General features: G+C 68.0%; 58 protein-coding genes and 1 pseudogene (1 of these 59 cut by a window edge). 29 read left to right on the plus strand and 30 right to left on the minus strand.

From position 1 onward, the window contains the following. From IRT45_RS25665 to IRT45_RS25675, 3 genes are all read right to left on the minus strand, one after another. Nucleotides 1–1,268 (minus strand): phosphoenolpyruvate carboxykinase (GTP) (locus IRT45_RS25665; protein ID WP_194808440.1); only part of this gene is annotated, 1,268 nt, incomplete at its 3' end. Between the two features lie 284 nt (nucleotides 1,269–1,552). Further along, nucleotides 1,553–3,163 (minus strand): hypothetical protein, encoded by a 1,611-nt coding sequence (locus tag IRT45_RS25670; protein WP_309241155.1) that lies wholly within the window; start codon nucleotides 3,161–3,163, stop codon nucleotides 1,553–1,555. Next, entirely contained in the window at nucleotides 3,150–4,292 is a 1,143-nt protein-coding gene (locus tag IRT45_RS25675) for a hypothetical protein (RefSeq protein ID WP_309241156.1), read from the minus strand. The genes IRT45_RS25670 and IRT45_RS25675 overlap by 14 nt, the downstream gene beginning before the upstream one ends. Nucleotides 4,293–4,692: 400 nt before the next feature. On the opposite strand from IRT45_RS25675, the gene IRT45_RS25680 reads away from it, so the two are divergent. The 5 genes from IRT45_RS25680 (at nucleotide 4,693) to IRT45_RS25700 (ending at nucleotide 12,355) form a co-directional block, all read left to right on the plus strand. After that, nucleotides 4,693–6,048, plus strand: coding sequence for a lipase family protein (locus IRT45_RS25680; RefSeq protein WP_194808441.1), 1,356 nt, complete (start codon nucleotides 4,693–4,695; stop codon nucleotides 6,046–6,048). A 94-nt stretch (nucleotides 6,049–6,142) separates the two neighbouring features. Continuing rightward, on the plus strand, nucleotides 6,143–6,946 hold the full coding sequence (trmB, locus tag IRT45_RS25685; protein WP_194808442.1) for a tRNA (guanosine(46)-N7)-methyltransferase TrmB: 804 nt from the start codon (nucleotides 6,143–6,145) through the stop codon (nucleotides 6,944–6,946). A 2-nt stretch (nucleotides 6,947–6,948) separates the two neighbouring features. Next, nucleotides 6,949–7,704, plus strand: coding sequence for an NYN domain-containing protein (locus IRT45_RS25690; RefSeq protein ID WP_039781553.1), 756 nt, complete (start codon nucleotides 6,949–6,951; stop codon nucleotides 7,702–7,704). Continuing rightward, nucleotides 7,704–11,897: an MMPL family transporter gene (locus tag IRT45_RS25695; protein ID WP_309241157.1), complete on the plus strand. Its 4,194-nt coding sequence runs from the start codon at nucleotides 7,704–7,706 to the stop codon at nucleotides 11,895–11,897. Before IRT45_RS25690 ends, IRT45_RS25695 begins: the two co-directional genes overlap by 1 nt. A gap of 68 nt (nucleotides 11,898–11,965) precedes the next feature. Beyond that, nucleotides 11,966–12,355, plus strand: a complete 390-nt coding sequence (locus tag IRT45_RS25700) for a VOC family protein (protein ID WP_194808443.1) — start codon at nucleotides 11,966–11,968, stop codon at nucleotides 12,353–12,355. A gap of 16 nt (nucleotides 12,356–12,371) precedes the next feature. On the opposite strand, the gene IRT45_RS25705 is transcribed toward IRT45_RS25700, so the two are convergent. From IRT45_RS25705 to IRT45_RS25720, 4 genes are all read right to left on the minus strand, one after another. Next, entirely contained in the window at nucleotides 12,372–13,016 is a 645-nt protein-coding gene (locus tag IRT45_RS25705) for a DUF1707 domain-containing protein (RefSeq protein WP_194808494.1), read from the minus strand. Between the two features lie 110 nt (nucleotides 13,017–13,126). Next, a complete protein-coding gene (locus IRT45_RS25710; protein ID WP_194808444.1) occupies nucleotides 13,127–13,798 on the minus strand; it encodes a response regulator transcription factor in 672 nt (223 codons plus the stop codon). Beyond that, nucleotides 13,795–14,991, minus strand: a complete 1,197-nt coding sequence (gene macS / locus IRT45_RS25715; RefSeq protein ID WP_194808445.1) for a MacS family sensor histidine kinase — start codon at nucleotides 14,989–14,991, stop codon at nucleotides 13,795–13,797. Before macS ends, IRT45_RS25710 begins: the two co-directional genes overlap by 4 nt. After that, nucleotides 14,975–16,144: an AI-2E family transporter gene (locus tag IRT45_RS25720; RefSeq protein WP_194808495.1), complete on the minus strand. Its 1,170-nt coding sequence runs from the start codon at nucleotides 16,142–16,144 to the stop codon at nucleotides 14,975–14,977. The genes macS and IRT45_RS25720 overlap by 17 nt, the downstream gene beginning before the upstream one ends. Before the next feature lie 244 nt (nucleotides 16,145–16,388). Here IRT45_RS25720 and IRT45_RS25725 point away from each other — a divergent pair, with 244 nt between their 5' ends. Then, nucleotides 16,389–17,864, plus strand: coding sequence for an adenylate/guanylate cyclase domain-containing protein (locus IRT45_RS25725; protein WP_194808496.1), 1,476 nt, complete (start codon nucleotides 16,389–16,391; stop codon nucleotides 17,862–17,864). 61 nt (nucleotides 17,865–17,925) lie between these two features. On the opposite strand, the pseudogene IRT45_RS38090 reads toward IRT45_RS25725, so the two are convergent. Then, a pseudogene (locus IRT45_RS38090) lies at nucleotides 17,926–18,108 on the minus strand (NAD(P)-dependent oxidoreductase); the annotation flags it as partial. Here IRT45_RS38090 and IRT45_RS25730 point away from each other — a divergent pair. From IRT45_RS25730 to IRT45_RS25740, 3 genes are read left to right on the plus strand one after another with little or no spacing between them, the layout of a single operon-like run. Beyond that, nucleotides 18,079–18,441, plus strand: coding sequence for a hypothetical protein (locus tag IRT45_RS25730; RefSeq protein ID WP_194808446.1), 363 nt, complete (start codon nucleotides 18,079–18,081; stop codon nucleotides 18,439–18,441). The pseudogene IRT45_RS38090 and the gene IRT45_RS25730 overlap by 30 nt on opposite strands. 56 nt (nucleotides 18,442–18,497) lie before the next feature. After that, nucleotides 18,498–19,634 (plus strand): YbhN family protein, encoded by a 1,137-nt coding sequence (locus IRT45_RS25735; protein WP_194808447.1) that lies wholly within the window; start codon nucleotides 18,498–18,500, stop codon nucleotides 19,632–19,634. 48 nt (nucleotides 19,635–19,682) lie between these two features. Then, nucleotides 19,683–20,093, plus strand: coding sequence for a DUF3054 domain-containing protein (locus IRT45_RS25740; RefSeq protein WP_194808448.1), 411 nt, complete (start codon nucleotides 19,683–19,685; stop codon nucleotides 20,091–20,093). A gap of 24 nt (nucleotides 20,094–20,117) precedes the next feature. On the opposite strand, the gene IRT45_RS25745 is transcribed toward IRT45_RS25740, so the two are convergent. After that, a complete protein-coding gene (locus IRT45_RS25745; RefSeq protein ID WP_194808449.1) occupies nucleotides 20,118–21,800 on the minus strand; it encodes an NTF2-like N-terminal transpeptidase domain-containing protein in 1,683 nt (560 codons plus the stop codon). A gap of 268 nt (nucleotides 21,801–22,068) precedes the next feature. Here IRT45_RS25745 and IRT45_RS25750 point away from each other — a divergent pair, with 268 nt between their 5' ends. Continuing rightward, a complete protein-coding gene (locus IRT45_RS25750) occupies nucleotides 22,069–22,653 on the plus strand; it encodes a hypothetical protein (RefSeq protein ID WP_194808450.1) in 585 nt (194 codons plus the stop codon). Nucleotides 22,654–22,672: 19 nt separating this feature from the next. After that, nucleotides 22,673–23,101 carry a type II 3-dehydroquinate dehydratase gene (gene aroQ, locus IRT45_RS25755; RefSeq protein ID WP_194808451.1) on the plus strand — a complete coding sequence of 143 codons (429 nt, stop codon included), beginning with the start codon at nucleotides 22,673–22,675 and terminating at the stop codon, nucleotides 23,099–23,101. Nucleotides 23,102–23,109: 8 nt separating this feature from the next. Here aroQ and IRT45_RS25760 read toward each other — a convergent pair whose 3' ends face one another. After that, complete coding sequence (locus IRT45_RS25760; protein ID WP_194808497.1) at nucleotides 23,110–24,045, minus strand: NAD(P)-binding domain-containing protein; 936 nt, start codon at nucleotides 24,043–24,045, stop codon at nucleotides 23,110–23,112. Nucleotides 24,046–24,104: 59 nt separating this feature from the next. Here IRT45_RS25760 and IRT45_RS25765 point away from each other — a divergent pair, with 59 nt between their 5' ends. Then, entirely contained in the window at nucleotides 24,105–24,452 is a 348-nt protein-coding gene (locus IRT45_RS25765; protein WP_194808452.1) for a helix-turn-helix domain-containing protein, read from the plus strand. Nucleotides 24,453–24,499: 47 nt separating this feature from the next. On the opposite strand, the gene IRT45_RS25770 is transcribed toward IRT45_RS25765, so the two are convergent. The 5 genes from IRT45_RS25770 to IRT45_RS25790 all read right to left on the minus strand — a co-directional run bounded on the left by IRT45_RS25770 (nucleotide 24,500) and on the right by IRT45_RS25790 (nucleotide 28,131). Further along, a complete protein-coding gene (locus IRT45_RS25770) occupies nucleotides 24,500–25,264 on the minus strand; it encodes an ESX secretion-associated protein EspG (RefSeq protein WP_194808453.1) in 765 nt (254 codons plus the stop codon). Further along, entirely contained in the window at nucleotides 25,261–26,757 is a 1,497-nt protein-coding gene (locus IRT45_RS25775) for a hypothetical protein (protein WP_194808454.1), read from the minus strand. The genes IRT45_RS25770 and IRT45_RS25775 overlap by 4 nt, the downstream gene beginning before the upstream one ends. Before the next feature lie 200 nt (nucleotides 26,758–26,957). Continuing rightward, nucleotides 26,958–27,137, minus strand: coding sequence for a hypothetical protein (locus tag IRT45_RS37150; protein WP_228535084.1), 180 nt, complete (start codon nucleotides 27,135–27,137; stop codon nucleotides 26,958–26,960). A gap of 146 nt (nucleotides 27,138–27,283) precedes the next feature. Then, the gene (locus tag IRT45_RS25785; protein ID WP_194808456.1) at nucleotides 27,284–27,511 is read right to left on the minus strand and encodes a hypothetical protein; all 228 of its coding nucleotides are present in this window, start codon (nucleotides 27,509–27,511) and stop codon (nucleotides 27,284–27,286) included. Nucleotides 27,512–27,522: 11 nt separating this feature from the next. After that, a complete protein-coding gene (locus IRT45_RS25790; RefSeq protein WP_194808457.1) occupies nucleotides 27,523–28,131 on the minus strand; it encodes a hypothetical protein in 609 nt (202 codons plus the stop codon). Nucleotides 28,132–28,999: 868 nt separating this feature from the next. Between IRT45_RS25790 and IRT45_RS25795 the strand changes: the two genes are divergently transcribed. The 5 genes from IRT45_RS25795 to IRT45_RS25815 all read left to right on the plus strand — a co-directional run bounded on the left by IRT45_RS25795 (nucleotide 29,000) and on the right by IRT45_RS25815 (nucleotide 31,635). Next, the gene (locus IRT45_RS25795; RefSeq protein WP_194808458.1) at nucleotides 29,000–29,887 is read left to right on the plus strand and encodes a helix-turn-helix transcriptional regulator; all 888 of its coding nucleotides are present in this window, start codon (nucleotides 29,000–29,002) and stop codon (nucleotides 29,885–29,887) included. After that, nucleotides 29,877–30,074 (plus strand): DUF397 domain-containing protein, encoded by a 198-nt coding sequence (locus IRT45_RS25800; RefSeq protein ID WP_194808459.1) that lies wholly within the window; start codon nucleotides 29,877–29,879, stop codon nucleotides 30,072–30,074. The genes IRT45_RS25795 and IRT45_RS25800 overlap by 11 nt, the downstream gene beginning before the upstream one ends. 162 nt (nucleotides 30,075–30,236) lie before the next feature. Further along, nucleotides 30,237–30,443 carry a DUF397 domain-containing protein gene (locus IRT45_RS25805; protein ID WP_194808460.1) on the plus strand — a complete coding sequence of 69 codons (207 nt, stop codon included), beginning with the start codon at nucleotides 30,237–30,239 and terminating at the stop codon, nucleotides 30,441–30,443. Nucleotides 30,444–30,709: 266 nt separating this feature from the next. Further along, a complete protein-coding gene (locus IRT45_RS25810) occupies nucleotides 30,710–31,252 on the plus strand; it encodes a DUF3558 domain-containing protein (RefSeq protein WP_194808461.1) in 543 nt (180 codons plus the stop codon). A gap of 14 nt (nucleotides 31,253–31,266) precedes the next feature. Continuing rightward, entirely contained in the window at nucleotides 31,267–31,635 is a 369-nt protein-coding gene (locus IRT45_RS25815) for a hypothetical protein (RefSeq protein ID WP_194808462.1), read from the plus strand. Here the strand turns inward: IRT45_RS25815 and IRT45_RS25820 are convergent. Next, a complete protein-coding gene (locus IRT45_RS25820; protein WP_194808498.1) occupies nucleotides 31,632–32,792 on the minus strand; it encodes a glycerate kinase in 1,161 nt (386 codons plus the stop codon). The genes IRT45_RS25815 and IRT45_RS25820 overlap by 4 nt on opposite strands. A 128-nt stretch (nucleotides 32,793–32,920) precedes the next feature. Then, nucleotides 32,921–34,531: an alpha/beta hydrolase gene (locus IRT45_RS25825; protein ID WP_228535086.1), complete on the minus strand. Its 1,611-nt coding sequence runs from the start codon at nucleotides 34,529–34,531 to the stop codon at nucleotides 32,921–32,923. A 128-nt stretch (nucleotides 34,532–34,659) separates the two neighbouring features. Between IRT45_RS25825 and IRT45_RS25830 the strand changes: the two genes are divergently transcribed. The 4 genes from IRT45_RS25830 to IRT45_RS25845 all read left to right on the plus strand — a co-directional run bounded on the left by IRT45_RS25830 (nucleotide 34,660) and on the right by IRT45_RS25845 (nucleotide 37,224). Further along, complete coding sequence (locus IRT45_RS25830) at nucleotides 34,660–34,989, plus strand: GNAT family N-acetyltransferase (RefSeq protein ID WP_063063723.1); 330 nt, start codon at nucleotides 34,660–34,662, stop codon at nucleotides 34,987–34,989. 88 nt (nucleotides 34,990–35,077) lie between these two features. Further along, on the plus strand, nucleotides 35,078–35,701 hold the full coding sequence (locus IRT45_RS25835; RefSeq protein WP_084512512.1) for a YqgE/AlgH family protein: 624 nt from the start codon (nucleotides 35,078–35,080) through the stop codon (nucleotides 35,699–35,701). A 72-nt stretch (nucleotides 35,702–35,773) separates the two neighbouring features. Further along, entirely contained in the window at nucleotides 35,774–36,310 is a 537-nt protein-coding gene (locus IRT45_RS25840; RefSeq protein ID WP_051025276.1) for a sigma-70 family RNA polymerase sigma factor, read from the plus strand. Then, nucleotides 36,307–37,224, plus strand: a complete 918-nt coding sequence (locus IRT45_RS25845; protein ID WP_194808463.1) for an anti-sigma factor — start codon at nucleotides 36,307–36,309, stop codon at nucleotides 37,222–37,224. The genes IRT45_RS25840 and IRT45_RS25845 overlap by 4 nt, the downstream gene beginning before the upstream one ends. Before the next feature lie 10 nt (nucleotides 37,225–37,234). Here IRT45_RS25845 and IRT45_RS25850 read toward each other — a convergent pair whose 3' ends face one another. From IRT45_RS25850 to IRT45_RS25875, 6 genes are all read right to left on the minus strand, one after another. Next, entirely contained in the window at nucleotides 37,235–37,534 is a 300-nt protein-coding gene (locus IRT45_RS25850) for a hypothetical protein (protein WP_194808464.1), read from the minus strand. Nucleotides 37,535–37,564: 30 nt separating this feature from the next. Next, entirely contained in the window at nucleotides 37,565–38,041 is a 477-nt protein-coding gene (locus IRT45_RS25855) for a DUF1772 domain-containing protein (protein WP_194808465.1), read from the minus strand. An 89-nt stretch (nucleotides 38,042–38,130) separates the two neighbouring features. Beyond that, nucleotides 38,131–39,183 (minus strand): aminotransferase class I/II-fold pyridoxal phosphate-dependent enzyme, encoded by a 1,053-nt coding sequence (locus IRT45_RS25860; protein ID WP_194808466.1) that lies wholly within the window; start codon nucleotides 39,181–39,183, stop codon nucleotides 38,131–38,133. Further along, a complete protein-coding gene (locus IRT45_RS25865; protein WP_194808467.1) occupies nucleotides 39,183–40,220 on the minus strand; it encodes a 3-oxoacyl-ACP synthase III family protein in 1,038 nt (345 codons plus the stop codon). The genes IRT45_RS25860 and IRT45_RS25865 overlap by 1 nt, the downstream gene beginning before the upstream one ends. A 12-nt stretch (nucleotides 40,221–40,232) precedes the next feature. Continuing rightward, complete coding sequence (locus IRT45_RS25870; RefSeq protein ID WP_194808468.1) at nucleotides 40,233–40,901, minus strand: SRPBCC family protein; 669 nt, start codon at nucleotides 40,899–40,901, stop codon at nucleotides 40,233–40,235. Continuing rightward, the gene (locus tag IRT45_RS25875; protein ID WP_194808469.1) at nucleotides 40,898–42,583 is read right to left on the minus strand and encodes a thiamine pyrophosphate-binding protein; all 1,686 of its coding nucleotides are present in this window, start codon (nucleotides 42,581–42,583) and stop codon (nucleotides 40,898–40,900) included. Before IRT45_RS25875 ends, IRT45_RS25870 begins: the two co-directional genes overlap by 4 nt. Nucleotides 42,584–42,744: 161 nt before the next feature. Here IRT45_RS25875 and IRT45_RS25880 point away from each other — a divergent pair, with 161 nt between their 5' ends. The 3 genes from IRT45_RS25880 to IRT45_RS25890 all read left to right on the plus strand — a co-directional run bounded on the left by IRT45_RS25880 (nucleotide 42,745) and on the right by IRT45_RS25890 (nucleotide 45,093). After that, nucleotides 42,745–43,260: an EXLDI protein gene (locus IRT45_RS25880; RefSeq protein WP_194808470.1), complete on the plus strand. Its 516-nt coding sequence runs from the start codon at nucleotides 42,745–42,747 to the stop codon at nucleotides 43,258–43,260. 133 nt (nucleotides 43,261–43,393) lie between these two features. After that, nucleotides 43,394–44,332: an ATP-binding cassette domain-containing protein gene (locus IRT45_RS25885; RefSeq protein ID WP_194808471.1), complete on the plus strand. Its 939-nt coding sequence runs from the start codon at nucleotides 43,394–43,396 to the stop codon at nucleotides 44,330–44,332. Continuing rightward, nucleotides 44,329–45,093 carry an ABC transporter permease gene (locus IRT45_RS25890; RefSeq protein WP_194808472.1) on the plus strand — a complete coding sequence of 255 codons (765 nt, stop codon included), beginning with the start codon at nucleotides 44,329–44,331 and terminating at the stop codon, nucleotides 45,091–45,093. The genes IRT45_RS25885 and IRT45_RS25890 overlap by 4 nt, the downstream gene beginning before the upstream one ends. Before the next feature lie 84 nt (nucleotides 45,094–45,177). On the opposite strand, the gene IRT45_RS25895 is transcribed toward IRT45_RS25890, so the two are convergent. Both IRT45_RS25895 and IRT45_RS25900 read right to left on the minus strand, forming a co-directional pair. Further along, the gene (locus tag IRT45_RS25895; RefSeq protein ID WP_194808473.1) at nucleotides 45,178–45,573 is read right to left on the minus strand and encodes a hypothetical protein; all 396 of its coding nucleotides are present in this window, start codon (nucleotides 45,571–45,573) and stop codon (nucleotides 45,178–45,180) included. Beyond that, a complete protein-coding gene (locus IRT45_RS25900; protein ID WP_194808474.1) occupies nucleotides 45,566–46,036 on the minus strand; it encodes a hypothetical protein in 471 nt (156 codons plus the stop codon). The genes IRT45_RS25895 and IRT45_RS25900 overlap by 8 nt, the downstream gene beginning before the upstream one ends. A 150-nt stretch (nucleotides 46,037–46,186) precedes the next feature. On the opposite strand from IRT45_RS25900, the gene IRT45_RS25905 reads away from it, so the two are divergent. Both IRT45_RS25905 and IRT45_RS25910 read left to right on the plus strand, forming a co-directional pair. Continuing rightward, nucleotides 46,187–46,519, plus strand: a complete 333-nt coding sequence (locus IRT45_RS25905; protein ID WP_194808475.1) for a YnfA family protein — start codon at nucleotides 46,187–46,189, stop codon at nucleotides 46,517–46,519. A 27-nt stretch (nucleotides 46,520–46,546) separates the two neighbouring features. Next, nucleotides 46,547–46,936 (plus strand): cupin domain-containing protein, encoded by a 390-nt coding sequence (locus IRT45_RS25910; RefSeq protein WP_194808476.1) that lies wholly within the window; start codon nucleotides 46,547–46,549, stop codon nucleotides 46,934–46,936. A gap of 14 nt (nucleotides 46,937–46,950) precedes the next feature. Here the strand turns inward: IRT45_RS25910 and IRT45_RS25915 are convergent, their stop codons facing one another. Both IRT45_RS25915 and IRT45_RS25920 read right to left on the minus strand, forming a co-directional pair. Then, nucleotides 46,951–47,562, minus strand: a complete 612-nt coding sequence (locus IRT45_RS25915; protein ID WP_194808477.1) for an HAD family hydrolase — start codon at nucleotides 47,560–47,562, stop codon at nucleotides 46,951–46,953. 25 nt (nucleotides 47,563–47,587) lie between these two features. After that, a complete protein-coding gene (locus IRT45_RS25920) occupies nucleotides 47,588–47,992 on the minus strand; it encodes an SdpI family protein (protein WP_194808478.1) in 405 nt (134 codons plus the stop codon). A gap of 238 nt (nucleotides 47,993–48,230) precedes the next feature. Between IRT45_RS25920 and leuS the strand changes: the two genes are divergently transcribed. Further along, nucleotides 48,231–51,068, plus strand: a complete 2,838-nt coding sequence (gene leuS, locus IRT45_RS25925) for a leucine--tRNA ligase (RefSeq protein WP_194808500.1) — start codon at nucleotides 48,231–48,233, stop codon at nucleotides 51,066–51,068. A gap of 86 nt (nucleotides 51,069–51,154) precedes the next feature. On the opposite strand, the gene IRT45_RS25930 is transcribed toward leuS, so the two are convergent. Next, nucleotides 51,155–51,865: an SDR family oxidoreductase gene (locus IRT45_RS25930; RefSeq protein ID WP_194808479.1), complete on the minus strand. Its 711-nt coding sequence runs from the start codon at nucleotides 51,863–51,865 to the stop codon at nucleotides 51,155–51,157. Between the two features lie 391 nt (nucleotides 51,866–52,256). Here IRT45_RS25930 and IRT45_RS25935 point away from each other — a divergent pair, with 391 nt between their 5' ends. Next, complete coding sequence (locus tag IRT45_RS25935) at nucleotides 52,257–53,591, plus strand: glycogen debranching protein (RefSeq protein WP_194808480.1); 1,335 nt, start codon at nucleotides 52,257–52,259, stop codon at nucleotides 53,589–53,591. Nucleotides 53,592–53,642: 51 nt separating this feature from the next. After that, nucleotides 53,643–54,401, plus strand: coding sequence for a glycoside hydrolase family 25 protein (locus tag IRT45_RS25940; RefSeq protein WP_104392011.1), 759 nt, complete (start codon nucleotides 53,643–53,645; stop codon nucleotides 54,399–54,401). Here the strand turns inward: IRT45_RS25940 and IRT45_RS25945 are convergent. Both IRT45_RS25945 and IRT45_RS25950 read right to left on the minus strand, forming a co-directional pair. Continuing rightward, complete coding sequence (locus IRT45_RS25945) at nucleotides 54,398–55,129, minus strand: amino acid ABC transporter ATP-binding protein (protein ID WP_194808501.1); 732 nt, start codon at nucleotides 55,127–55,129, stop codon at nucleotides 54,398–54,400. The two genes, IRT45_RS25940 and IRT45_RS25945, sit on opposite strands and share 4 nt — an antisense overlap. 44 nt (nucleotides 55,130–55,173) lie before the next feature. Then, a protein-coding gene (locus IRT45_RS25950; protein WP_194808481.1) for an ABC transporter substrate-binding protein/permease crosses the window boundary here: on the minus strand, nucleotides 55,174–56,062 show its end. The gene runs 908 nt beyond the window's last position; 889 of the gene's 1,797 nt are visible here — the last part of the coding sequence; its start codon lies beyond the right edge, outside the window; it ends in the stop codon at nucleotides 55,174–55,176.

The raw sequence follows: 56,062 nt of genomic DNA on the forward strand, positions 1-56,062 counted from the left end.
CCGCCGAACAGGATCGCCGAGATCGGCACGCCCTGCGGGTCGTCCCATTCCGGGGCGAGCGTCGGGCACTGCGACATCGGCGTGCAGTAGCGCGAGTTCGGATGCGCGGCAAGAGTTTCGGTCTCGCGCAGGTACCAGTCGTTACCCTTCCAGTCGATCAGGTGGTCGGGCTCGCCCTCGAGTCCCTCCCACCAGACGTCGCGGTCGTCGGTCAGGGCGACGTTGGTGTAGACGGTGTTACCGGCCTCGAGCGTGGACATCGCATTCGGATTCGACTTGCGGTTGGTGCCGGGGGCGACGCCGAAGAAGCCGAACTCCGGGTTCACCGCGTACAGGCGGCCGTCCTCACCGAAGCGCATCCACGCGATGTCGTCACCCAGCGTCTCCGCGCGCCAGCCCGGAACGGTCGGCTGCAGCATCGCCAGGTTCGTCTTACCGCAGGCGCTCGGGAACGCGGCGGCGACGTAGTAGTTCTTGTTCTCCGGGGAGATGAGTTTGAGGATCAGCATGTGCTCGGCCAGCCAGCCCTCGTCGTGCGCCATCGCCGAGGCGATGCGCAGCGAGTAGCACTTCTTGCCCAGCAGCGCGTTACCGCCGTAGCCCGAACCGTAGGACCAGATCTCGCGATCCTCGGGGAAGTGGGTGATGTACTTGGTGTCGTTGCACGGCCAGGGGACATCGGCCTGACCCTCGGCCAGCGGCGCGCCCACCGAATGCAGCGCCTTCACGAACGGGCGATCGGTGCCCAGCTTCTCCAGCGCGGCCTTGCCCATGCGGGTCATCACGCGCATCGACACCACGACGTATTCGGAATCGGTGAGCTCGACGCCGAGCTTCGGATCCGCGGCGCCCAGCGGGCCCATGCAGAACGGCACCACGTACATGGTGCGGCCCTTCATGCTGCCGCGGTACAGCTCGGTCATGGTGGCACGCATCTCGTTCGGGTCGACCCAGTTGTTGGTCGGGCCGGCGTCGGCCTCGGTGCGCGAACAGATGAAGGTGCGCGACTCGACGCGGGCGACGTCGGAGGGGTCCGACAGCGCGAGGAAGGAATTCGGCTTCTTGAGCTCGTTGAGCTTCTGGAAGGTGCCGGCCTCGACCAGTTGGTCGGTCAGCCGGTTCCATTCCTCATCGGAACCGTCGGCCCACACGACCCGCTCCGGCTGGGTGAGCTCTGCGACCTCCTGCACCCAGGCGAGCAGTCCGGCATGCGTGGTCGGCGCGGTGCCATCGGATCCGTGAAGACCAGGAATGGTCGCTGAGGTCATGAAAACTCTCCTGAGATGTGCGGCGGGCCGGAAAACTGCCGAAACAGCTTTCAACACCAGGAAGGCCGCCGTTGGCTGTGGACATCCGCCCGGCTCGCCGAACAGCGCGCCCCGGCTGGGCGGCGTACGAGAACGAGACGGACACCCGGATTCCTTAAGTAAAGAGGTTAACGCGATGTGACGGTCGGTACGGAATGGGGTTGCTCACTCGGGACCCGGCCGAAACCTTCCCACCTCGGCGGCACGCCGGCTGTGAGGGGTGAGCAAACCGCGATCGGGCGGAATCACCCGGCGACCGCGGCCTCCAGAATCGCCAGATCGCGTTCGCAGGCGGCCACTCGAGCGGGCTGTTCGGCGGCGGTGCGGCGCAGTTGCGCCTCCAGCTCCGCGACCCGGCGATCGGCCTCCACCATGCGCGCGGTGCTCGTGCGCACCACCTGTTCGGTCAGCTCGGACTCCGCCTCCACCAGCGCTGTCGCCACCCGCTGCTCGAGCTGGGCCTTCACGTTGACCAGCACATCGGTCACCCATTGCCGCAGATGTGCCCGATCGGCCAGATGTCCCCGCGCCTGCACCACCCACCACGCGACGCCCGCGCCGAGCGCCAGGGTGACCGGCACGGTCGCATAGTCCAACGCCGGCACCAGCGACAACGGCGCAACGATCAACCGGCCGAGGCCGAAACCCGCCGATGCGCCCAGCGCGATCATCAGCCGATCCTCGACACCGCGATGGCGGCGCTCCGGATCGGGGCCGACCCGGGGTGCGGGATCGGTCGGCGGAGCCGCCGGCGAGGCGAGCGCGGGCTGCGGTTCCGAGCCGGCCACGGCCTCGATCTGGCGGGCCAATTCGATCAGACGGTGGCGGACCACGGCGTCGAGTTCGGCGGTGGCCTGATTCACCGCCGCCTGCAGCAGCTCGGGATAGCCGCGCACCGAGCGGCGGTCGAGGCGATCCAGATCGGCACGGGCGGTGGCATTGACGGTGCGGACGCGGGCGCCCACCTCGTGCGTCAGATCGACCCGGGCCAGCTGCAGCCGATTACGCAGGGCGGCCAGCGCCTGGGCGCGGCCACCGTCGCGACCGGCCAGCGCGGCGGTGCGTTCGGCGCGCAGGGCGGCGACCGTGCTGCCCGAGCGCAGCGCTTCCATCTGGCCCAGCACCCGGGCGCGGGTGTCGGCGAGCACCCGGGCGGTGACGCCGGCCAGTTGGCCGGGCCCGCCCGAGACCCCGACCGCGGCGCTGAGCTGCGCGTGCAGCGCGGCCAGGCCGGAGCGGTCCAGCAGCGCGGCGTCGCCGTTGGCCCGGCCCGCGACGGCCAGCCGCGCCGAGACCGGAAGGATCTCGGGCTCGGCGCCGAGTGCCCGGGCCAGCATGGCGGTATCGCGATCCAGGACCGAACGCCAGTCGGGATGAGCGTGAACTCCGTTCATGGCGAACAGGATTCGAGTTCCCACCGCCTGCAGGCGCGTCACCGGGTCGAGCAGTGCGGCGCCGACGGCGGCGCCCGGATCCACCAGCACCAGCGCCACCGCCGGACCGCTGCCGGGACCGAAATCGGTGGCGGCGAGCAGGGTTGCCGGGTCGGTGACCGGATCGGTGAGTGCCACGCGCGGTTCGAAGCGGGACAGCTCCGTGCGCAACAGCGTGGTGTTGGCATCGTCCGGCCCGATGATGGTCACCGGAACCGGCTGTGCCACAACATGTTCGGCCGTAGATCCGTGCGGTGCGGCGGAATTCGGGCCCGGTTCGGCCGCAACCGTGCGCAGCAGCGCGCTGCCCTGCGGATTCCACCGCTCGACGACGGCCAGCACCTCGGGGTCCACGCCGGCGGTACCGCCCGCCCGCCGCCCGTTCAGCTCGGCCGACGCACCGGGTACCTCACAGTCCGGCACTGCTCATCCGCTCCCAGATCCGCATATATCCGTTGTGCAACCGGATCGCGGCGCGGCGGGCGGCGGCCGGCATATCGCTGGCGGCCACCGCGCGCCAGCGCTGGGCACGAATCAGCGCGTCGTCGGCGTCCGCCGGCGTCGCGGACGGATATCCGGCCGCGAGATGGCGGACCTCCGGGCGGGCCAGACCGGCCTGCAGCGCGGTCCACAGCGCCTCGTCACCGGCCAGATAATCCTCGATCAGGTCGCGGGCGCGCCCGCCGTCACCCTGCGGAATCGCGCGGGCGGCGATGCGAGCCAGATCGTCGAGCAGATCGCCGCCGCGCAGAGCCGCGATCTGCTCGTAGCGCTGATGCAGGCGCGCGTGCACCGGATCGATCCCGCTCACGGCATGCAACAACTGCAGCAACTGCTGCGGTCCCAACTCCGGTTCGTAGCGCAGTGCCACCAGCGCGCAGCTGACCCCGTGCAGGCCCCAGCGCTCCAGCAGCGCCCGGCGATCGGCCACATCGGGCCCGGCCGATCGGTCGACGAACAGGTCCGGGGACAGCGTGAGCTCGGCGCCACCACCGGCCGCGTGGCGGCGCAGCGTGCGCAGATCGTCGTCGCTCGGTGTGCCCGCACGCGTTCGGACCGCGAGTTCGGCCACCATCGGGGCGACCGGCACACCCAGCCCGTGCGCCGCCTGATCGGCGGCCACCACCGCATCGCCCCAGCGCGAGCCCACGGCATCGGCCTTGTTGAGCACGACCATCGTGGTGTCGGGCCGCAAGGATTCGAGAACGCGGCGATCGGCGGGCTGCAGCGAGCCCGCGAGCACATAGACGACGAGATCGGCGTCGAGCACCGGATCGGGCACGCCCGGCTGATCCACCGGCGCGGTCTCCTCGGCCGACATCAGGGCCAGCGCCCGCAACAGCGTCGATTTCCCGGCGCCGGCCCGGCCGGTGACCTGAATCCGCAGCGGCCGCCGGAAGGCCACGGCCGCACTCGCCAGCTGATCGGCGATTCCCGGTGCGGACCCGGCGCCGATCCGCACCGTGGCGATGAGTTGCTCGAGTTCCGGTGTGGGCCCGCCGTGGTCGTTCACGAAGCCCGGCGAAGCGCTGGTTGCAGTGGCTCTCGACACGGGTGATACCCCCCTTCCAGCGGCAAATTCTGTCAGAAGACGCGCCGGTTGTCGGCATCGACTGCGGATTCACCGGCACGTCCGATCGTCGTCGCGCCGCACGAGGATGTGTTATCGATCACACGAAACGGCTTGCCCGAGCCCGTGACCGGCGACGATGGCGTACGACTCGACCGACGCCACCGGTGAGCGGTACTGGCGGCGGAATTGGGAATGTTTCCGGCAAAACGGTGGTTGTGCTTGTGTCACAGCATAATTCGACAGTGGCGGACTAACGGGTCACGGATCGGATCACCTACGCTGAAGCCGCCGGCACACCGCCGGTGCGCGGCCTCGGCGGTGTGGACCCCGGTCGGCCGCGCGCCTGTGCGCCGGTCCCGTGGATCCGAAGGAGGTTGCGATGAGCGTCAGTGTAGACGTCATCGGTGACGACGGCACCGCCGTCGCGACGAAGAACGACCGGCCGCTGCCGCCGTCGCAGGACCCCTTCTATCGCGCACCCGCCGACACGGCAACGCACGCACCCGGAACCGTCCTGCGCAGCCGGCCCGTGCAGATCGCACTGCTGGGCCTGATTCCGCAGCGCGTGACGGCATGGCAACTGCTGTATCGCAGCAACGACCTGCACGGTCGTGCGGAGGTCGCGGTGACCACCGTGTTGTTGCCCGCCGATGCCGAACCGGGCGAACGCCGTCCCCTGCTGGCCTTCGAATCGGCGATCGACGCCGTCAGCGAGCGATGTGCCCCCTCCTATGCCCTGCGCCGCGGCGCCCTCGTCCCGGGCTCGATCACCCAGCTCGAACTGCTGCTCGTCGCCAACGCGCTGCGGCGCGGCTGGGCGGTGAGCATCGCCGATCACGAGGGACCGGACGGCCGTTTCGGCGCGCCCCGCGAACCCGGCTACCGCTCCCTCGACGGCATTCGCGCCGCGATGCACTTCCGCCCGCTGGGGCTGGGTACCGACACACCGGTTGTGGTGTGGGGCTACTCCGGGGGCGGGATGGCCGGATCGTGGCTGGTCGAGATGGCTCCCACGTACGCACCCGAACTGACCGTCGCGGGAGCGGTGCTCGGCGCGCCGGTCGGTGACCCGGGTGAGGTGTTCATCCGGCTGAACGGCGGCCGCTACGCCGGCTTCCCCGCGATCGTGATCTCGGCGCTGCGCCAGGTGTATCCGGCGCTGGGCGAGGTTCTCGACGGCCGCATCAGCACCGCCGGGGAACGGCTGCTCGAGCGCGCCGCCCAGCTGCCGCCGATCGTGGCGCTGGCCCGGCTGGCCGGCCAAGACGTGAGCAAATACCTCGATCGGCCGCTGGAGGAGGTGCTGAGCACCCCCGCGATGTGCGACATGTTCGACGATATGCGCCTCGGACAGCACACCCCGCACTGTCCGATCCTGGTGATCCAGCCGCTGCACGATCGCATCATCGACGTGTCGTGCATCGATGCGCAGGTCGAGCGCTATCGCGCGGGCGGCGCCGCCGTCGGCTACCTGCGCGACCGGTTGAGCGACCACTTCACGCTATTACCGCTGGCCACGCCGCTGACTCTGGACTGGCTGGCCGACCGCATCGCCGGCCTCCCGATCACCGACGCCGACACAGACACACGGACCGTCTGGTCGGTCGTGGGGTCCCCGTCGCGCTGGCGCGGACTGTTGGAGCTCGCCGGTACCGCGGGCCGGATGATCCTCGGCCTGCCGCTGGGCAAGCAGAGCGAACCGCGACTACCCGACGAGCAGCCGCTCGCCGCCTGACGCCGGGCTCCTCGCCCCTCGCCCGACACGGCCTGACCCGGGATTTCCCTCCTCGACGCGGTCGATTGCGGCCCTGATCATCGAATACTGGACAATGGACGCCGTGAACGACGCCGCAAACGACACCGCTGGTAGCGACGGGGCCGGAGGCGGCAGCTTGCGTAACCACGAAGGCCCTTCCCCCGAGCGTGAGCCTTCCCGCCTCTACCCGCGGGTAACGAGCTTCCGCTCGCGTCGTGGCGCGCTGACCGCGACCCAGCAGCAATCCTGGGAGCGGATGTGGCCGCGCATCGGCCGCGAGGTGAGCGACGAACCGCTCGACGCCGCCGCCTGGTTCGGCCGGACCGCCCCGCTGATCATCGAGATCGGCTGCGGCACGGGGACCGCGACCGCGGCGATGGCCCAGGCCGAGCCGCAGTTCGATCTGATCGGCATCGAGGTGTACAAACCCGGCCTCGCCCAGCTCGTGCAGCGGATCGAACGGGAGGGCATCGAGAACATCCGGCTGCTGCGCGGCGATGCCGTCGACGTCCTCGAACATATGATTGCCAAGGATTCGCTAGCAGGTGTGCGGGTTTTCTTCCCGGACCCCTGGCCGAAGGCGCGCCACCACAAGCGCCGACTGCTGCAGCCCGCGACCATGACCCTGATCGCCAGCCGCCTGCAGCGCGGCGGAATTCTGCACGTAGCCACCGACCACGCCGGCTACGCCGAACACATCGCCGAGGTGGGCGCGGGAGAACCGCAGCTCGTAGGCCTGAACGAGGCCACCGGCGGCGATGCGGAACACCCCGGGACCGATACGGTGATCGGCCTCGAACGCCCGGTGACGAAGTTCGAGAGCAAGGCGCATCGAGCGGGAAGCGCCATCACCGAGTTCATTTGGGGGAAGATCTAGATATGAGTCTCAGGGAGATGGCCCAGGCGGCCGACGAGGTTGCCGGAACAGTGCGCGGCGACGAATCGGACGTCGTCGCCGGTGCCGCGACCCCCGCGACGCCGGTCGCCGAACCCGCCGGGGTGCGACGGGTGCTGCTGGTGTGGGACGCGCCGAATCTGGATATGGGCCTGGGCGCCATCCTCGGCGGCCGTCCCACCGCGGCGTACCGGCCGCGCTTCGACGCACTCGGCCGCTGGCTGCTGGCCCGCACCGCCGAGCTGTCGGCCGGCAGCACCCAGCGCATCGAACCCGAGGCCACGGTCTTCACCAATATCGCCCCCGGGACCGCCGATGTGGTGCGTCCGTGGGTCGAGGCGCTGCGCAACGTCGGCTACGCGGTCTTCGCGAAACCGAAGATCGACGAGGATTCCGACGTCGACAGCGACATGCTGGCACATATCCAGTTACGCCGTGGCGGAGCCGGTCTCGCGGGGATCATGGTGGCTTCCGCGGACGGACAGGCCTTCCGCGAACCGCTCGAGGAGGTCGCGGCGACCGGGGTTCCGGTCCAGGTGCTCGGATTCCGCGAGCACGCGAGTTGGGCTGTCACGTCCGATATCCTCGATTTCGTCGACCTCGAGGACATCCCGGGCGTGTTCCGTGAACCGCTGCCCCGGGTCAGCCTCGACTCGCTGCCCGACGAGGGAGCCTGGCTGCAGCCCTTCCGGCCGCTGTCCGCACTGCTCACCTCCCGCCCCGCTCAAGGAGTCGCTTAGTGTTCACCCGCTGGGGCGAGCTGGTCCACAAGTTCCGCTACACCGTGCTGGGTGTAGCGGTGGCCGCACTTCTCGCCCTGGGGGCGTACGGATTCGGTCTGGAAAACCACCTGAGCTCCAGCGGCTGGTTCGACCCCGGAGCGGAGTCCTCCCAGGCCGCGGTGCTCAAGGACGAGGTCTACGGCCGCGATCACATGTCCGATGTGATCGTCCTCTACACCGCGCCCGACGGTAAGACCATCGACGATCCGGAGTTCGGGCGCAAGATCACCGACAATCTCAACAGCCTGCCGCGCGAACATCCGGACCAGATCAACAAGGTCAACGTCGCGTACTGGAAGACCGAGACCGGCGATTGGAGCGCCTCGGCCACCGGTAGCAAGGACAAGAAGTACGCGTTCGCGTCGGTCGCCATCAAGGGCGACGACGACACGACCACGATGAACAACTATCGCGCGGTCAAGGACGCCTTCTATATTCCGGGCGTCGACGTCCAGCTCGCGGGCATGCAACCGGTCGCCGGCACGCTGAACGACACCATCGCCTCGGACCAGAAGCGCATGGAGATGCTGGCCATCCCGGCCGTCGCGGTCCTGCTGTTCTTCATCTTCGGCGGTATCGTCGCCGCGGCCCTGCCGCTGATCATCGGCGGGCTCACCGTCCTCGGCGCCAACGGCATCGTCATGGCGATCACCCATGTCACCGAGGTGAACTCGTTCGTCGGGGCCGTGGTGTCGATGATCGGCCTGGGTCTGGCGATCGACTACGGACTCTTCATAGTCAGCCGGTTCCGCGAGGAACTGGCCGAGGGCTACACCACCCGCCAGGCCGTGCGCCGATCGGTGATGACCGCCGGACGCACGGTCACCTTCTCGGCGACCATGATCATCGCCGCCAGCGCCGGCATGCTGCTGTTCCCGCAGGGCTTCCTGAAATCGGTGGCCTACGGCACCATCGCGACCGTGCTGCTGGCCGCGCTGGCCTCGCTCACCATCCTGCCGGCGCTGCTGTCGATCCTCGGGCCGCGTGTGGACGCACTGGGGTTCAAGCGGTTCCGCAAGACCAAGACCGCCGAAGAGGTCGAGAACGGTTTCTGGGGCCGCACCACGCAGTGGGTGATGAAGCATCCGCTGAAGGTGGCGGTGCCGCTGTGCATCATCCTGCTGCTGCTGATCATTCCGGTGAAGAACCTGAAGTTCGGCGGCATCAGCGAAACCTATCTGCCGCCGGACAATCCGACCCGCATGGCCCAGGAGAAGTTCGACGAGATCTTCCCGCTGCGCCAGACCGACCCGATCCAGCTGGTCATCACCACCCAGAACACCAGTGAGATCAAGGCCATTCTCGACGAGGCCAGCGGCGCCCCCGGGCTCACCGATCCGTTCGGCACCCCGGGCATCCCGCCGAACGGCTCCGACGTCTGGGTGTCCGAGGCGACCATGGCGCCGGACGCCGATGTCGAGGACACGATCGCCTACCTGCGCTCGATCCATGTCCCCGACGATGTCGATCTGATGGTCGGCGGGCAGCCGGTTCTGATGCAGGACAGCATCGACTCGCTGCTGGATCGCATGCCGCTGATGATCGTGCTGGTCGTCTTCGTGACGACGCTGCTGATGTTTTTGACCTTCGGATCGCTGGTGCTGCCGATCAAGGCGGCGTTGATGAGCGCCTTGGGCCTCGGGTCCACACTCGGCATCCTGACCTGGATCTTCGTCGACGGCCACGGCGCCGGACTGCTCAATTTCACGCCGCAGCCGATCATGTCGCCGGTGCTGGTGCTGATCATGGCGGTGATCTACGGCCTGTCTACCGACTACGAGGTCTTCCTGCTCTCCCGCATGGTGGAAACGCGCGCCCAGGGCGCGAGCACCACCGAGTCGGTGCGCAGCGGAACCGCGCAGACCGGTCGCATCATCACCGCGGCGGCACTGATCCTGCTCGTGGTCGTCGGTGCGTTCGCCTTCTCCGATCTGGTGATGATGCAGTACATCGCCTACGGCATGATGGCCGCGCTGTTCATCGACGCCACCGTGCTGCGCATGCTGCTCGTTCCCGCGACCATGAAACTGCTGGGCGACGACTGCTGGTGGGCCCCGGCCTGGATGAAGCGCATTCAGCAGCGCATCGGCCTGGGCGAACCCATTCTCGACGACGAGCGTCCCGGCACCGGCGAGGTCGTCGACCTGGTCAAGACCACACCGGTGACCGATCCCGTGACCATGCAGCTGCCGCAGCTGCCCGACGGGACGCCGAAGGGGCCGCGCAAGCCGCGGCGGTTGAAGTTCCTGCGGGTCGATCCGGAGGCGCCGACCGAGCAGTTGGATCGCATCGATCCGGCCGCGGCCGGCACCTCTGTGCGCGCGACCCGTGCCAAGAGCCCGACGCCGCCGCGCGCCGAGAGCCCCGCGCGGTCACGAGCCACGGGGACCGACCGGGCTCGCGCCGACAGTTCGGAACCGTCGCGGGCCGAAGGCTCCGAGCCGTCGGCGTCGCGGAGTGGGGCGCCCACGATGCGGACCGGCGAGCCGGCGCAACCGCGAGCAACGGAATCCGTTGCTTCCTCGGACGCCGGGGCCCAGAAGTCCGACTCGTCCGCATCGGAGCAGCCGGGCAAGACCGAGCAGCCAGGCAAGACCGAGCAGCCGGGGAAGGCCGAAAAGTCGGGCAAGGCCGAGAAGTCCCCGAAGCGCAAGCGTTTCGGCTTCCGCCGCTCGGACTCCGGCGCAGATGCGCCGTCGGCCGATTCGGGCAATGCCTCGCCCGCCGACCACGCTGACGACGCCGCGAATCAGGCACCGCCTGCCGCCTCGAGCTCCGCCGACGCCACCGCGGCACACACGCCGGCGGGTCCGGAGGGCGGTCGCTCGTCAACCCCGCCGCAAACGCCGGGCATCCGCTCCTCCCGCGTGCTGCCCCCGACCGCCCGCCCGCAGCCGCCACGCGCATCCGGTGGTTCCGGTGTCATCGGTGGTTCCGGAGTGATCGGCGAATCCGGCGTCATCGGCGCCGGTCCCTCCGCCGCGGACGAGGCGGGCCGTGCCGCGGGAACGTCCGAACCGGCCCGCTCGGCCGATGTCGGCGGCACGTCCGGCGTGCTCGGAGCGGCCCCGTTACCGGGTCGCGCCGCGCCGAACTCCGGACAGCCGCCGGCGCGCACCCCGGAACCCCCTGCGCCGCAAGCGCCTTCGGTGCCGCCGTCGGTATCGCTGCCCGGTTCGGATACCGCACCGAACCGTGGCGTGGTGCGGCCGCCGCAGGTCGTCCGCCCCGGTATGCCGCCCCGGACGGTGCCCGCCCCGGATACCGCCCCCGATGCCACCGATTCGGTGCCGCCGACCGCCCCGGTCGGCACCACGCCGCGGGTCCTGCCACCGAAACCGTCGAAGGTGCCACCGCATCCGTCGGTCCGCGCTCAGCTCTATCGTCCGGACGCCCCGCCGTACCACCCGGGACAGCCGCCCGCCCAGGGACCCGGGCAGACACCGGATGCCGGACGGCCCGGCCACAGCGGACCGCCCGACGGCCCCGGACACCCCGCGAACCCGCCGCAGGGCACCCCTGGTGCGTCCGCGCCGACCGGGCACGGCGCCGGATGGTCCGAACCGGCCGGACGCCCCCAGCAGGGTCCCGACCGGTCGCAGCGCGTCGCTCCCGAAGGACGCCCTCCCGCCGTGCAGCCGCCGCGGCGGATCCCGCCCGACGGCATGCGCCGTTCACCCACGCGGACAACGGAATCCGGGCCCGGCAATGTGCCTCCCGACATGCCTCGGGAGCCGAGGGACGCGGAGGCGACCCAGGAGCTGCACCAACCCGCGAATCCGGGTAACCGGCCACCGGCCGGCGGCCACAACGCTCCGGCTCCGGGACCCCGGGGAGACCTCGGCTCGGCGATGCCGCCCGGTCCGCAGCAGACCACGTCCGACGCCGGGGAAACCGGAGCGTCGACGGCGCCGGAGCGTGAGAATCCCACCCCCGCAGCCGAATCCGAGGCCACCGGAAACCCGGCCGACCAACCCGCAGGGCCCGGCGGGGACAACCGCAACAACATCGAACAGTGGATGGCGGACCTCCGCTCGTCCCGCCGTCGCCCCGAGCCGGAACCGGCCGATCCCGACGACGAGGGTAAGCACCGCACCAGCGGCCGCACGGTGAGCGTCAACGAACTGCTGCGCCGCCAGAACCGCGACTGATCGCCTCGCACGGGCCGGAGGTCCTCGTACCGGCCCGCGTCCGAGGCTCGCGGCCCTACCATGCCCTCATGCTGAATTCCGCGCGGATCGAGGCACGTGTCCCCACACAGGATCTGGAACGAGCACGGCGTTGGTACGCCGAGAAACTCGGGCTGAACCCCGTGGAGGAACGGCCGGGCGGGCTGCGCTACGAGGGGGCGTCAGGGGTCTTCTGCCTGTTCGCGTCGGCCGGAGCCGCCGACGGTTCCTTCACCCAACTGGCGTTCTACGTAGACGATATCGAGGCCACCGTGGCCGCCCTGCGGGAGCGCGGCGTGGTGTTCGAGGAGTATCCGGGCACGGTCGGCGGGATCATGGAGATCGACGGGAACTACCCCAGCAAGGGACGCGCGGAACGGGGTGCGTGGTTTCGCGACAGCGAGGGCAACATGATCGGACTCGGCGAGGTCGTCGAGTAGGGAGTTCGAGTAGGGATCAGAATCCCGACATCAGCTTCTTCCACTGCACGCCGAACGGATGTTTCGCGGTGATCGAGCTGAACCGGCTGCGTCCGTGCACGATGATGTGCAGCGGTCCGATCGGCGGGCCGGTCCGCACCTTGTTGTTGGCGCTGGAGCCGATCAGCTCCACGCCGTTGAGGTCGACGGTCGCCTCACCGGGCAGGATCATGGTGAGCGAGCTGCAGAAATCGTCGACCCGGATCTCGACCACCTGGGTCGACATCACGGCCTGGGTGAAATCCAGGGTGACGCCGGAGAGATAGCTGTTGACGTACAGCGACGGTGGCACCTGCCACGGTCCCTTGCGGGTGACGCCGGACAGCCGCGGCCGAATCGCGGTTTCGGCCTCCGTGCCTCCGCCGGGGGCACCCCACCGCCATGTCGGAGCGGGTCCGGCCGAGGCGGTCGGCTGGGCGGGATTCGGTTGTCCCGCAAGGCGAATGCCGGGTAGGTCGATCAGGACGGCGTTGAGTTCGCCGCGCGTCTTGGCCGCCAGCGCGGTATCCATGCGCTCGCTGAACTCGCCCAGCGACAGCATGCCCAGGCCGACCGCGCGCTGCAGCAGGGTTCCGACATGTTCGCGTTCGGTATCCGATACCCGCAGGTCACGGTCGCCCACGGCTCCCCCGGTTCCCGCGGACCCCGGGGCGGAAACGGTCTCACCACCCATGTCCACGAGGCTACCGACGCCGCGGCCGGAGCACATCAGGGCAATCCCTGATCCGGCCCCTATTCGAGGCCCTGTTCGATGGCGTATCGGGTGAGTTCGACCCGATTGCCGAGCTGCAGTTTGCGCAGCGTCGCCTGCACGTGGTTCTCGACCGTGCGGTGACTGACGCTCAGCCTGGTGGCGATCTGTTTCGCCGACAGGCCCTTGGCCACCAGCCGCAACACCTCGGTCTCCCGTTCGGTGAGCACCGGGCGCTCGGCGCTCGCGCCGGCTCCCGCCCCGGCGATGCGACGGAATTCGCCGAGCACCACACCGGCCAGGCCGGGCGTGAACACGGCCTGGCCCGCGGCCGTCGCACGCACCGCCTCGATCAGCTCGGCCGCCGACGCGCTCTTGACCAGATAGCCGGTGGCCCCGGCCTTGATGGCCTCCAGCACGTCCCCGCGTTCGTCCGAGGCCGAGAGCACCAGCACCCGGCTGCGCGGCGAGACGCGCAGCACCTCGGCGGTGGCCTGGGCGCCGCTGCCGTCGGGTAGTTGCATATCCATCAGCACGACGTCCGGACCGACCGCGGCGGCCCGCCGCCCCGCCGCGCCGACACCGTCCGCCGTCGCCGCCACCCGGAAACCGGCCTCGGTGAGATCGCGGGACACACCGTCGCGCCACATCGGGTGGTCGTCGACCACCATCACCGAAACATCCTGTGCTGCCGCGTCTTCCGCTGCGCTCATCGCTGCTCCCCGTCGCGTGGAATCCGGAATTCCCATTCGGTGCCGTCGGTGGTGTCGAGTAGTTCCGCGGTGCCGCCCAATGCTTCGATCCGCCCGACGATGGAATGCGAGACGCCCATCCGTCCTTCGGCGACCGCGGCCGGCAGCCGGCCGTCCGCGATCCCCGGCCCGTCGTCGCGCACGCTGACCACCACCGCGTCACCCATATCCTCCAGCAGCACATAGGCTTTCGCTTCGGCACCGGCGTGCAGCGCGGTATTGGACAGTGCGGCGCCGACGGCGGCGGCGATCTCGCGAGCGGTCCATCCGCCGATCGTCACCGGCTCTCCGGGCGCGGAGACGGAGATCGACGGCGCGGCGAACCCGGACAACAGGGAGCGCAGATCTTCGCGGGCGCCGAGAGTCGAACCGTTTCGGCCCTGTTCGGAGAGCAGCACGCGGAGCGCGACTTCCTGCTCGCGCGCCCGGTCGGCCAATTCGGCTGTGCTGCCGCCTATTTCGCCACCTCGGCGACTGATATAGGCGAGGACCTGCAGGACCCCGTCGTGTACTTCGCGGGCGAGCCGTTCGCGTTCGGCGGTGGCGGCGGTCAACCGCATCGCGTGTTCGAGTTGGCCCTGCGCGCGCCGCGCCGTCGCCGCCGCCAGCCCGATGGCCAGACCGACCGAAACCAGCACCGGCGCGGTCGCATCCGACCACAGGTCCAGTTCCCACTGTTCGCGCACCACGATGCTCACCACCGAGATCGCCAGCCCGGCGAGCACACCACCGAGCGCACCCCATTCGATCGCCGCCGACATCACCGCATTGGCCATCCACAGCGTGGTCGGCACGGTCTGATGCCCGTGGTACCAGGGGTAATCGGCGACCAGCCGGGTCGCCGCCATCAACCCGACGGCGACCGCCAGATCGCCGATCACCACCGCGCGGCGCTCCCATCCGGTGACCGACCAGCGCGAGAGCCACAGCGCCGAGACGACCGACCAGAGCACCAGAATGCCGATAAGCACCCAGCTCAGCGGCTGCCGCTGGTACGACGACACCGAGGCGAACTGCTGGCCCACCGCATAGAGCATCGTGACCAGGCGAAACACCTGCGCCGCCCGCCACAGCGGCGCGGTCGCGGCCGTCGGTCCGGGCGCGGTCGAGTCGGCGGGCGGCGCGGCGCCCGCGGACTCAGCCTTCGTCCGCATCACCGCCGCCCGCATCGGACCGCGATTCGGTCCGGCGGTACCGATCCGGCTCGGGCCGGTCGGGATCGGCGTGGAACATCGGCTCCCCCGGTTCGCCGGTATTGAGTTCCTGATACAGCTCTTCCGGGCTGCCGACCAGCAGCGAGCGGATCGCGGTATTCATCACCGCGACGAACGGCACCGCCAGCAGACCGCCCGCGATACCGGCCAGCACCACGCCGGCGGTGATCGCCAGCACCACCGCCAGCGGATGGATGCGCACCGCGCGACCCAGCAACAAGGGTTGCAGCACATGGCCTTCCAGCTGCATCACCGCCACCGTGATGCCGAGCACGATCAGCGCGGTGACGAAACCTTTCGTCATCAAGGCCAGGAAGACCGCGATGAAACCCGCGAGCAGGGAGCCGACGATCGGAATGAACGCGCCGATGAACACCAGCGATGCCAGCGGAAGAGCCAGCGGCACACTCAGAATCGCCAACCCGGCGCCGATGCCGATGGCGTCGACGGCCGCCACCACGACGGTGGCGCGCACGAATCCGATCAACGTGCCGAAGCCGAGTCGCCCGGCGGTGCGCACCCGCTCGCGTTGCGGGGTCGGCACGATCCGGGTCACGAAATTCCAGATCTGGTCGCCGCCGTAGAGGAAGAAGATCAGGATGAACAGCGTCAGGAAGGCGCCGGTGAGGAATTCGCCGACCGCGGCGGCGGTGGTCAGGGCGCCGCTGGTCAGCGAATCCTGATTGGCCTCCAGCGTTTTGATGATCGTATTGCCGCCGTTGCGGATCTGATCGTTGCTCAGATGCAGCGGCCCGTTGATCAGCCAGTCCTGCACGGTGTGAATGCTGGTCTTGAATTCGTCGGTCAGCTGCGGCACACCGGTGATGAACTGCTCGATGACGAAGGTGAAGATCCCCGCCAGCAGGCCCAGCGATCCGACCAGGGCCACGAATACACCGATGCCGCGCGGGATTCCGAGGCGTTGCAGCAGATCCACCAGCGGCGAGAGCAGCGCCGCCGCGAGCAGGGCGATCGCGACCGGAATGACGACCGTGGTCAGCTTGTGCGCCAGATAGGCGACCGCCAGCACCGCCACCAGGATGATCAACAGTCGCCAGCACCATTCGGCGCCCTGGCGCACCAGTGGATGCACCGAGTCGGCGGCGGTGCGTTCGCGCCCGCGACCGGATGCGCTACGGCCCGAGGCCGCCGTTGCGACGCCCGCCGGGGCAGGCTCGGCCGGATTCCCGGAGGTCTTGCTGTCCCCACTCACGCCGCGAGCCTATCGGCCGGGAACGCAACCGGCACGTGTCCGCTCCGCCCGAATCCGGTGACCTACGCCGCGCCCCGCTAGATTGGTCAACGTGTCAGCGCCTCTGGAAGCGGTCAAACAGACCATGCGAACGCGCTGGCCGCTGTACCTCGCATCCATGCTGGCGGCCAATGCCTTCGGTGCGGTCCTGGTCTACGCGTTCATCCAGTACGGGCTGCCCGCGCCCGAGGGCACGCCGAACGGATTGCGGCGCGCCGGTCTGCTGCTTCCGGCGCTGGTCTTCGCGATCGGCGGATTCCTGAGCGTCACCGCCTCGGCGCTGATGCTGCGTCCGGTGATGCGCTGGCAGATGCGCGGCGGGCCGCCCAGCCGCCAGGAACAGATGGCGGCCCTGCACGCGCCGCTGCGGCAGTCCATCCTGCATCTGCTGTTGTGGCTGGTGGGCGGTGCGGTGCTGGCCGCGCGGATCATCGTGGAAACGCCCGAGCTCGCGGGTGCGGTGATCGTCACCGAATGTATGGCCGCCACCATCGTGTTCGGTTTCACCTACATGCTGGGTGAGCGGATTCTGCGGCCGGTCGCCGCGCACGCGCTGACCACCGGCACCTTCGATCACACCCTCACCCCCGGTGTCGGCACGCGCATGGCGATGACGTGGGGTATGGGTACGTTCGCGCCGACCATCGCGATCGTGCTGCTGTGCGTCACCCAGATCACCTCGCAGGTGCATTTCTCGGCGCAGTCGCTGGCCATCTCGATCCTGCTGCTGTGCGGCGTGGTGATCATGCAGGCGCTGGCGCTGTCGATGCTCACCGGGTCGAGCATCTCCGACCCGGTGCGTCAGCTCTCCCGGGCGATCAACCGGGTCCAGGCCGGTGCACGCGATGTGCAGGTCGAGGTCTTCGACGGCAGTGAGATCGGCCTGCTGCAGGTCGGTTTCAACCGCATGATGGAAGAGGCCGCGCAGCGCCGCGAACTGCAGGAACTGTTCGGCCAGCACGTCGGCGAGGAAGTGGCCCGCCGAGCGCTGGAGTACGGCACGGAACTGGGTGGTGAAACCCGGTTCGTGGCCGTGCTGTTCGTCGATATGGTCGGCTCCACCGCCACCGCCGCCGAGCATCCGCCCACCGAGGTGGTCAGCCTGCTCAACGAATTCTTCCGGGTGGTGGTCGACGTGGTCGACCGGCACAACGGCCTGATCAACAAGTTCGTCGGCGACGCGGCGCTGGCGATCTTCGGTGCGCCCCTGGACCGTCCGGACGCGCCGACCGCCGCGCTGGCCGCGGCCCGTGATCTGCGCGAGGCGCTGCGTGAGGTGCAGGGCCTCGATATCGGCATCGGGGTCTCGGCCGGCCTCGCCGTCGCCGGCAATATCGGCGCCGCGAATCGCTTCGAGTACACGGTGATCGGCGATCCGGTGAACGAGGCCTCGCGGCTCACCGAATTGGCGAAGGAACATCCGGGTCGCGTCCTGGCCTCGGGCAGCGCCCTGTACTTCGCCGACGACGACGAACAGAAGCAGTGGATCTCCGGCGACGAGGTGCAGTTGCGCGGTCGCCGCCGCAAGACCAGGCTCGCGTGGCCGAAGGCCCTGGGCTGATATCGAGCGCCACCCCGGCATCGCGGCTGGCGCGCACGATCGCGTCGAAGGCGGGCTTGTGGAAACGCGCCCGCTGTGCCTCGTCGGTGTAGTCGCCGCTGTCGATCACCGCGGCGTAGGCCGGGACCAACGCCGCCATCGCGGTGACGTAGGCCACGGCGCGCGGCGCGAACTCGGTGGCGGTGACCCCCGCCGAGCGAACCATCGCCGTGCCGTGGAAGAAGCCGGTGAACATGGCGTACATCCCGGCCAGCAGCGCGAAATCGAACAGTGCGGCGGTACCGGCATCGGCCCCGAAATACTCTGCGGTGGCGAGCTTTTCGAGGTCGGACCGGGATCGCTCGAAGACGGCGGCGGAACCGCTGTAGAGGATCGACGCACCGGATCCGCCGATCATCGGCGGCACCGCCATGCCGCTCTCGGTCAGGACGGTGGCGACGGCCCGGCCCATCGGCCCGAGGCCCAGCACAGCCACGGCGGTCTGTTCGGCGCGTGGGGCCGTGCGCGGATCGACCGCATCGGCGCCGCGCGCGTGCAGCCGCCGGACACCCCGACCCGCGCCGTCACGGCCGGTTGACCCGGGACCACGCGTCCGCTGCCGCCTTGGGCCCCGACCCCACTAGGCTGGGCGTTGTGACGGCCCACGCTGAACCCGGCGGCGAACCGGCGCGGCCCGCGCGGCGCAGGTTCCGCTGGTTGAAATGGGTCCTCGGCGTTGCCCTGTCGGCGTTGCTGATCGCCGAGGGCGTATACCTGTGGCCGCGCCTGCACGACTCCTGGCGCAACCTCACCGAGATCCACTGGGGCTGGGTCGCGCTGTGCATCTGGATGCAGGCCTTGTCGATGAGCGGATTCGGCCGCATTCAGAAACGCCTGCTGCGCGCGGGCGGAGTCGACGTGTCGCAACGGGCCTCGGTCTCGGTCGTCTACGGGGCCACCGCGATGTCGGTGTCGCTGCCCGCCGGACAGGTGTTCTCCACCGCCTTCACCTATCGCCAGACCCGCCGCTGGGGTGCGAGTCCGATCGTCGCGTCCTGGCAGTTGCTGATGTCGGGTGTGGTCGCCACGAGCGGAATGCTGCTGCTCGGCGTCGGCGGCGCGCTGCTGGTCGGCAATCGCGTCGGCCCGGGGAAGCTGGCCCTCATGCTGGGCGCGGTGGCGCTGCTGGTGTGGGCGGGCAAATACGTTTCCGGTAATCCCGGTGCGCTGCAGGCGCTGGTGCGGCGCGGGGTGCGGCTGGTCAACCGGATCCGGCGCCATCCGGCCGATTCCGGTCTGGCGCACGTCGACGAGGTGCTGCGGCAGCTGGAATCGGTGGACCTGAACCGGCGCGACGTCGCGTGGGTCGCGTTCTGGGCGGTCGTGCATCGGCTCGGCGATGTGGCCTGCCTCGGCGCGGCCTGCTACGCGGTCGGCGCCGATCCCCGCTGGGCGGGCCTGCTGATCGCGTTCAGCGTGGGGAAAGCGGTCGGCACGATTCCGTTCGCCCCTGGTGGCATCGTCTACGTCGACGCCACCCTGATCTACAGCCTCACCGCCGCCGCGGGACTGCCGGCCGCGCAGGCGGTGGCCGCCGCCTTCGTCTACCGCATGGTGAGTTTCATCCTCGTCGCGATCGTCGGCTGGATCGTCTTCGCCTTCCGCTTCCGCAATCCGCAGCTCGGTGATGCGCAGTTCGAGGAGGAATTCGAACAGCGCTCGGCCCTGCTCGCCGAACCCCGCCGTCCCGACGGCGGCGACCAACGACCCGACGACGAGCCGCAGGCCTGAGCGGTCCCGGACTCCGGCTGCCACACCGCTGTCACTACCCTGGCGACCGTGAGGAAATGGCTGCCGCTGCTGATCGATGTCGTGCTGGTGATCGTGTTCTGCGCGATCGGCCGGCGCAGCCACGACGAGGCGGTGGCGGCGGGTCTGCTGCGCACGGTCTGGCCGTTCGGCGCCGGTCTGCTGATCGGCTGGCTGATTGCCCTGACGATTGCCGGCCGCGGGCGACTGTCCGCCGCGCTCGCGCAGTTCGACGGATCGGCGGTCTGGCCGACCGGTGTGGCGGTGTGGTTGTCGACGCTGATCGGCGGCATGGTGCTGCGCGTGATCAGCGGTCAGGGCACCGCGGTCAGCTTCGTCATCGTCGCGGCGACGGTCCTCGCGGTCTTCCTGCTGGGTTGGCGCGCGGTATGGGCCGTCGCCGCCCGGCGCATTCGGGTCACCGGCGCATCCGTGAACTGACCCGCGCCGACCGCTTCGCGACGACTACTTCTTGTCGTCCGGCGTGGCCAGCGACTGCAGCATGCGCGCGGCCATCCGGGAGGTGGCGTCACCGCTGTCGACATCATCGATGTGGATGGCGAAGGCCAGGTCACCGGCATTGGCGAGCAACCACCCGTCCGAACCGGCGTTCGCCGTGAAGGCCGTGACCCCGGCGTAGCGGGCGACCGTCACCTCCTGCGGACTCCCGGTCGCGTCGCGCAGCATGCCGCGCAGTTTGTCGACCACATCGCCGGGCAGCGGTTCCAGCTTGGCCTCGGTGGTGCCGGGCCGGCCGATCTCGATCATCGGCGGCGCGACCGATCCGCGCGCGATCGTGGCGGCGGCGATGGCCATTCCGAACGGGCTCGCCAGAATCGGATCGTTGGCGCCCTGTTTGACCTGCTCGACGCCGCGACCGCCGATCGGCAGCCGGCCCGTGGTCTCGTCCAGTCCGGGAACCTTGAATCCGATACCGACGCCCAGCATGGCCGCCGCCTCGGCCGCATCCTGCACCGAAACGTCCTGCGGCGCCTTCTTCTTCTGGATCGAGGCGACCGCCTTGAACAGGTCCATCGCACCGCCCACCGGATAGGTCGCGGTGAAGGCGGGCGCGCCCTGAGCGCTGGCGTAGTTGTTCTGGGCGGCCGCGACCACCGCTCCGGTGGAGGGCTGAATCGCCACGATCGATGCGGCGGTACCCACACTCACCACGGCGTCCTCAGCCGCGCGCTGCAGTTTCTGGTCCATCGTGGAGGCGATGTCCGGTCCGGGCGGCCCCTGATATCCGGCGAGCTGGGTGACCATCTTGCCGTCGGGCTCGAACAGCTGCACACCCCAGCCGGCGTGCTGATCCCGGTTCTCCTGCCACACCTTCTGCAGCGCCTCGGTCATCGGCGACCACACCCGCCGGTCGGCGACGATCAGCTTCGGCTGCTTCTCCATCACCACGCCGGGAATCGAGGCCATCCGCGGCTCGAGAATCGCGAAATCGTCCTCGCGCAGGCTCACCGCGGTGATCGGCTTACCCTGCGAGCCCGCCAGCTGCTGCATCAGCGAGGCGCCGGTGATCAGCGGCGCGACCGGCGAGATGGCATCGGCGAGGGCGTTGGTGGTGCCGACCGGATCGCCGGTCTTGGTGGGGTCCACCTTGATGACGTTGATGGTCTGCTGGGTCAGCAGCGGCTGGCCGTCGTTGTCGTTGACCTTGGGCGGCGGCGTCGCCTCGGTGCGAACCAGTTTCACCGAGCGCTTGTAGTCCAGTTGCGGCATGACGACGGTGGGGTCCCAGGAAATCCGCCAGCCGATAGCCAGCTTGCGGATATTGCCCTGCAGGTCGTAACTCCAGTCCTTACCCGGGCCGAAATTCCAGGCCGCTTTGAGGTTGAACATCGCCGAATCGCCGTCGAGGCTGATGAACTGAACCAGCTTGTAATCGGGCTTACCGGGCTGAAGTCCGTCGAACATGGACTTCAGGGTGCTCTCGGCACCGGAGGGGTACGAGGTCAGCGCGGCGGCGCCCGCGGCATCGCGATCATCCATTAGCTGGGTGAAATGCTCGACGACCCCTTCGGGTCCGCTCGGCGTGCTGTGAAAATCGCACGACCCCATCACGATCGCTACGGCAGCAATTGCGGCCAGTGCCACTGCGCCCCGAACGCGAAAGCGGCGGGATCCCCACACATCCATGTCGCCCACTCTTCACTCTTGTCACTCCAGCAACAAGACCAACGGTACCCGAAGGAGTTGCCCGCGGTCCCACCTAGGCACCGACCGCATCTTCCATGCTCAGCGACCACAATAGTGCCCGATCCCCGAACTCCGTTGCAGCCGGTCGGCGAAATCCGCGGACGTGTTCGGACCATTCCCGTTTCCTCCGACAGCGAAACCCGAGAGCGCTCTTGCGGCGTAATCTTGTAATCACAGTTACAAGAAACTCCCGCAGTGAGGAAACATCATGAGACACGGACACGGACGGGGATTCGGCCGGCCGGGCGGCTGGCAACAGGCGGATCTTCCCGACGCCGCCGACGCTCCGGACTGGTTCGCCGGAAGGTTGCCGAGCGAGTGGTTCAGCGGTCCGGCGACCATCGAGATCGACCGCGACGAGATCGTGGTGATCGGCGAACTGGCGCTGCCGGCCCCCGAATCCGGCGACGACGAAGCAGCCGGCTCCGAACCGTCACCCGCGACGGTGGACGGACTGATCGCACGCTTCCGCGAATCGACGCGACCGGCCCGCATGCAGATCGCCCAGGAGGCCCAGGCGCGCTACGGCCGCAATGTGGCGTGGGGCGTATCGGTCAACGGGGAACGCACCCTGTTCACGCATCTCTCGGTTCCGGTGATGACGCGACTGCGCCAGCCCGAACGCAAGGTGCTCGACACGCTCGTCGACGCCGGGGTCGCCCGCTCCCGCGCCGACGCACTCGCGTGGACGGTGAAATTGGCCGGTAAGCACGCCGAGGAGTGGTTGGCGGAACTGCGGACGGCGATGCGCAAGGTGGACGACCTGCGAGCCGAGGGGCCGCGCGGCCTGTGACCGGGCTAGGGTACCGGTCATGGCACCGATTCTCGTGCTCAACGGCCCGAATCTGAATATGCTCGGCACCCGCCAGCCCGACGTCTACGGCTCGGACACCCTCGACGACGTGGTCGAGCTGTGCCGGGAGACCGCTGCCCGCTTCGATCGCGAGATCACCACCTATCAGTCCAATTCCGAAGGCGCGCTGATCGATCGGATCCATGCGGCCCGCGGGGTGGAAGCCGGGATCGTGATCAATCCCGGCGGGCTGACCCACACCTCGGTCGCCCTGCGCGACGCCCTGGTGATTCCCGAGGTGCCGATCGTGGAGGTGCACATCTCGAATGTGCACGCGCGCGAGGAATTCCGGCACCACTCCTACATCTCGCCGATCGCCACCGCGGTGATCGCCGGAATGGGGATCCGGGGATACGCGGCGGCGATCGAATTCCTCTGTACCCGTTGAGCTTTCGCTCAGACTCCGTCGCGCAGTAGCCGGTACATCGGCACTCCGGCCCCGGCAGCGGCCACCTTCTCCCACAGCTCGCGCACGGTGTGCGAGAGCGTGGCGTCCACCCCCACCTCCTCGCTGGTCTCGACGACGTGGGCCGCGCCCGCCACCATCATGCGGGCGGCGGCCTCGTCACCCCAGCCGCCGGACTTGGCGGCGGCGGCGTATTCGGCCATGAAGAAGGGGAACGCCTCGGCGGAACGCTGCGCGAACGGCAGGAAGCGGTCGACGTCGTGGCCGGCGCGCTCGATCACGGCCAGGGCCTGGTTGTAGCCGATCAGCCAGGGATGGAACAGCGTGAGCAGGGCCTGGTAGAACAGCTGCGCCAGCCCGTCGTCGGCGCCGAGGTACTCCGGTGCGCTGAGCGGGCGCAGCAGGTCGACATGGGCGTCGAAGACCTCGCGCGGACCGCTGTAGAAGATGTAGGACGCCGGATGGGTGATGTCGTCGCCGGCCGACATGAACCCGCCGGACAGGAACCGCGCCCCGTGCGAGCGCACCCATTCGGCGCCCGCGCGGGTGCGCTCCGGGGAATCGGAGGACAGGTTCACGATCACCTTCTCCCGCAACCGTTCCGGAGCCCGCCCCAGGACGTCGTACATGGCGGCGTAGTGGGTCAGACTCAGCACGATCACCTGGTTGCGGTCCAGTGCGTCGGCCACCGACTCGGCGCGACGGGCGCCCAGTTCCGCCATCGCCTCGGCCTTGTCGGCGCTGCGATTCCAGACCGTCACCTCGGTGCCCGCGGCCAGCAGTGCGCGCACGATCGCCCGGCCCATCGGGCCCAGCCCGATCACCGTGACGGAGGAACGTTCGGACATGGTGTACTCCTTGCTGTTTCGAAGTTCTTCCGATCGGCGCCGGATTCGATCGTCACCGGGATTCGCGTCCCGGGCAATAACGCACGTCGACGTGCGGTTGCTTACCTCGAGGTTCGGAAAAAGCTCAGGAGGGCGAGATGGCGGACGACTGTGACACAGAACACTCGGTATGCGGGATGTCGGTGGCCATCGACGTGGTCGGCGGCAAGTGGAAACTCCACCTGATGTGGGTGCTGGGCGAGGGCCCTCAGCGCTTCGGCCGCATCCGTGCCCTGCTGCCCGGGGTGAGCGAGAAGGTGCTCACCGAGAATCTCCGCCACCTGGAATCCCACGGCGTGGTCCGCCGCGAGGTGTTCCCCGAAATCCCGCCGCGAGTGGAATATTCGCTCACTCCCGCGGGCGTCGAATTGGCCGCGGCCCTGCGCCCGCTCGAACAGTGGGGTGAACGGCGCCGCGACGGACTGTTCGCCACCGCGTCGGCGTGAGAGCGGGTCAGCTCGTGGGGACCGTGCCGTGATTTCGGCGCAGGTTCTCAAGCATGTGCGGGTCGTGTACCGAGTTCTCGGACTCGGCGCGCGAGGACGCGGGCGTGGTTGACGAACCCGTCGTGGTTCATGGGCTGGATGGTGTAGCCGGCTGGGTCCTGGTGGACGTAGTAGCGGCCGTCACCCGGGAAGTCCATCCATACGAAGCCCTGGACGCCGTCGGTGCGATTGTCGAGGAATCTTCCTGGATAGCAGAGGACTTCGCCCCAGCCGCTGCGCGGGCGGGCCAGGAATGTGTTCGTGCGTTCCCGGAGCGTGGGCCGGGGTTGCCAGCCGAGGGACTCGGGCTCGAGGTCGAGTTCGGACTTCAGGCCACCCAGTTCGTGGCGGCCCGGCGGAAGTTCGGGAAGCATGCGCGCGAGCAGGCCCAGGGCTTGGACATGGGTGCACAGGGTGACCGAAACATCGCCGCTCGCAACAGGTTCCGGATCGGGATCCTGGATGGCGACCGCAGCGCTGGACGGTCCGAAACCGGCGTAGCCGCGCAGTTGCGTATCGGGGTTGTCGGGGTCGGCGCCGAGGCGGCCGTGGACATGCAACCGGACCTGCGGTTCGGTGAGGGTGCCGATGAGGCGGGCGAAATCGTCGTCCACGCGTGGGCGCAGGCTGTCGATGGCTTCGCGGCGCCGGCGAATCAGATCCGCTTCATCGATGGCACGCAGGGCATTCCAGGTCGGGTACGGCAGGCGGTCGCGCTCCATCGCGAACAAAGCCGCCTCGTACTGCGCACTGGTCAACTGCCAGTGGATCACCGATATTCTCCCGGCGCTCGGCCGCGATCGGGTGGATTCGCCGATCGGGCTGCGGGTGGTTGCTGCTGCGACAAGTCATCCCCGATGGCACCGTAGGCGGGCAATACCCTCCGCCCGTCCTCGATCCATTCCTCGAGGTGCTGTCCGCGCAGATACTCCGGGGATTGTCGGTCCTTGTCCTCCTCGGACTTGCCCTTGCCGCCCGCGCCGGGTGACATGCCCGGCGTACCGGCGGCGCCCGCCTGCCCCGGCGCACGCATTCCCCCCAAGGAGGCGGCCGCCGGTGGTGCGACGGGGCCACCGGGTATCGAGGATCCGAGCCCTGGACGCGCAGTACCACCGCCCGAGCCGGACAGGCCGCCCAGTCCGGAACCGTGGGAGCCACCACCCGATCCGGAACCGTGAAGACCGCCGCCCAGTCCGGAGCCGGAAGTTCCCCCGCCCAGCCCACCGCTCGGATCGAATCCGGCGGCAGTGGTGGAGGCGGCGTTCGGCACGCTCGAACCTGTTGCGCTGGAGGGGTTCTGCCCGCTACTGGGAGTTGTGGAACTCGGCTGTGTTCCCAGGGATTGGCTCCCATCGGTCCCGGTGTTCGGATCGGAGCTCGGATTCACCTCGCCGGGCCTCGGACTCTGATCGCCGCCACCGGAATTCGATGGACCCGGCCCCGGCGAAACCGGCCCCGGGCCTGTCGGACCGACCGGGCCGCCCGGAGCGGCCGCCGGATTGACCGTGGGCAGCACCGGCACCGCCTGATCCCCACCACGAATGCCGGGTGAGTACACATTCCGCAGCACCTGCAGAGCCGCTTGCCGTGCTTCCTCTTTCTGGGAGTCCTTATCTTGCTGCTCCGCGAGGATCGGAAGTTGCGGTCCCGTCGGCGCGGCCGCCGGCCCCAACGTCGGTGACCCGGGAGGCAGAATCGGCCCGGTACCGCTGGGCGCCATCGCCTGCAACAACGGGGTCAGCATCCGGAAAGTCTCGTCGCTACCACGCTGGGCGAAGGCGATTTTCATCGCGACCATGGACGCCGACTTGCCGATGTCGGCGACAGAGTCGAGAACACGCCCGAACGTCTGGGCGGCCTTCTGACCGGCGGCCCCCTCCCAGCCGTTGGCAATCGCATCCTCGACGACCTTCTTGCGAGCCGTGTCCGCACCGTCGGCCATACCCGATCCGATACTGCTCCACGCCTCCGAAACCGCGTGCACGACATCGGGTTTGATTTGATAGGTCAAGTCGCGAATCTGCTCCAGCGTCAAATGCTCGAAGTCGTCCCCACCGGTAATGGACTGCGCATCGACATCGACACCGAGCTGATCGGCCAGAACATTGATCTGCTGCTGCAACGCAAGCTGATCGGCATCCCACGCTTGCGTATTCGAACCCGACACCATGCCCGCATAGAAGCTGTTGCTCATGGCATCGAGCCGGCGCAGGAACTCGCCACTACCCTGATCCAGATAGCTCGACGGTTCCGGTAGGGGAGTCACGGTTGCGTCCTTTGGATGCCTTCCACTGCGGCATCGACGGAGTGGTGAACCGACCTCGGGTTCCTGCGCGAAACCTGGTGCGAAAGGCCATGCGATACCGCCGGCCGCGCACCGCTACGCCACCCGATTTTCGAGCGCATCACTGGCCCCCTTTTGCTCTCCGCTGCACGGGGCGCTTGAATCCCCCTGCGTCGGAGACTTTATCGCAGGTATTCGCGCCGCGCCCAGCCGATCCGGGCGTAGGTGTACTCCGGTTCGACCGTGATCACGTCTGCGATTCGAAGCAGCTTGGTCGGCACGACGCCGTCGTCGAAGTGCGCTACGCCCGGGACGACAACCGCATCGGCGCGATATGCCTCGGCAAGGTTACGAAGGCGCAACCCGAGATCATCTGCCCCGCTGGCGAACGTGACGATCGTCCGAAGGTGGTACCCGAGTCGCTCTGCGAGAGAACGGATCCGAATTTCATCACACAGCAGGTGCGCGCCGGAAACATCGTGCCGCAGGTACCCGATCGCATAGATACTCACAGCGCGTGTGTCCCGACAATTGCATGTAGTCTGGTCAGCACCCGCTCACGGTCCACCTCCGCCTCGGTCCGGGCCGACCACTGGGAACCGCGTTCTCGGCAGTAACTTTCGACCGCCAAACGTCGTTGGAGTCCGGCGACGGTCAACCCGTCCGCGCGTGGCGGCAACCAGCAGCCGAAGCCGATGAGGGTGCCGCAGACGCTGATCATCAGCGCTGTCGTCATCACGAACATGGTCAGTCCACCTCATCCCGCGCGGACAGGGCTGCTCCGGCGGCGAGGCGCGCCCGGCAGTCCGGAAGGCAGTCGCGGTGGGTATTCCACAGACGACGAGCGCAGTCGCGTTCCAGCTGAGTGGGTTCCCAAGTGCATTCGTTCAGCGAAACCGCTTGCAGGGCCACCGGTTCCAGTGCACCAGCTCGCCACAGCCGAGGCGGCGTCATGGTCAATAGATCGAAACCAGCGGTGCCGATATCGGTTCGATGGTCGACATGAGTCATGTCGACCACGATGATCGCGGCGGCCTCCATGCCGGCGGCAATGCCGAGGGTGTAGCCGACTGGATCACGGGCGCCCTGCGGCGGGCGAATGGAAAAAGTCCATTCATAGCCGAGATGGTCTGCGTAGCACTGGATATCGAGTGCGTGGGCTGCGGTGTCGATGCCGGACAGTTCCGTCCGCACCAACCCGACGGCCTTCGGCCGGAAGGCCGGCCGTACCGCACCGGACTGGCTCACCGGCAAATCAGCCGACGATCCGATCATGTCAATCATCCCGCCTCCATCGCTCTTGCCGCGACGCGGATCGCGACGATGTCTCACTGCCGTAATGGTGTTCTGCCACAATGTCGTTGCCGCTCCGACGCGGGTAGCGACCGCAAGGCGGACCAACAGCAGGGGCGATCACGGAATCACCCACAAGCGCTCACAGGGCAGGCGTGCGCAGTTCTCGTCCGGCGCCGTGAATTCGACTGCCGCACAACCGCCGTACCGTTCCCAGTGGTCCGCGAACCGCCGCGCTGCCGATTCGCATGCGACGAAAGTCAGCGGATGCCGACTCGACGAAGTCAGATAGACCGACACCGTCACATCAGGTTCGGCCGGAAGGGGCGAGACCGGCCGATTCGCGGCACTCTCCGGCGAGCTCATCGTGAACCGCCGTCGTGGCTCCCGGCGAAGCCTGGACGGTCATCGACCACGCGCGTGCCGGACCACGGGCACCGTTCACCCACTCGGACGTGGTGCACGGCGATCCTTCCGTCCACCAGCGGAACAAGGCCGGAGCACAACCACGACGGGCAGGCCACGCCGACCAAACGCTGTGCGTCGTGGTAGAAGCTCCCGATTCCGCACTGGGACAGGAGAATCCAAGGAGTGTCGGTGCTGGACACTTTGCTGTCACCTCCTTCGAGTAGCCGCCGACTGCGCGGCAACGGCAACTGCCCCGCGGCAATCGGCCGTGGGGGTACAACTGACATGACGGAACCCACCGATCGTTGCGTGCAGACGCGAAACATGTTGGCACCGAGGCACTTCGGCACAACCCGCCTTGGCCGGCTGCGCGCAAAGTCATCACATCAGCAAGTGCGTTGCCGCACAATGTTCTTCATGAATCTTCAGGGGAAGTCTGCTGTTTTCGCAGAGGCGAGCTCTGCGAGAGTTTTGTTCTCCTTCATGGTGAAGCCCGACGTCATTCACAGTGAAGGATCCGCCGATGAGTGAGACCGGCTCCACTCTCACCCGCCGCCAACTGGGTCGATATCTGCGTGAATGCCGGCAGAGCAGCAATATGACGATCGTGCAGGCTGCCGACCTGATGCAGTGGAGCGAGTCCACACTGCAACGCCTGGAGACCGGCAATGCCGAGAAGATCCGCTGGCGCGATGTGAAGGAACTGTGCGAGTTGTACGCGGTGCCGAGCGATATGAGCGAAGCCCTGATCGGTCTCGCGCAGCAAGCGCACGTGAAGTCGTGGTTCCACGAGTATGGGGATCTCATCCCGGAGAACTTCAACCTCTACGTCGGCTTGGAGTCATCCGCTCGGAAACTGACGACCGTCCAACCGGTCATGGTCCCAGGATTGCTACAAACCCCGGATTACGCGCGCACCCTGATCCGAGGTGTATTCCCGGATGGTACAGACGAGGAGCTGGACGGGCGTATCAACCTGCGAGCACGTCGCCAGGCGATCCTTACCAGGAAGTCCCGGCCGGTTGCTCTTGAGGCGGTGATCCACGAAACCGCGATCCGTCGAATCATCGGCAGCGCGCAGATCATGGCGAAACAGCTTCGGCACATGGCCGATCTCAGCACCAATCCGAATGTGACGGTCCGCATTCTGCCGTTTTCGGCTGGCCTACCCCTCGGCGACCCAGTGGGTCCGTTCGTAATTCTCGAGTTCGGGAAGGACAAGCAAGACCGGCCGCTGGAACCCAGCGTGGTGTACGTCGAGAACTTCCTCGGCGATCTCTACCTCGAGAAGAAGGCAGCGGTCGACCGCTACCATCAGGCGTACAACGGTATCCAGCAGGCGGCGCTGGACGATGTGACCAGCAGGAATCTGTTGCGTCAGGTGGCAAGGGAGTTTGAACGTGGACACTGATCTGGCAGAGGCCAACTGGTTCAAGAGCACACGGAGCACTGGCGGCAAGGAATGCGTGGAGGTCGCGTGGCTCGCCAACGGCGCTGTCGGCCTCCGTGATTCGAAGAATCCGACCGGCCCCGCTCTGGTCTTCGCCTCGCACGAGTGGGATGCGTTCAACGAGGGTTTGAAGGCAGGACGCTTCTAACATTCGGAACTCCCCTCGGACGGCGCTGACGGTCCTCCCCTTAAACGGAGTTGGTGGGGAGGACCGATCACACCCAGCCCCCGCCGGTCATCTGACGGCGACCAACACTGTTGAAGAACCCACGCGGCTAGATACACCTAACTGAGACGGAGCCGAAGGAGCATGAGCGTGCCCCGCTGCGACCTGCCCGAAGACCTATGGTTCAAAAGCAGCTACAGCGGCAGTCAAGGCGACTGCGTAGAGGTCGCTTGGCTCACCAACGACACTGTCGGAGTTCGCGATTCGAAGAGCCCCACAGGACCGGCGCTCGTCTTCGCACCTGACGAATGGGACGCGTTCAACGCAAGTTTGCAGGCAGAACGCTTCTAACACCCGTAACTCACCCTCGGACGGGGCTCACCACCGGTGCTGGTTGATGAGTACCGAGAATAGATCCGGGAATCCGCCCAGGCCAGCGGCTTGGGGCGCTTGGCGAGCCGCAACGCCTACGCTTGGCGCGGCGGAGAATGAAACACCCAGACCGATGTTCGACGGGGAAGAGCTTGCCGCCGCTCCGCGATGCACTATCGTTTAGCATCCCAAGGGCGGGGGGTCGCAGGGGCCGCCCCAGGACGGGAGATCCGATGCGGCGAGCGATGACCCTCGGGGCGGCAGTTCTCACAACAGGAGTGCTAGCGGCCTGCTCTTCCGGAAACTCTGGTACGGCAACCCCGGCCGCGTCTGCAACCCCGGCGCCGACAACAACTACCACGGCGCAAGCAACGGCCTGGCACCCCTGTTCCATACCGGATTCCGATATCGCTGGTGTCGGGTTGAACCCGTCGACGAAACAGGAAGACGGACCCGGCAAAGTCAAGTTCCCAGGATGGGATATCTGTTCCTGGTTAGCCGAGAAGCCCAACTGGTATGTACTCAACGTCTATTCCACCAGGGATCACAGCTACGACGAGGTTGTACACAACACAACGTTGTACAAGAACCCCGAACCAGTGACCGTGGAAGGTCGGCCCGGTACCCGGTTGTTCAGTGCCACTGAGGATCATGATTGCACGATCGCGCTCGACTCCAAGCCGCCCGTGCAGTTCCAGATCTCGGCCAAGCCCAGTGCTCGTGAGCCCGGCGATGCCTGTGCCGAGGTCACCCGGATCACCACAGCACTCGTCAAGAACATTCCTTAGCCAGGCAGGCCAACATGTCCGAACTAAGCACGATCCAGCAGCTCGATGCGGAAGTAGATGGCGGAAACCTGAGGTTGAAGGTTCACCGAGATAAGCTCGATGAGGCCATAAAAGGACTTCAGGACCTCATCGACAGTATCGACATGCTGTGGCCGAACGTGCAAGCGGTCGAGCACGTCACCGGGTTCGGCGGGTTCCAAATGGGGCTGGACCTCGCTGCCAAGTTCACCACCAAGGGCAGCGGCGAGAACGGGATCAGACAGCGGGTCAACGAGGTTCAGAAAGAGCTGCAAGCAGCTCAAGAGCTCATCCTCAAAGCTGCTCGAGCCTACGCCGAGACCGATGCCCAATACGCCGATGTGCTGAGCCGAACCGAGGTTTAGCTGTAGTCGCGCGCTAGGCGGGCGCCGAGTTCTTCGAGCAGGCGCCCGGCCTCGGCGATGGATCGCTCCGGATCGGGTTCGAGGTCGCTCAGGGGGTAGCAGCGGGTGAAGCCGGCGGCGCGCAGTCGCTCCGGGGTCAGGGTGCAGCGGCCGGCGACGGCGACGACCGGTACGTCCGCGGCGGCGGCCGCGACTCCGGCGGGCGCCTTGCCGCGCAATGTCTGCTCGTCCATCGCCCCCTCGCCGGTCACCACCAAGTCCGCGTCCCGGACCCGGCCGGCGAAATCGATCAATTCGAGAATCACCTCGATGCCGGACCGCTGCCACGCCCCCAGCACCGCCATGGCCCCGAATCCGGTGCCGCCCGCGGCGCCCGCGCCGGGATGCCCGGCCAGGTCGGCGCCGCGCTCATGCGCGTCCCCCGTCCCGAACGGGTGACCGCTCGCGCCGACCAGGTTCGCCCACTGCGCCAGGATCGCTTCGAGTTCGGCGCACTGCCGGGGTGACGCACCCTTCTGCGGCGCGAAAACCGCTGCGGCACCGTCCGGTCCGAGCAGTGGGTTGTCGACGTCTCCGGCGAGTACGAACGTCGCGTCCCGAACGGCCGGATGCAGAGCGGAGTAGTCGAGGCGTCGTGCGCGAGCGAGAGCCGCTGCGCCCGAACCGATTTCGGCGCCGCCCTCGTCCAGGATGCGCAGCCCCAGCGCTTGCAGCATGCCGGCGCCGCCGTCGGTGGACGCACTACCGCCCAATCCGAGGACGACCTCGCGGATGCCGTTGTCCAGTGCGTGGCGGATCAGCACCCCCAGCCCGTATGTGCCCGCACCCATCGGATCCGTTCGGCCGCCGGGTAATTCGACCAGCCCGACCGCTGCGGCCAACTCGACGACAGCCGTATCGCCCCGCACCGCGTAGCTTGCCGAATGCGGCGCACCGGTCGGACCGACGGTGTCGACCCGCACCCGCTCCCACCCCGCGGCCACGAATGCGTCGACGGTGCCGTCGCCACCGTCGGCAACCGGTACCTGCCGGACCTCCGCATCCGGCGCCTCGCGCGCGATTCCGGCCGCGAGCGCCGCCGCCACCTCCGGCGCCGCCAGCGATCCCTTGAACTTGTCCGGTGCTATCACCACTCGCCACGGCTTTCCACGCACCATCGCCACCCCAATCCGTCGGCAAGCAGTCGAACACGCTCACGGTACTGCGCGTGCCCCGAGCATGCCGGGAACCCGATCCGCCTGAGCCGCCTGCCGCTCCAGCCGCGACAGTCGTGGGGCGGCCGGACTCACGGCATCGGTGCCTGATCCACATGATCGATGCCCACCTCACCGGTACGCAGGTATCGCAGCACGGCATCGTCGAGCGGAGCGTTACCGCGGCCGAAGGTCCCGTGGTCGCCGCCGTCGACGGTGATCAGATGTCCGCGCAGGGCCGCGGCCATCGCGGGACCTCCCGGATAGGCGGTCACCGCGTCGTTGCGGCTCTGCAATACCAGCGGGGCGGTGGGCAGGCCGTGGTCGGCGATCGGCACCGGTGTGGTCACCGGATCCCAATCGGCGCAGGCCAATCCGCTGCGCACCAGATCGGCGCGGGCGTCGAGGGCGTTGCCGCCGGAGGCGACGGTGGCGGCCGCCGAACCGATGGCGTCCAATCGGGCCGGCACCGCGTTCTCGTTGCAGGTGATCGCGGCGAATACCGCCTGGCCGGTCGGATCGGTGGTCGCCGCGCCCGCGATCGCGCGCATCCGCCGCAGATCGCCGGGCTGCGTATTCGCCTCGGCCATCGCCTGCGCCAGACTCGGCCAGAAACCGCGGGTATAGGCGGCCACCGTCGTCGCCGATACCAACGGCACCTGGGCCGACATACCGCCGGAGGCCAACGCGCGCACCAGATTCCGCGCCTTGCCCATCTCCTCGGCACCGGCGTTCACCCCGTCACGCGCCACCGCCGGCAGTGGTGCGGGCAGCTCGCGTGGCAGGTCGGCCGCCGACACCGGTGGCGGCGTCAGGTTGGCGTACCAGCCGCCGCCCTGTGCCGACACCAGCCGCACCCAGGTCTCGTACACCCGCAGCGCGGAGTCGCCGAGGCGGTAGACGTTGTCGTGCTGGGCGATCCAGCCGAACAGATCGTCGAGCCGCTGTTTCCCCGCGAGCTGCTGTTGCGCGAACTGTTCGGTCCACACCCACTGCGGGTCGACGTTGGAGTCCAGCACCATCCGGTCGACACGCTGGGGGAACAGCGAGGCGTAGACCGCGCCCAGATAGGTCCCGTAGGAGATGCCGAGGAAATCGATGCGGTCCACTCCCAGCGCCGCGCGCACCGCGTCCATATCGCGGGCCGTGGTCTCGGTGGTGATGGTCCGCAGATAGCCGGGCTGGGCGGTGTCACACGCCTTCCGGAGCGGTTCGCGCTCGTGGTCGGCGTCCTGCGCGATCTCGGTCCCGCAGGTCAGCGGCGTCGACCAGCGCAGTCCGCGCGGCTGCAGGGCCACCAGGTCGTAGTGCTCGGCCAGGTCCTTCGGCAGCTGGGACAGCCGGGCGCCCCAGTAGTCGAGGGCGTCCGCACCGGGCCCGCCCGGATTGGCGAAGAGGGTCCCGTATCGCTGCCCGCTCGCGCGAATACGGCTGACCGTCACATCGATTCGCGCGCTGTCCGGCGCGGCATAGTCCATCGGCACCGAGATCGACGCACAGCGGGCCGGGGTCTTCTCGCCGACGGAACCGGCCGGGCACGTCCCGAAATCCGGTTCGGCATGCGCGGTCGCCGGCGCCAGCGCGGCGAGCACCGCCGTCAGCACCGCAACGGTCGCCGATCGCGCCGCCACCGGTAGTCCCCGTCGTCCCATCCGCGCCGTCTCCCCGTCCGGCCGGTCGACGGCCGTCGTCGCATCGAGCATCCGACCACTCGAGCCCCTGCATTCTCGCCACCCGCGCCGGGTGCGACAACTCGAACCACGCCCGACACGGGGAAGGACGTCGGCGGAGTCGCACGCCCGCGGTGATCGGCACGTTCTAGGCTCAGCGGATGACGCAGGGTGCGCAGCAGAACACCGAGATTCGAGACAACCCACAGTTCGACCGATTCGAACTGTGGGTCGACGGACAGCATGCCGGGGTGGCCGCCTATCAGGACACCGCCTCCGAGCGCGCCTTCGTGCACACCGAGATCTACCCGCAGTACGAGGGCCAGGGCTACGGCCGCCTGTTGGTGCAGGGTGCGCTCGACCGGACCGTGGAACAGGGCTTCGGCATTCTGCCGCTGTGCCCGATGGTGCATCACTTCGTCGAATCCCGGCCGCGATATCTGGCGATGGTGCCGCAATGGGCGCGCGAACGATTCGGCCTGCCGCAGTAGCCGGCGGCCTCGTCGAGGCGGCCGCTCCGCAATCGAACCGCGAATCACGCGCCACTAAACACAGCGCGCGCCCGGCGACGGTGCGATGATGACTACCGTGGCACGCGCAGAGGAACACGGCGACCGCCCGAGACGCGAATCCCGGTACGAGGAACAGGCGGTGCGGCCCGGCACCTTGCTGGTCTCGGCAACGGAGCTGGTCGAGCCCACTTTCCGGCGCACCGTGATCTACATCGTCGAACACAACGATGCGGGCAGTCTCGGTGTCGTCCTGAACCGGCCGAGCGAAACCGCGGTGCAGGATGTGCTGCCACGCTGGGCCGATCTGGCGGCCGGACCCCGCACCCTGTATGTGGGCGGGCCGGTGAAGCGCGATTCGGCACTGTGTCTGACCACGGTCCGCGTCGGTGCCTCGATCGAGGGCATCCGCGGGCTGCGCCGCGTGGACGGTCGCGTGGCCCTGCTCGATCTGGACTCCGATCCCGATTCGATCGCACCGTTGGTCGAGGGCATTCGCATCTTCGCCGGCTACGCCGGGTGGACCTTCGGTCAGCTGGAAGGCGAACTGGAACGCGGGGACTGGATCGTGTTGTCGGCGTTGCCGTCGGATCCGCTGGCGCGACGCACCGATCTGTGGGCGCACGTGTTGCGCCGGCAGCCGCTGCCGCTGTCGCTACTGGCGACACACCCCATCGAACTAGAACGCAATTGATTACGTATCCACGGAGTGTGGTCCCCCAACGCTCGCCTCGACCGAGGCGGCGGATACGCCCGGTCGGCGCCCATGTCTGACTCCGCGATCCCCCCCGTCGACGCGGCGCCCTCCCGGGCGCAGTTGTTGCGGGTGCTCTACGACGAGCACGCACCGACGCTGTGGCGCTTCACCTACAGCCTGGTCGGCGATGCCGGGCGCGCCGAGGACATCGTGCAGGAGACACTGTTGCGGGCATGGCAGCGGCCGCAGGTCCTCGACCAGTCGACGGCGTCGGCGCGGGCGTGGCTGTTCACCGTGGCCCGGCATCTCGCGGTCGACGAATTTCGCAGTGCGCGGCATCGACGCGAGTACGGCACCGACACACCGCCCGAACAGACGGCTCCGGATGAGGCGGAACGCGCAGTGGACAGTTGGGTGATCACCGACGCGCTGGCTCGGCTGAGCTCCGATCACCGGGAGGTGATCGTGCGGGCCTACTATCGCGGATTGTCGACACAGCAGATAGCGAACGAATTGGCGATACCCGAGGGCACCGTCAAATCCCGGATGCACTACGGGATGCGAGCGTTGCGTTCGGCCCTACAGGAGATGGGGGTGACGAAATGACGGCCGACACCGCGTCACACGACGACTACGCGACCTGGGACGCACCGTATCTGCTCGGCGCCCTCGACCGCGACCAGCGGCTCGAATACGAGGCGCATCTGTCCGGCTGCGACGAATGCCGGCTCGCCGTCGCGGACCTGTCGGGGCTGCCGGGACTGCTCAGCCACGTACCCGAGGACGTCGCCCTCGCGCTGCTCGACGACGAGTCCGCCGCCGACCATGCCGGCAGTGTCGGCGACGCCGGCTTCGAGGCCCTGCTGAACCGGGTGCGCGCGAGCGAGGCGACCACCGACGGCGCCGGGATGCTGCCCTTCGAATCGCATCCCGATACCGGCCGGGCCGCCGAATCCGGAGGAGCCGAGCCGGACAAGACCGCGGGCACGCCGACGGTCCGCGAAACGCCCTCGGAAACCGGCCGCACGGAGCCGGGGGAAGCCCCCGCCTCCCTGGCCGACGCGCGCGAGCGCAAGGGCAGCCGTAGCGGTCCGTGGCTCGCCCTGGCCGGTGCGGTCGCCGCCGCCGCGGCCGCGGTCGCCATCACCATCCCGATCACCGTCGCCCACACCGAGCACAACAACAATCCGCCCACCGCCGAGCAGGTGGTGACGGAGCGGCAGATGGATCAGGTGATCCCCTCTCCGATCACCGCGAATTTCACTCTGACGCAACTGCGTTCCGGCACGCGCGTGAACATGTCGTGCAACTACGCGCCCTCGGATACGGATTACACCTGGGACGGCGCCCTGTGGGTGGTGCACACCGACGGCACGCAGTCGATGGTGGCGCAGTGGACGGCACATCCCGGGCAGACGATCACCGCGGACGGCATCACATCTGCCCCGTCGGATCAGATCAGGTCGGTCGAAATCCGTTCGACCACAACGAATCAGGTGTTCCTGCGCGGAACGGTGTGAGCACCCGCCCTCAGCCGGTCCGCCGGGAATCGAGGTCGCCCTCCACCGCGGTTTCGCCGGCGATATCGGATTTCCATCGCCGTGCGGCCCGCCGCAATGCCCGCGCGTCCGAATATCCGAGCCGATACGCCAGTGCGGATTGGGTCGTCGTCTCGGCGACGCTGCCGGCGACGGACCGCCGCGCCAGATCGAGTTCCCGCCGCCAGGTCGTACCGGATTCCGCGAGCCGGCGCTGCAGTGTTCGCGGGCTCACGGCGAGCCTGGTCAGCGACGAAGCGGGCTGGGTCTCGGGGCAGACCGTGCGGGCCAACGGCGCGATGTTCTGATCCGCTGCTCGGCCTCACAGCAGGGCGAGGGTGGTGCACAGGGCGGCGAGGGCGAGGGCCTGCAGGCCGACCCGGTAGCCCAGGATGCTCTCCCACTTGTCCTGCAGCGCACGGGCGTCGGCGGGGATGACGCCGGTCATCGCCGCCTGGGTCTGCGCGGTGTTGATCGGCTTGGCGATTCGTGCGTACAGGCCGAGCCAGGAGAGCAGTGCCAGCAACGCGATCCCGGCGGCCACCGCGGCGCCCGTGGCTCCCGCGACGGCCGCGACGACGACGGCGAGCACGGTGCTGATCACACCGCCCGCACCGGCGAACGGCATCCGCCGGTCGCCGTAGTAGTGCCCCCATCCGGCCGAGACGGTCATCGTCGCGTCGTCGAGTTTGGCGTAGACGGGCCGGAAGATGAGGGTGGCGGCGACGTCGGTGCCGTAGACGATGGCGTTGGTGAGAACGGCCAGCACGGCGAGAACCTGGGCGGATGTGGTCAGCATGAGAAGACTCCTAGTCATCATCTAGCGTTGCTAGCTTCTATGGCAACAGTAGATGGAGATGACTAGCTTGTCTAGCGTTGCTAGAAAATTTACCGTCCCGCCCCTACCGGGTAAGCGGCGCACCGATCCCCGGCGGCCTGCCCGGACGGTGGGCGTAGGCGCGGCACCGGCTCGGCATGGCCGTCGAAGGCGTGCAGCACCGCGGCATCGGCACGCGGATCGCCGACCGCGATCCGCGCACTGCCGTCGGGATACCCCTTGGCCGCGATCCCCGCACCCGCCAGCGTCGCGTGCGCCGCGGGCCCCGGCAGATAGAGAAAGTTGCCACGGCTGCACGGCACCGCGAAACCCCTGTGCCGCAGTGCCGTTCGCAGCGCCTCCCGCTCGGCGGTGATATCGGCGACTCGCTCGGCGAGCTCGGCCGACGCGGCATAGCAGGCCCGCACGGCCGCGACGGCATACTCGGGCATCCCGAACGGAAGTTGCAGCCGCCGTACCCGTGCCACCAATTCCGGCGCGCCGAAGGCGTACCCGATGCGTAGCCCGGCGAGTCCGTAGGCCTTCGAAAAGGTCCGCAATACCAGGAGATTGGGATAGCGGGCGATGAGTTCATTGGGGTCGACGGTCTCGGCGTCGGCCAGAAATTCCACATAGGCCTCGTCCAGGATCACCGGAACATGTCGCGGCACGCCGAACAGGAAGGCCTTCAACTCCGCGGCGGGCGCCACGGTTCCGGTCGGATTGTGCGGGCGGCAGATCGCGACCAGAGCCGTCCGGTCGTCGACGGCGCGGGCCATCGCCGCCAGCCGCTGCCGTCCGCTCGAATCCAGCGGCACCGCGACGACTTCCAGTCCCGCCATGGCGGCCATGATCGGGTAGCCGTCGAAGGTCGGCGTCGCGAACACCATGCGCCGGCCCGGTCCCGTGACCGCCTGCATGATCTGCAGCGCCACCCCCGTCGCCCCGGCACCGACCACCACCTGATCGGCATCGACGCCGAGATGCGCGGCGATCACCGCGGGCAGCCGCCGGGGCAGGAATTCCGGATACCGGTTGGCGTCGCGAATCGCCTCGTTCACCACCGCCAGCACGGAAGGCAGTGGCGGAAACGGGTTTTCGCTCAGCGCCAGATCGAATTCCATCACGCCGCACCCCAGCGCACCGCGGCCGCGGCCGCGAAATCCCCGGCATGGGCGAACGCCGCCAGCAGCACCACCGAACCGTTGCGCAACCGACCGGCCCGATTCTCGATATCGAGGGTCACGGGAATACCCGCGGCGAACAGATTTCCGCACCGATCGAAGGAATCCGGATGGCGTTCGGCGGGCAGTTCCAGCGCATCGTGCCAGTTCCGCAGAAACAGCCGATTCGGCTGGTTGGTGACGAAGGTGTCGATATCGCGGCCCTTGACTCCGATGCGGTCGCATACCGCAAGAGCGAGTTCGGGGACCAGCCGGTTGCCGCGCGCGAAGACCTTCGTCACCTTCGATTCGGTGAAGCTCACGCAGCCCTGGCCCTCGCCGGGCTCCCAGTATTTGCGTTCGGAGCCGGTGGAGAAATCCATATCCCCGGCGAATTCCGGAAAGGTACGGCATTGCACGTCGAGGATCGGCGCACGATTGTCCTTGACTAGCAGTCCCACTCCGCACCCGTCACCCGGCACCGGCGCCTGCGCGAGTGTGCGAATCTCGGTCTGCGTGAAGACCGGTCCGGCGGTGTTCTGCGTCGTCGCGATCAACGCGGTGCGGGCGTCGGTCGTCTGCAGAATCATCCGGGCCAGCATCATCATGTGGATGAACGCCGCACAGCCGCCGTTGTGCACATCGAACACCCACTTCGGGTTCATCCCCAGCCGCCGCGCCACCTCCGGCCCGGCGCCCATGACGGGATTGTCGGGCAGTTGGGTATGGGTGAGCAGCACGTCGATATCGGCGAGCGTGCCGGCGCCGTGCCGTTCGATCAACGGCGCGACCGCGCGTTCGACCATATCCACGGCGGTTTCGTCGCGGCCCTTGTGATGGCGGCCGTGCGGTGCGCGGAACATGACGTTCTTCGCCATCCGCTCCGAACGCGAGAATTGTGTGAAGTATTCGGTACCTACCGGCTCACCCGGCAGATAGCAGGCCACATCGGCCAGACTGACCGGTGCCAGCCGCAGGGCGGGGTCGGTGAAATCCATCTCGGCGCATCCTCACTTCATCCACTCGGGGGTGATCGACAGCCCGTGCGCGGCACGGTATTCGGCGATCGCTTTCAGGTTGTCCAGTTCCAGCCGGTGTCCGGCGGAGAACATCTCCCAGAAATCACCGACCCAGACCGTGCGGCCCTCCGGGGCCCGGTCGGGATAGGGATTCGCGTCGTAGAACGGGTGGCGGCAATTGGTCCACAGCACCACCGAACCGGGCTTGTTCAACACCACCTGGGCGTCGACGACGCGCATCAGGTAGATCATCCACAGGTGTTCACCCTGGTCCCACGCACAGTGGTAATCCACGGTCATCGCATCCGGATTGGCCTCGGTGCGAGTGAAGATCCGGGTGTCCTTGCCCAGCCGGTCGTAGGATTCCCACAGCCCCGGGGTGGCGGTTTCGGTGAATCCGCGCAGACTGTAGGTCCATTCCTCCAAACTCTGTGTGTGCGAGAGGTATTCGTACAATTCGCGCGGCGGTGCGGCGATGTAGTCCTGCACCGGGCAGAACTGCCCGAAGACCTGGTCGTGGGGATAGACCGAGCGCAGCATATCCATGATGATCGGAGTGGTCGTCTCGCGATCGGAATTCTCGATACGCAACAATCCGGGTATGACCCGATGCGGATGGTCGGCGATATCGCTGAGCGCGGGTGCGGTGCTGATAGTCACGGATTCCTCCTCGATGCGGACAGGAAGGGGATGAACGGCGGTATCTCGTCCGGATCGCAGTCGATCGAAACGAACGAGGGCCCAGGCGTTTCCAGGCAGTACGACAGCACGGTCGCGAGCTCGGCCGGCGTCGCCGGCGAGAAGGCGGGCAGATCCGGGAACATCGCCGCCATACCGGCTCCCAGATGCGCCTTGTGGAATCTGTTGAAGCTGTAGCGGTCTCCGTAGAACAGTTGCTCGCGGGTCACGCACATGCCGTGCGCGGAATTGTCGAGGACGACGAAGGTCACCGGCAGCGCGAATTGGATCGCGGTGTGAATTTCCATGCCGTGCATGTAGAAAGCGCCGTCCCCGGCCACGACCACGGTGCGGCGCTCGGTACCGTCGGCGCGGTGGCGGCGGGCGAAACAGGACCCGATGGCGGCGCCGAAGGCGTAACCCATGCCGCCCATGCCGAGGGCGACGACGAAGCGGCCGTCGCGCGGCGGGCGCAGGTGATGGACCACCGAGGCGCCGGTGTTGCCCGCATCGGCGAAGACATCGGTATCGGAATGCACCGCGCCGTTGAGTGTTTCGACGATGTCGCGGTATCGCAGCCCCGGCCCGTCCGCCGGTGGCACCGGTAGTGGATCCGGCGCCCGGCGCGGCCGCCGCGGTTCCACCCGGTGCACCGGGCCCGCGCCGGTCGTCAGCTCCGAGGTCAGTTCGCGGAGCGTGGCGGCCAGATCGGTGCTGGTCGCGTGGACCGTGGGCAGGTAGGGCGGCTCGCCGCCGACCGACGCCGTCGACGCGCCGAGTACCGACTCCAGACCGGCTCGCGCGGTGACCGGCATCCGGGTGCCGACCAGCAAGCACAGCGCGCAGCCGCGCAGGGCATCGGCCAGTTCCGCATGGCCCATACTTCCGGCGACACCGAGGAAACCGTGTTCGGTGCAGTCGTACACATCCTTGGCGTCCGGTGCGACGCCGACACCGGCGTCGAGAACCGTCGCCAGATCGCGCAGTTCGCCGCGAGCGTCGTCGCGGGCGACCTGCGCGCCCGCGATGATCACGACCTTGCCCACCGCCCGGGCCGCCCGCAGCCCCTCCAGGAGCCGTTCGATACCGGCATCGTCGCGCCCGTGCATCGGCCGCGGCGCGACGAACGGCCCGGCGTCGAATTCGGCCTGCTGCACATCCTTCGGCAGGAGCAGAACCGCCGGACCGCCCGCCCGTGCGGCCGCGACGGCGCGGGACAGATGCGCCGGTAAGGAGGTGGGTGTCTCCACCCGCGCGCAATACAGGGAAATCGTGTCGAAAAGTTCGGCGGCGTCGAAGGTTCCGGCTCGTCCACTGGAATCCTGAAACGCGCCTCTACCTTCCAGATCGGTCGGCGCCTGGCCCACCAGCGCCAGCACCGGAATCCGCGAAGCGTGCGATTCCGCCAGTCCGGCAACGAGATTCATCGCGCCGCCCCCGGAGGTCGCGCAGACCACGCCGAGACCCGCGGTGGAGCGGGCATATCCGTCGGCCATGGTGGCCGCGGCGAATTCGTGTTTGGCCACCACCGCGGTGACCCGGTCCGCGGCGTCGTAGGCCGCGTCGTAGAGATCTTCGATATTGGCGCCGTCGACCCCGAAGATATGTCGTACGCCCATGTCCGATACGGCCTGCACCAGATAGTCGACCACTCGTGTCGGCATCGCCGCTCCTTCCCGTGGGGCGGTCCGAAGCCGGCCGCGCTGCCGGACCGAACGCACTCAGCGGGGATACGAAGCACGACCCCGGCCGGTTCACCGCCGCCGCATGCCATCCCGGAAACACCCTCTTGCGTGTACGTATACATCTACGTACAGTTGGGGCCATGCCGAACAAGACCGTGTACGTCTCCGATGACGATCTCCCTCTGTTCCAGCGCGCACAGGAGCTGGTCGGCGGCAATCTGTCGGGTGCGATCGTGACGGCACTGCGCCGGTACATCGAACTGGAGGAGGGGCGGCTACAGGGATTCGACGAGATCGTCCTGCGCGTCGGCCACAACGGCGCCCGGCAGGTGCGATTCTCGGGAGTGCTGCTCACCGAGTCGAGCGATATGGGCGACGAGCGTTTCGAGCGCATTCGCGTATTCCGCACGCGCAAGGGCAAATTCGTGTTGCACCGGCAGCGTTCGGAATGGACCGACTACCCGACCGACACGAACTGGCTGAAGGATCTGACCAATTGGCGGCGGATGCTCGGCGTCACCGATCCGGACTGGGGCGAATTCACCATGGACATCTACGAGTCGCCGGCCGACCTGAAAGGCAGGGTTCCCGACAAGCTGTACAACCGCATCAGCGATCTGACCGAGCATCCGCAGATCGAGGATCTCGACATCTGATCGACCGCTTCGGGCCGACATGATGTCGGCCGCAACATAATTCGATATCGACCCACCTTGTCCGCCGGAAAACCCGCGGACACGGCTCGGTCGACGCATGCATTCATCGCTATCTTTATATGAAAGGACGACCATGAGTTCACCGGCCATCTCGGTCACCGGCCTGCGCAAATCGTTCGCCGACCACGTGGTGCTCGACGGTATCGACCTCGCTGTGCCCGAGGGCAGGATCTTCGCGCTGCTCGGGCCCAACGGCGCGGGCAAGACCACCACCGTCCACATCCTCGCCACCCTGACCCGGCCCGACGACGGCAGTCTGCGCGTCGGCGGCCACGATCCGGTCGCCCAACCCGATGCCGTCCGCACCGCCATCGGCGTGACCGGCCAGTTCTCGGCGGTCGACGAACTGCTCACGGGACGCGAGAACCTGCTGCTGATGGCGGATCTGCACCATCTGCCCCGCGGCGAGGGCCGGCGCATCGCCGACGACCTGCTGGCCCGCTTCGACCTGCGCGACGCCGCCGACAAGGTCGCCGGAAGCTACTCCGGCGGGATGACGCGCCGGCTCGACCTGGCGATGACACTGGTCGGCGAGCCGCGCATCATCTTCCTCGACGAACCCACGGTGGGCCTGGACCCACGCAGCCGGCGCGGAATGTGGGACATCATTCGCGAGCTGGTCGCCGACGGCGTCACTATCTTCCTCACCACCCAATACCTGGAGGAGGCCGACCAGCTCGCGCACCGGATCGCGGTGCTCGACCACGGCCGGATCGTCGCCGAGGGCACACCCGACGAGCTGAAACGCCTTGTGCCGGGCGGACATATCCGCCTGACCTTCGGCGACGACGAACAGTTGCGCAGCGCCGCCGGACTACTCGGCGGAACGACCACGGACTCGACGCTGGCGGTGCCGAGCGACGGCGGCGTCGCATCCCTGCGCGACGTCCTGGACCGGCTCGGCCGCGCACAGATCGAGCCCGAGAGCCTCTCGGTACACACCCCCGATCTCGACGACGTCTTCCTCGCCCTCACCGGCCACACCGCACCCGAGAAGGAAACCGCACGATGACCACACACACCCTCGCCGACTCCCGCACCATGTTGCGCCGGAACCTGGTGCACGCCAAGCGATATCCCGGCATGACGATCAGCATGTTCATCATGCCGCTGGTGATGCTGCTGATGTTCAACTATATCTTCGGCGGCGCGCTGGAGAAGGCCACCGGTGGTAGCTACATCGACTATCTGGTTCCCGGCATGATGCTCATCATCCCGGCCTATCTGGTGGTCGGCGTCGCGGTGGCCATCGCGTCGGATATGACCAAGGGCATCGTGAACCGGTTCCGGACCATGCCCATGGCACACTCCTCGATCCTCACCGGACAGGTCGCCGGGACCGTGATCCAGGGCGTACTCGGCGTCGGGCTGATGGTCGCGGTCGCCGTGCTGATCGGCTTCCGGCCCGATGCCACGATCGTGGAGTGGCTGGCCGCCTTCGGCCTGATCATCCTGGTGATCTTCGGATTGGCCTGGCTCGGAGTGGGTTTCGGGCTGGCCGCCAGAACGCCGGAGGGCGCGAGCAACACCCCCACTCCGCTGATCTTCCTTCCCTTCCTCGGCAGCGGCCTGGCACCCACCGACACGATGCCCGCCGGTGTCCGCCAGTTCGCGGAGTACCAGCCCTTCACACCCCTGACCGAAACCCTGCGCGGACTGCTCATGGGCACGGCCATCGGAGGTAACGGCGTCGTGGCGGTGGCCTGGTGCCTCGGTTTCGCGGTGGTCGGCTACCTGTGGTCGCGCTCGCTGTTCCGCCGCAAGACCAACTGAGAGGCAAGGATGTGACCAACGCCCTGCTCGCCGGGGCGTTGGCTCATCGCAAAGGGCACTTTCGTGTTCTCGGAGCGGCAGGGTTCAATGACTTCCGAGGTCGATCGTCAGGATCTTGACGACCGGATGAGGATCTCCGCGCTCGCCTTCGCAACTGGCGTTGCAGAACTGATAGTCGATCCGACCTGCCCCACTGATCTCGTAATGGATCGTTCGGGAGTACCCCTCCCATTTCGGCCCGTGGTGTTTACCGCGCAGAACGGTCGTCGATCCCACCGCCGGCGGTACACCGGGGGTCGATGACACGTGCTCCCAGAACTGGCGGGCTGCGGTCAGGCCGACCCGGTCCGCAAGACCGTTCCATACGGCAACGAACTGACGATGAACCAGCACACGATAAACCGGCTTGGTGGCCGGGCGTCCTCCTGGCGATCGAGCCGCGACATAGGGGCGGTACGCGCCTGGCTGCGGATCAGACATCGCCGCTAGTCTGCGGCTCGGTTACCTCCACATAATCCGACTCGTTCCCGCCTCCGGTGTGCACCGCGCGACGCAACGGATCGCGCATCACCGCGGCGGTGGTCACCCAAGCGTGCAGCGTCTCGCGCAGGGGCGTCGGATCCTCCGATGTCACGGTCAGTACGACCGCATTCCGTAACTCGTCCAACGCCTCGGCACGATCGTCCGGGTCGAATTCCGACAACCATGCGAGACCACCCAACTGGACCGGCGTCGGTGTCTGGGTCCGAGCGAGTACACCCTCGACGGTGAACAACTGTGTAATCACGGCCGCCGCCTCGGTCAAGGCAGCCATGCGCTGCGCCGCAAGCATGACCAGCACGGAACCGTCGGTATCACGCAAGGACGCCAACGACTGTTTCGCCTCGTCCAGGAACTCGCGGCGCCGCGCTCCCGCCAGATCGCTCACCTGATACATCGTCATGCCATAATTTTAGCAAGATAATGGCATCGTATGCGCAGCCGTCCGGGCTCAATTCAGGTGAACGATCGATGTGGGGCAGGGCTGCAATCTGCGGCGACACTCGACTTCTCCGATCCGGATCGCGGACAGCAGATTTCGTACCCTCTCCTCATGCCGGTTCTGCGCTCGATCCTGCTGTTCGTCCTGGCCGCCCTCGCCGAGATCGGCGGCGCGTGGTTGGTGTGGCAGGGGGTGCGAGAACACCGTGGGTGGGCGTGGATGGGCGCGGGGGTGATCGCGCTGGGGCTGTACGGATTCGTCGCGACGCTGCAACCGGACGCTCATTTCGGGCGCATCCTGGCCGCGTACGGCGGCGTCTTCGTCGCGGGATCGCTGCTGTGGGGCGTCGTGTTCGACGGATTTCGTCCCGACCGATGGGATGTGGCGGGTGCGGCGGTGTGCCTGCTCGGCGTCGCGGTCATCATGTACGCGCCGCGCGGCTGATCCGCACCGGTCCGGCATCATCGGGATATGCCCGTTTCCGGACGTTTCCAGCCCAATCCACCGCAGGCCGTGGGTACCCGCAGCCGGGTGCTGCTGCGGTTCCGGTGCGCGGGGCGGGATTTCCTGCTCCGGCAGACGATCGTCGAACCGGGCGGTGACAGTGGCTGGCACTATCACGACGGCACCCTGTTCGTCCTCGTCACCGGCAGCACCCTGGACCACCCCGGAACCGACTGCGTACCGGTCACCTATCGCCCGGGCCGGATATTCCGCGAGCCGGCCGGCGCCGCCCACGCCCACATGGCCCGCAACCGCACGCGAAAACCCTTGCGACTCACCGTGTTCTACGTCCTTCCGGCCGGCAGTCCGCTGTCCCGTTCGATCGGCGCACCGGAGTGCGACACGGACCGGCGGTAGGGGCCCGGCCGCGGTCAGCTCGCGAGTTCGGGCAGCAGGCCGGGGAATTCGGTGAGGTCGCGCAGGACGACATCGGCACCGGCGGCCCGCAGCTCGGCCGCGTCGCACGGACCGGTGGTCACCCCGACCGCATAGGCCGAGGCGGTGCGGGCACCGCGCATATCGCCGATATGGTCGCCCACGTACACGCTCGCCTCGTGGTCGCGCAGCGCCTGGGCCTTCTGCTCGGCCCACAGGTCGCCGATCACCGCGTCGGCCGGGATGTCCAGGTGGGTCAGGTGCAGTTTCGCGTTCGGTTCGTATTTGCCGGTGACCACGATCACGCGGCCGCCCAGCGCCCGGACCGCCGCGGCCGCCGCGCGGGCGCCGGGCAGTTCCACCGTGCCGGTGATCGCGTACTCCGGATACATCTCCCGATACAGATCGGCGACGGCCGGGACGCGGTCGGCGGGGAACCAGTTGGCCAGCTCGTGTTCCAACGGCGGGCCGAGGCGGGTGACGACCAGATCGCTGTCGATCGGCGTACCGGTGCGCCGGGACAATTCCCGATAGCAGGCGCGGATGCCGGGCCGGGAGTCGATCAACGTCATATCGAGGTCGAAGCCGACCGTGATCGGTGCCGTCATACCGGACGGCCGGACGCCGCGCGGATCACTTGGCGGGCTGGCAGGCGTCGCGCAGTGAGCACGCGCCACAGGAACTGCCGCAGCCGCCGACCTCGGCCGGGGCGAGGCCCGCGATGGCCTCGTTCGCCGCGTTCACGCCGGCGCCCAGGGTGAACAGCGCCACGACCAGCGCCACCGCGGCGGCGGCCAAGCCCACCCATACGGTCGCGACCAGCGCGATCGCACCGGCCGCGGCGAGCAGCAGACCCGCACCGACCGAGGTCGGCCCGGCGACGCGGTTGGCCAGGCGATACGCCTCTTCGGTGCGGAGGGCTTCCTCGGTGTGGACACCGAAGAACCGATTGGGTGGCAGGGTGCCGGTCAGCCCGAGCACGCCCGTGACAACGGCCACGGCCGCAAGCAGAAACAGGAGGAGCGCGACCACGAACACCCGGAATACGGTACTCCGGTATCGAAACGTGGCGCCCGCGGGGCTCGCCGCCGCCACGAACGCCCCGCTCACCCCTTTTTGGGTGCTGACGTGCGCACGCTCTACCCTGAGTGACGACGTTGTCCACAGACGTTCACCAGGGGAACTCGGCGACAAGTAAGGCAGGACCGTGCAGGACACTCGTGCAACCGATACAGCCGGCGCATCGACCGGCCGGGGCGACGGGCCCGAAAGCAGCCTGCCCACGCTTCCCGGAACCGATGTGCCCGCGCACCGCTACAACGCCGAACTGGCCGGCGACCTGGAGAGCAAGTGGCAGCGGGTGTGGGCCGAGCGCGGCACCTTCCACGCGCCGAATCCGGTCGGCCCGCTGGCCGGGGAGACCCCGGCCGACAAGCTGTTCATCCAGGACATGTTCCCGTATCCGTCGGGTGCGGGCCTGCACGTCGGCCATCCGCTGGGCTATATCGCCACCGACGTGTTCGCGCGCTACCACCGCATGCACGGTCGCAACGTGCTGCACGCGCTGGGTTACGACGCCTTCGGCCTGCCCGCCGAGCAGTACGCGGTGCAGACCGGTGCGCACCCGCGGGTGACCACCGAATCCAATATCGCCACCATGCAGCGCCAGCTGGACCGGCTGGGCCTGGGTCACGACCGGCGCCGCTCGTTCGCCACCACCGACCCCGAGTTCTACAAGTGGACGCAGTGGATCTTCCTGCGCATCTACAACGCCTGGTACGACACCTCGGCGAACAAGGCCCGCCCGATCGCGGATCTGGTGGCCGCCTTCGCCGCCGGCGAGCGACCCACCCCGGACGGTCGCGCGTGGGCCGAGTTGTCCCCCGCCGAACAGGGCGAGATCCTGGACTCGTATCGCCTGGTCTACCAATCGGATTCGATGGTCAACTGGTGTCCGGGACTGGGTACGGTGCTGGCCAACGAAGAAGTCACCGCCGACGGTCGCAGTGAGCGCGGCAACTTCCCGGTGTTCCGGAAACGCCTGCGGCAGTGGATGATGCGCATCACCGCCTACTCCGACCGCCTGGTCGACGATCTGGACCTGCTGGACTGGCCGGACAACGTGAAGGCCATGCAGCGCAACTGGATCGGGCGCTCGCGTGGTGCCGAGGTCTCCTTCGGCGCGAACGGCGAGAACATCGAGGTCTTCACCACCCGGCCCGACACCCTGTTCGGGGCGAGCTATGTGGTGCTGGCCCCGGAACACGAGCTGGTGGACCGGCTGGCCGTCGCGCAGTGGCCCGCCGACGTCGACCCCCGGTGGACGTTCGACGCCGCCTCTCCGGCCGAAGCCGTTGCGGCCTACCGCAAGTCGATCGCCGCCAAGTCCGATCTGGAGCGGCAGGAGAACAAGGAGAAGACCGGCGTCTTCCTGGGCGCGTACGCCACCAACCCGGTCAACGGGGCGCAGCTGCCGATCTTCATCGCCGACTATGTGCTGTCGGGCTACGGCACCGGCGCGATCATGGCGGTGCCCGGCCACGACCACCGCGACTGGGAGTTCGCGCGGGCCTTCGGTCTGCCGATCGTGGAAGTCATCGCCGGAGGCGACATCTCGGAGTCGGCGTATTCGGGCGACGGCCTGCTGGTGAACTCCGACTACCTGAACGGGCTGGACGTCGAGACCGCCAAGGCCACCGTCGTCGAGCGCCTGGAGCGCGACGGCCACGGCAAGGGCACCATCCAGTACAAGCTGCGCGACTGGCTGTTCGCCCGCCAGCGCTACTGGGGTGAGCCGTTCCCGATCGTCTACGACGAGCAGGGTGCGGCCCATCCGCTGCCGGAATCGATGCTGCCGGTGGAACTTCCGGAGGTGCGCGATTTCGCGCCGGTCACCTTCGATCCCGACGACGCCGATTCCGAACCGTCGCCGCCGCTGGCCAAGGCCACCGATTGGGTGACCGTCGAACTGGATCTGGGCGACGGGCCGAAGACCTACCGCCGCGACACCAACGTGATGCCGCAGTGGGCCGGTAGCTCCTGGTACCAGCTGCGCTACACCGACCCGACCAACTCCGAGGCGTTCTGCGCGCCGGAGAACGAGCGCTACTGGCTGGGCCCGCGCCCGGCCGAACACGGCGCGAACGATCCCGGCGGCGTCGATCTGTACGTCGGCGGCGTGGAACACGCGGTGCTGCATCTGCTGTACGCGCGGTTCTGGCAGAAAGTGCTGTTCGACCTGGGCGAGGTGTCGGGTCCGGAACCGTACCGGCGGCTGTTCAACCAGGGCTACATCCAGGCCTTCGCCTACACCGACGAGCGCGGAACCTACATTCCGGCCGCCGAGGTGATCGAACGGGACGGCAAGTTCTTCTGGACGAACACCTCCGGTGTGGAGATCGAGGTCTTCCAGGAGTACGGCAAGATCGGCAAATCGCTGAAGAACGCCATCTCCCCCGACGAGATGTGCGATCTGTACGGCGCGGACACCTTCCGGCTGTACGAGATGTCGATGGGCCCGCTGGACACCTCACGTCCCTGGGCGACCAAGGACGTCGTGGGCGCGCACCGCTTCCTGCAGCGGGTGTGGCGCCTGGTGGTCGACGAGGAGTCCGGGGCCGCACTCGTCACCGACGCCGAGCCGGCCGATGCCACACTGCGCCTGCTGCACAAGACGATCGACGGTGTCGACGCCGACTACGCCGCCCTGCGCGACAACACCGCCGGTGCGAAGCTGATCGAGCTGACCAACCATCTGACCAAGCAGTATCCGCAGGGCGCGCCGCGCACGGTGGTGGAACCGCTGGTGCTGATGCTGGCGCCGATGGCCCCGCATATCGCCGAGGAACTGTGGGAACGCCTGGGTCACGGCACGGCGCTGGCGCACGGTCCCTTCCCGATCGCGGATCCCGCACTGCTGGTGGAGGATTCGGTCGAATACCCGATCCAGGTCAACGGCAAGGTCCGCAGCCGGGTCAGCGTACCGGCGGATGCCGATGCGAAGACGGTGGAGACGGCGGCGCTCGCCGACGAGAAGCTACGGGAATTCCTGGCCGGCAAGACCCCGCGCAAGGTCATCGTCGTGCCCGGCAAGCTGGTGAACGTCGTCGCGTAACCCGTTCCCGTGCTGGATCAGCCCCGGTCCACGGAGCCGATCCAGCCCGGTCGACGGCACCGATCCAGCCGGCCTCCAGCGCCCATTCAGCGGGCGATCGGACGCAGCACGATCTCGGTCGGGTGTGCGTCGCGGGGCGTCTCGACGGCGTTGCGGACGGCACGGGCGACGGTCGCCGCGGTCAAGAACTCGTCCGGGTTGTAATCCCGCTCCTCGGAGGCGACGATCGCGCGCTGCATCTCGGTGTCGATGCGCCCCGGGTGGACGGAGGTGACGCGCAGGCTCGGTTCCTCCAGCCGAAGCGCGTCACCGAAGGCGCGCAGACCGAATTTGCTCGCGGCGTATACGCCCCAGGCCGGGTTGGCGCGCAGGCCGGCGCCCGAATTGATCAGCACCACATGGCCGTTCGCCGCACGCAGCGCGGGCAGTAGCAACCGGGTCAGCTCGGCGACGGCAATCAGATTGGCTTCCAAGGTGTTTCGCCACTGCTCGACCGACGATTCGGCGATCGATCCCAGTTCGGCGACACCCGCGTTGTGTACCAGTACGTCCAGGCGGTCGATCGACGCGGTCACCGCGGGCAGTGCGGCGTAATCGGTCAGATCGACCGGCCACGGTTCGGCATCGGGAAGTTCCGTCCGGATGGCCGCCAGCGATTCCGCCGAGCGCGCGCCCAGCAGCAGCCGGTGCGTTCCCGCCAGCTCCCGCGCGATCGCGGCCCCCAGGCCCCGGCTGGCGCCGGTGATCAAGGCGGTCGGCACATCCTGTGCGGCAGTTGATTCCGAAGTCGCGGCCATGTGCTCACCGTAAACCCCGCCCGTCCCGGCTGTCGCGGCGCTACGCACAGCACCGTCTCGGCGCTACGGACAGCACCCTGTCGGCGCTACGGACAGCACCCCCTCGGCGCTACGCACCCGGGAGGGACGTCCCGGACAATCACACCGCCGCGAGCGGACATCTGTCGCCCATCGGTGGCGAGCCCCGGCCGATGGGTGTAATCCGGATTCGAGCAACCGGCTCACAGCGGCGGGCGGGGGACGAACTCCGCGCATGACGAAGAACGAGGCGATGAGGGTGGACACTGCCGAACAGGTGACCGGGCCGGACCATGCCCCAGCAGCGGCCGGTGTGCGGCACGCGACTCCGGGGCGGCGCGCATATCTGAAGGTGACGTCGCAGAATAGGGAAATGAACGGTCCTGGCTTCACCCCCACCCAACTGGCTGCCCGGGCCTCCTATCTGCTCCGCGGCAACGATCTGGGGACCATGACCAGCGCGGCCCCGAAGCTCTATCCCCATATGTGGAGCTGGGACGCCGCCTTCGTCGCGGTCGGCCTGGCGCCGCTGAGTGTGGAGCGGGCCGTGGTCGAACTCGACACCCTGCTGTCGGCGCAGTGGCGCAATGGGATGATCCCGCACATCGTGTTCGCCAACGGGGTGGACGGCTATTTCCCGGGACCGAGCCGGTGGGAATGCCGCCGGCTGGCCACGAACGCTCCCGCCGGTCCCGACACGTCGGGCATCACCCAGCCGCCGGTGCACGCGATCGCGGTCCAGCGCATCCTCGACCACTCCCGCCGCCACGGCCGCACCACCCGGGCGGTCGCCGCGGAATTCCTGGATCGGCGCTGGGTCGATCTGATGCGCTGGCATCGCTGGCTGGCTCATGCCCGCGACCCCAAACAGCACGGCCGGATCACCCTGTATCACGGCTGGGAATCCGGAATGGACAATTCGCCGCGGTGGGATCGCGCCTACGCCAATGTGGTGGTCGGCGACCTGCCGCCGTATCGGCGGGCCGATATCGACGTGGTCGACCCGGCGCAGCGTCCCTCCGATCGCGAATACGACCGCTACCTGTGGCTTGTGGAACAAATGCGTCGTTGTGGATACGACGATTTCCAACTCGCCTCGACGATGGGCTTCGCTGTGGAGGATGTCTTCGTCACCGCCGTGTTCGCGCTGGCCTGTGAGGTCCTGGCCGGAATCGGGGAGGACCACCGCATGCCGCACGCCGACGTGCGCGAGCTCTACGAATGGGCCGACTATTTCCGCGCCGGCGTGATCGCCACCGCCGACCCGCGCTCCGGGGCCGCACGCGACTTCGACCTGCGCGCCGACGAGTGGATCGGCACCGAGACACTGGCCATGTTCGCACCGCTGCTGTGCGGGGGACTGCCGCGCACCACCGAACGCAGCCTGCTGCGCCTGTTCGAGGGTCCGCGCTTCTGCGGGCACCCGGATCTGCGCTACGCGCTGCCGCCCTCGACCTCGCCGGTGTCGAAGGATTTCCGTCGGCGCGAATACTGGCGCGGACCGGTCTGGCCGGTGATGAGCTGGCTGTTCTCCTGGGTCTTCGCCCGCCGTGGCTGGGCCGAACGGTCCTTCATGCTGCGTGCGGAAGGTTTGCGGCAGGCGGGCGACGGCAGCTTCGCGGAGTACTACGACCCGTTCACCGGCGACCCGCTGGGGAGCATGCAGCAGTCGTGGACGGCGGCCGCGGTTCTCGACTGGCTCGGATGAGTCACGCGTAAACACTGGTCACAAGTGCCTCGGCTGCTTACTCTCGTAGCCATGTATCGACGCACCGTGGCTCGTCCGAAAGTCCGTCGCTTCACCGCAGCCTTGCCGCTGCTCGCCGTTGCCGGCATATTCTCGGCAACCGGTATCGCCTCCGCCGGACCCACCGGGCCGGATGTGTCGTCGTGGCAACACATCGACGGCCGTCTGATCGATTGGTTCGCGGTCCGCGCCTCCGGGCACAACTTCGCCATGGTGAAGGCCACCGAGGGGCTGAACTACGTCAATCCCTATTTCGTCCCCGACAGCCTGCTCATGCGCGCGGCCGGGGTGGCGCGCGGCACCTATCACTACGCCCATCCGGATCTGCCGCCGGAACCGCAGGCCGCCCTCTACGCCGCGGTCGTCCTCGGCCAGAACGGCCCGCTGGACCTGCCACCGGTGCTCGATATGGAGAATTCCGGCGGATTGCCCCCGGCGGAGCTGATCGACTGGACCCATCGCTATCTGACCACGGTGCAGGCATTGACCGGCCGCGTGCCGATCATCTACACCTACCCGCGGTTCTGGCAGACGGCGATGGCCGATTCCGATCAGTTCCACCAATATCCGCTGTGGATCGCCGATTACCGCGGTAACGCCCAGCCCGAAGTGCCCGGCGGCTGGCCGGCGTGGACCTTCTGGCAGACCACCGATTCCGGCAGTGTGCCCGGTATCGCGGGCAATACCGACCTCAACGTCTACAGCGGGGCGCAGGGCAGTTTCGCGCAGTTCGCCAATATGCCGTTCAGCGGCAGCAGTTCGGGCAGTTAGAGGATCTGGGACAGAAACTGTTGCAGCCGTGGGGTTTCCGGATCGTCGAAGAGACGGTCCGGAGCCCCCGACTCCACCACCCTGCCCTGGTCCATGAACACCACACTGTCGGAAACCGAACGGGCGAAACCCATTTCGTGGGTCACCACGATCATCGTCATACCGCCGGACGCCAGATCCGCCATCAGCGAGAGCACACCCTTGACCAACTCCGGGTCCAGGGCCGAGGTCGCCTCGTCGAACAGCATCAATTCCGGCTTCATCGCCAGCGCGCGGGCGATGGCGACGCGCTGCTGCTGACCACCGGACAGATTCGCGGGGCGGGTGTCGGCGCGCGCCGCCAATCCGACCGCCTCGAGTTGCTCCAGCGCCAGTGCCCGCGCCGCTTCCTTGCTCAGGCCGCGCAATTTCCGCGGTCCCAGGGCCACGTTCTCCGCCACCGTCTTGTGCGGGAACAAATTGAAATGCTGAAAGACCATCCCGATGCGCTGCCGCAGCCGATCCGGATTCTCACCCAGCACCGACACCCCGTCGATCAGCACATCGCCGGAATCGGGTTCGTGCAGGCGGTTCAACACCCGCAGCAGGGTGGACTTTCCCGAACCGGACGGGCCGATGACCGTGGTGGTGTGACCGGCCTCGACGTGGATGTCGACGCCGCGCAGCACCTGGTTGTTGCCGAGAGTCAGATGCAGATCCACCCCGGTCAGCGAGGAACTGGCGCTCACGCCTTTCGCATTGCGGTCACTCACGCCTTTCGCATTCTGGTCGCTCACGCTCCGCGTCCTTCCGTGATGACTGCCTGGTCGATTTCGTCGGCGGCGGCTTCGGCGCGGCCGGTGCGCAATCGGCGGTCGATGTAGTTCACCAGGTGGGTGAGCGGGATGGTGAGCAGCAGATAGACCAGCCCCGCCGCGACCAGCGGCGACAGATTTCCGGTCTGGGAATTCAGATCGCGGCCGACGGCGAACAGTTCCCGCTGGGAGGCGAGCAGGCCGAGGAAGTAGATCAGCGAGGAATCCTTGATCAGCGCGATGAACTGGTTCATCAGCGCCGGCAGCACCCGCCGCACACCCTGTGGAATCACCACCAGCGTCATGGACTGCCGATAGCCGAATCCGATCGCGCGCGCGGCCTCCAACTGTCCCGGCTCCACCGACTGGATACCCGAACGGAAGATCTCGCCGATATAGGCCGAGGCCAGCAACGCCAGCGCGACCGCGCCCAGCCAGTACGGATTGTTCCCGGTGATCCCCTTGACTATCGGTCCGATACCCAGGCCGATCAACAGGATGATCACCACGGCCGGCAAACCGCGGAAGATGTCGGTGTAGACCCGCGCGGGCCACCGCAACCAGCGGGTACGCGAAATACCGGCCACCGCCAGTAGAATGCCGATCAGCGTGCCCAGTACCCCCGAAACCAGCGCCAGAATCAGCGTATTCGGCAGACCCGTCTTGAACAGATCGGGGAATGCCTTGCGGTACAACGACCAATCGAAGAACGTTTCCTTCAATTGCGTCAGCGTCGATTTCGGTGCGTTCTGCTGAGCGCTGGGCTGATGTTCGGCCGCGATCTTCTCGAAGTCCGGAAGTTGCGGCATCGGCGCGGATTTGGAGCCCGGTTTCCAGCCCAGTGGCAGCGGGCGCGGCACCCAGTCG

Source organism: Nocardia sp. BSTN01, from assembly GCF_015354405.1.
Classification (GTDB): Bacteria; Actinomycetota; Actinomycetes; order Mycobacteriales; family Mycobacteriaceae; genus Nocardia.

Excerpts from the sequence above, each read along its gene's own strand:
- IRT45_RS25680 (WP_194808441.1), top strand. The coding sequence starts at position 4,693 with ATGAGCGTCAGTGTAGACGTCATCGGTGACGACGGCACCGCCGTCGCG.
- trmB (WP_194808442.1), top strand. The coding sequence starts at position 6,143 with ATGGACGCCGTGAACGACGCCGCAAACGACACCGCTGGTAGCGACGGG.
- IRT45_RS25690 (WP_039781553.1), top strand. The coding sequence starts at position 6,949 with ATGAGTCTCAGGGAGATGGCCCAGGCGGCCGACGAGGTTGCCGGAACA.
- IRT45_RS25700 (WP_194808443.1), top strand. The coding sequence starts at position 11,966 with ATGCTGAATTCCGCGCGGATCGAGGCACGTGTCCCCACACAGGATCTG.
- IRT45_RS25710 (WP_194808444.1), bottom strand. The coding sequence starts at position 13,798 with ATGAGCGCAGCGGAAGACGCGGCAGCACAGGATGTTTCGGTGATGGTG.
- macS (WP_194808445.1), bottom strand. The coding sequence starts at position 14,991 with ATGCGGACGAAGGCTGAGTCCGCGGGCGCCGCGCCGCCCGCCGACTCG.
- IRT45_RS25725 (WP_194808496.1), top strand. The coding sequence starts at position 16,389 with ATGCGAACGCGCTGGCCGCTGTACCTCGCATCCATGCTGGCGGCCAAT.
- IRT45_RS25745 (WP_194808449.1), bottom strand. The coding sequence starts at position 21,800 with ATGGATGTGTGGGGATCCCGCCGCTTTCGCGTTCGGGGCGCAGTGGCA.
- IRT45_RS25750 (WP_194808450.1), top strand. The coding sequence starts at position 22,069 with ATGAGACACGGACACGGACGGGGATTCGGCCGGCCGGGCGGCTGGCAA.
- aroQ (WP_194808451.1), top strand. The coding sequence starts at position 22,673 with ATGGCACCGATTCTCGTGCTCAACGGCCCGAATCTGAATATGCTCGGC.
- IRT45_RS25765 (WP_194808452.1), top strand. The coding sequence starts at position 24,105 with ATGGCGGACGACTGTGACACAGAACACTCGGTATGCGGGATGTCGGTG.
- IRT45_RS25785 (WP_194808456.1), bottom strand. The coding sequence starts at position 27,511 with ATGACGACAGCGCTGATGATCAGCGTCTGCGGCACCCTCATCGGCTTC.
- IRT45_RS25795 (WP_194808458.1), top strand. The coding sequence starts at position 29,000 with ATGAGTGAGACCGGCTCCACTCTCACCCGCCGCCAACTGGGTCGATAT.
- IRT45_RS25805 (WP_194808460.1), top strand. The coding sequence starts at position 30,237 with ATGAGCGTGCCCCGCTGCGACCTGCCCGAAGACCTATGGTTCAAAAGC.
- IRT45_RS25810 (WP_194808461.1), top strand. The coding sequence starts at position 30,710 with ATGACCCTCGGGGCGGCAGTTCTCACAACAGGAGTGCTAGCGGCCTGC.
- IRT45_RS25815 (WP_194808462.1), top strand. The coding sequence starts at position 31,267 with ATGTCCGAACTAAGCACGATCCAGCAGCTCGATGCGGAAGTAGATGGC.
- IRT45_RS25820 (WP_194808498.1), bottom strand. The coding sequence starts at position 32,792 with ATGGTGCGTGGAAAGCCGTGGCGAGTGGTGATAGCACCGGACAAGTTC.
- IRT45_RS25825 (WP_228535086.1), bottom strand. The coding sequence starts at position 34,531 with ATGCTCGATGCGACGACGGCCGTCGACCGGCCGGACGGGGAGACGGCG.
- IRT45_RS25830 (WP_063063723.1), top strand. The coding sequence starts at position 34,660 with ATGACGCAGGGTGCGCAGCAGAACACCGAGATTCGAGACAACCCACAG.
- IRT45_RS25835 (WP_084512512.1), top strand. The coding sequence starts at position 35,078 with ATGACTACCGTGGCACGCGCAGAGGAACACGGCGACCGCCCGAGACGC.
- IRT45_RS25840 (WP_051025276.1), top strand. The coding sequence starts at position 35,774 with ATGTCTGACTCCGCGATCCCCCCCGTCGACGCGGCGCCCTCCCGGGCG.
- IRT45_RS25845 (WP_194808463.1), top strand. The coding sequence starts at position 36,307 with ATGACGGCCGACACCGCGTCACACGACGACTACGCGACCTGGGACGCA.
- IRT45_RS25855 (WP_194808465.1), bottom strand. The coding sequence starts at position 38,041 with ATGCTGACCACATCCGCCCAGGTTCTCGCCGTGCTGGCCGTTCTCACC.
- IRT45_RS25860 (WP_194808466.1), bottom strand. The coding sequence starts at position 39,183 with ATGGAATTCGATCTGGCGCTGAGCGAAAACCCGTTTCCGCCACTGCCT.
- IRT45_RS25865 (WP_194808467.1), bottom strand. The coding sequence starts at position 40,220 with ATGGATTTCACCGACCCCGCCCTGCGGCTGGCACCGGTCAGTCTGGCC.
- IRT45_RS25875 (WP_194808469.1), bottom strand. The coding sequence starts at position 42,583 with ATGCCGACACGAGTGGTCGACTATCTGGTGCAGGCCGTATCGGACATG.
- IRT45_RS25880 (WP_194808470.1), top strand. The coding sequence starts at position 42,745 with ATGCCGAACAAGACCGTGTACGTCTCCGATGACGATCTCCCTCTGTTC.
- IRT45_RS25885 (WP_194808471.1), top strand. The coding sequence starts at position 43,394 with ATGAGTTCACCGGCCATCTCGGTCACCGGCCTGCGCAAATCGTTCGCC.
- IRT45_RS25890 (WP_194808472.1), top strand. The coding sequence starts at position 44,329 with ATGACCACACACACCCTCGCCGACTCCCGCACCATGTTGCGCCGGAAC.
- IRT45_RS25895 (WP_194808473.1), bottom strand. The coding sequence starts at position 45,573 with ATGTCTGATCCGCAGCCAGGCGCGTACCGCCCCTATGTCGCGGCTCGA.
- IRT45_RS25900 (WP_194808474.1), bottom strand. The coding sequence starts at position 46,036 with ATGACGATGTATCAGGTGAGCGATCTGGCGGGAGCGCGGCGCCGCGAG.
- IRT45_RS25905 (WP_194808475.1), top strand. The coding sequence starts at position 46,187 with ATGCCGGTTCTGCGCTCGATCCTGCTGTTCGTCCTGGCCGCCCTCGCC.
- IRT45_RS25910 (WP_194808476.1), top strand. The coding sequence starts at position 46,547 with ATGCCCGTTTCCGGACGTTTCCAGCCCAATCCACCGCAGGCCGTGGGT.
- IRT45_RS25915 (WP_194808477.1), bottom strand. The coding sequence starts at position 47,562 with ATGACGGCACCGATCACGGTCGGCTTCGACCTCGATATGACGTTGATC.
- IRT45_RS25930 (WP_194808479.1), bottom strand. The coding sequence starts at position 51,865 with ATGGCCGCGACTTCGGAATCAACTGCCGCACAGGATGTGCCGACCGCC.
- IRT45_RS25935 (WP_194808480.1), top strand. The coding sequence starts at position 52,257 with ATGAACGGTCCTGGCTTCACCCCCACCCAACTGGCTGCCCGGGCCTCC.
- IRT45_RS25940 (WP_104392011.1), top strand. The coding sequence starts at position 53,643 with ATGTATCGACGCACCGTGGCTCGTCCGAAAGTCCGTCGCTTCACCGCA.